Source organism: Chitinophaga fulva, assembly GCF_012927205.1.
GTDB lineage: Bacteria > Bacteroidota > Bacteroidia > Chitinophagales > Chitinophagaceae > Chitinophaga > Chitinophaga fulva.
Window position 1 is genome coordinate 1,095,757 of sequence record NZ_JABBGC010000001.1, and the last position, 57,671, is coordinate 1,153,427.

At 47.1% G+C, this 57,671-nt stretch carries 49 protein-coding genes (2 of these 49 only partly in view); 26 read left to right on the top strand and 23 right to left on the bottom strand.

What is annotated here, in order from left to right; translation table 11 throughout:
* Both HHL17_RS04665 and gatB read right to left on the bottom strand, forming a co-directional pair.
* Positions 1–70, bottom strand: partial view of a TlpA disulfide reductase family protein gene (locus tag HHL17_RS04665; protein ID WP_169223605.1) — the beginning only. Its footprint begins 1,094 nt before the window's first position; only the first 70 of its 1,164 coding nucleotides appear in the window; it begins with the start codon at positions 68–70; its stop codon lies beyond the left edge, outside the window.
* Positions 71–138: 68 nt separating this feature from the next.
* On the bottom strand, positions 139–1,590 hold the full coding sequence (gatB, locus tag HHL17_RS04670) for an Asp-tRNA(Asn)/Glu-tRNA(Gln) amidotransferase subunit GatB (protein ID WP_169223606.1): 1,452 nt from the start codon (positions 1,588–1,590) through the stop codon (positions 139–141).
* A 106-nt stretch (positions 1,591–1,696) separates the two neighbouring features.
* Here gatB and HHL17_RS04675 point away from each other — a divergent pair, with 106 nt between their 5' ends.
* Positions 1,697–3,079 carry an aldehyde dehydrogenase gene (locus HHL17_RS04675; RefSeq protein ID WP_169223607.1) on the top strand — a complete coding sequence of 461 codons (1,383 nt, stop codon included), beginning with the start codon at positions 1,697–1,699 and terminating at the stop codon, positions 3,077–3,079.
* 110 nt (positions 3,080–3,189) lie between these two features.
* Here HHL17_RS04675 and HHL17_RS04680 read toward each other — a convergent pair whose 3' ends face one another.
* Together HHL17_RS04680 and alaS are read right to left on the bottom strand one after the other, a co-directional pair.
* Positions 3,190–4,194, bottom strand: a complete 1,005-nt coding sequence (locus HHL17_RS04680) for a PDZ domain-containing protein (protein WP_169223608.1) — start codon at positions 4,192–4,194, stop codon at positions 3,190–3,192.
* A gap of 186 nt (positions 4,195–4,380) precedes the next feature.
* Complete coding sequence (gene alaS, locus HHL17_RS04685) at positions 4,381–7,002, bottom strand: alanine--tRNA ligase (RefSeq protein WP_169223609.1); 2,622 nt, start codon at positions 7,000–7,002, stop codon at positions 4,381–4,383.
* Positions 7,003–7,353: 351 nt separating this feature from the next.
* On the opposite strand from alaS, the gene HHL17_RS04690 reads away from it, so the two are divergent.
* The 3 genes from HHL17_RS04690 to HHL17_RS04700 all read left to right on the top strand — a co-directional run bounded on the left by HHL17_RS04690 (position 7,354) and on the right by HHL17_RS04700 (position 9,484).
* A complete protein-coding gene (locus HHL17_RS04690; protein ID WP_169223610.1) occupies positions 7,354–8,325 on the top strand; it encodes a peptidoglycan DD-metalloendopeptidase family protein in 972 nt (323 codons plus the stop codon).
* Positions 8,326–8,466: 141 nt separating this feature from the next.
* The gene (locus HHL17_RS04695) at positions 8,467–8,973 is read left to right on the top strand and encodes a MerR family transcriptional regulator (protein ID WP_240975090.1); all 507 of its coding nucleotides are present in this window, start codon (positions 8,467–8,469) and stop codon (positions 8,971–8,973) included.
* 16 nt (positions 8,974–8,989) lie between these two features.
* Complete coding sequence (locus HHL17_RS04700; protein ID WP_169223611.1) at positions 8,990–9,484, top strand: thioredoxin family protein; 495 nt, start codon at positions 8,990–8,992, stop codon at positions 9,482–9,484.
* Positions 9,485–9,643: 159 nt separating this feature from the next.
* On the opposite strand, the gene HHL17_RS04705 is transcribed toward HHL17_RS04700, so the two are convergent.
* Complete coding sequence (locus HHL17_RS04705) at positions 9,644–10,747, bottom strand: mechanosensitive ion channel family protein (RefSeq protein ID WP_169223612.1); 1,104 nt, start codon at positions 10,745–10,747, stop codon at positions 9,644–9,646.
* Between the two features lie 10 nt (positions 10,748–10,757).
* The gene (locus HHL17_RS04710) at positions 10,758–11,894 is read right to left on the bottom strand and encodes an amidohydrolase family protein (RefSeq protein WP_169223613.1); all 1,137 of its coding nucleotides are present in this window, start codon (positions 11,892–11,894) and stop codon (positions 10,758–10,760) included.
* A 102-nt stretch (positions 11,895–11,996) separates the two neighbouring features.
* Here HHL17_RS04710 and prfA point away from each other — a divergent pair, with 102 nt between their 5' ends.
* The 3 genes from prfA (at position 11,997) to HHL17_RS04725 (ending at position 14,775) form a co-directional block, all read left to right on the top strand.
* On the top strand, positions 11,997–13,061 hold the full coding sequence (gene prfA, locus HHL17_RS04715; protein WP_169223614.1) for a peptide chain release factor 1: 1,065 nt from the start codon (positions 11,997–11,999) through the stop codon (positions 13,059–13,061).
* Positions 13,062–13,271: 210 nt separating this feature from the next.
* On the top strand, positions 13,272–13,862 hold the full coding sequence (locus HHL17_RS04720; protein ID WP_169223615.1) for a hypothetical protein: 591 nt from the start codon (positions 13,272–13,274) through the stop codon (positions 13,860–13,862).
* Between the two features lie 232 nt (positions 13,863–14,094).
* A complete protein-coding gene (locus tag HHL17_RS04725) occupies positions 14,095–14,775 on the top strand; it encodes an OmpA family protein (protein WP_169223616.1) in 681 nt (226 codons plus the stop codon).
* Between the two features lie 66 nt (positions 14,776–14,841).
* Here HHL17_RS04725 and HHL17_RS04730 read toward each other — a convergent pair whose 3' ends face one another.
* The 4 genes from HHL17_RS04730 to HHL17_RS04745 form a co-directional block, all read right to left on the bottom strand.
* Positions 14,842–15,231: a VanZ family protein gene (locus tag HHL17_RS04730; RefSeq protein WP_169223617.1), complete on the bottom strand. Its 390-nt coding sequence runs from the start codon at positions 15,229–15,231 to the stop codon at positions 14,842–14,844.
* A 98-nt stretch (positions 15,232–15,329) separates the two neighbouring features.
* Positions 15,330–15,710, bottom strand: coding sequence for a glycine cleavage system protein GcvH (gene gcvH, locus HHL17_RS04735; protein WP_169223618.1), 381 nt, complete (start codon positions 15,708–15,710; stop codon positions 15,330–15,332).
* 84 nt (positions 15,711–15,794) lie between these two features.
* Positions 15,795–16,457: a peptidylprolyl isomerase gene (locus HHL17_RS04740; RefSeq protein WP_169223619.1), complete on the bottom strand. Its 663-nt coding sequence runs from the start codon at positions 16,455–16,457 to the stop codon at positions 15,795–15,797.
* 9 nt (positions 16,458–16,466) lie between these two features.
* Positions 16,467–16,805 (bottom strand): hypothetical protein, encoded by a 339-nt coding sequence (locus HHL17_RS04745; RefSeq protein ID WP_169223620.1) that lies wholly within the window; start codon positions 16,803–16,805, stop codon positions 16,467–16,469.
* Positions 16,806–17,052: 247 nt separating this feature from the next.
* On the opposite strand from HHL17_RS04745, the gene HHL17_RS04750 reads away from it, so the two are divergent.
* From HHL17_RS04750 to rsgA, 5 genes are all read left to right on the top strand, one after another.
* Positions 17,053–18,054: an AAA family ATPase gene (locus tag HHL17_RS04750; RefSeq protein ID WP_169223621.1), complete on the top strand. Its 1,002-nt coding sequence runs from the start codon at positions 17,053–17,055 to the stop codon at positions 18,052–18,054.
* 9 nt (positions 18,055–18,063) lie between these two features.
* On the top strand, positions 18,064–18,933 hold the full coding sequence (locus HHL17_RS04755; protein WP_169223622.1) for a DUF58 domain-containing protein: 870 nt from the start codon (positions 18,064–18,066) through the stop codon (positions 18,931–18,933).
* 25 nt (positions 18,934–18,958) lie between these two features.
* The gene (locus HHL17_RS04760) at positions 18,959–19,966 is read left to right on the top strand and encodes a hypothetical protein (RefSeq protein WP_169223623.1); all 1,008 of its coding nucleotides are present in this window, start codon (positions 18,959–18,961) and stop codon (positions 19,964–19,966) included.
* 25 nt (positions 19,967–19,991) lie between these two features.
* Positions 19,992–21,002 (top strand): vWA domain-containing protein, encoded by a 1,011-nt coding sequence (locus HHL17_RS04765; protein WP_206155910.1) that lies wholly within the window; start codon positions 19,992–19,994, stop codon positions 21,000–21,002.
* A 106-nt stretch (positions 21,003–21,108) separates the two neighbouring features.
* Positions 21,109–22,044: a ribosome small subunit-dependent GTPase A gene (gene rsgA / locus HHL17_RS04770; RefSeq protein ID WP_169223624.1), complete on the top strand. Its 936-nt coding sequence runs from the start codon at positions 21,109–21,111 to the stop codon at positions 22,042–22,044.
* Here rsgA and HHL17_RS04775 read toward each other — a convergent pair whose 3' ends face one another.
* Genes HHL17_RS04775 through HHL17_RS04785 form a run of 3 tightly spaced genes read right to left on the bottom strand, consistent with a single transcriptional unit; the run spans position 22,045 to position 22,920 of the window.
* Positions 22,045–22,185: a hypothetical protein gene (locus HHL17_RS04775; RefSeq protein ID WP_169223625.1), complete on the bottom strand. Its 141-nt coding sequence runs from the start codon at positions 22,183–22,185 to the stop codon at positions 22,045–22,047.
* Between the two features lie 12 nt (positions 22,186–22,197).
* Entirely contained in the window at positions 22,198–22,347 is a 150-nt protein-coding gene (locus tag HHL17_RS04780; protein WP_169223626.1) for a hypothetical protein, read from the bottom strand.
* 48 nt (positions 22,348–22,395) lie between these two features.
* Positions 22,396–22,920, bottom strand: a complete 525-nt coding sequence (locus tag HHL17_RS04785; protein WP_169223627.1) for a gamma carbonic anhydrase family protein — start codon at positions 22,918–22,920, stop codon at positions 22,396–22,398.
* An 86-nt stretch (positions 22,921–23,006) separates the two neighbouring features.
* On the opposite strand from HHL17_RS04785, the gene HHL17_RS04790 reads away from it, so the two are divergent.
* Positions 23,007–24,209 carry an aspartate aminotransferase family protein gene (locus HHL17_RS04790; protein ID WP_169223628.1) on the top strand — a complete coding sequence of 401 codons (1,203 nt, stop codon included), beginning with the start codon at positions 23,007–23,009 and terminating at the stop codon, positions 24,207–24,209.
* 477 nt (positions 24,210–24,686) lie between these two features.
* Here HHL17_RS04790 and HHL17_RS04795 read toward each other — a convergent pair whose 3' ends face one another.
* The 4 genes from HHL17_RS04795 to HHL17_RS04810 all read right to left on the bottom strand — a co-directional run bounded on the left by HHL17_RS04795 (position 24,687) and on the right by HHL17_RS04810 (position 36,733).
* Positions 24,687–29,120: a DUF6443 domain-containing protein gene (locus HHL17_RS04795; RefSeq protein WP_206155911.1), complete on the bottom strand. Its 4,434-nt coding sequence runs from the start codon at positions 29,118–29,120 to the stop codon at positions 24,687–24,689.
* Positions 29,121–29,134: 14 nt separating this feature from the next.
* Positions 29,135–32,653, bottom strand: a complete 3,519-nt coding sequence (locus HHL17_RS04800) for an RHS repeat domain-containing protein (RefSeq protein ID WP_169223629.1) — start codon at positions 32,651–32,653, stop codon at positions 29,135–29,137.
* Positions 32,654–33,899: 1,246 nt separating this feature from the next.
* Positions 33,900–34,289 carry a hypothetical protein gene (locus HHL17_RS04805; RefSeq protein WP_169223630.1) on the bottom strand — a complete coding sequence of 130 codons (390 nt, stop codon included), beginning with the start codon at positions 34,287–34,289 and terminating at the stop codon, positions 33,900–33,902.
* Complete coding sequence (locus HHL17_RS04810; RefSeq protein ID WP_169223631.1) at positions 34,289–36,733, bottom strand: DUF5686 family protein; 2,445 nt, start codon at positions 36,731–36,733, stop codon at positions 34,289–34,291. Before HHL17_RS04810 ends, HHL17_RS04805 begins: the two co-directional genes overlap by 1 nt.
* A 200-nt stretch (positions 36,734–36,933) precedes the next feature.
* Here HHL17_RS04810 and HHL17_RS04815 point away from each other — a divergent pair, with 200 nt between their 5' ends.
* The 5 genes from HHL17_RS04815 to HHL17_RS04835 are packed head-to-tail and all read left to right on the top strand — an operon-like array spanning position 36,934 to position 40,332.
* On the top strand, positions 36,934–37,578 hold the full coding sequence (locus tag HHL17_RS04815) for a hypothetical protein (protein WP_169223632.1): 645 nt from the start codon (positions 36,934–36,936) through the stop codon (positions 37,576–37,578).
* 5 nt (positions 37,579–37,583) lie between these two features.
* Positions 37,584–37,880 (top strand): winged helix-turn-helix domain-containing protein, encoded by a 297-nt coding sequence (locus HHL17_RS04820; protein WP_169223633.1) that lies wholly within the window; start codon positions 37,584–37,586, stop codon positions 37,878–37,880.
* A 53-nt stretch (positions 37,881–37,933) separates the two neighbouring features.
* The gene (creD, locus tag HHL17_RS04825; protein ID WP_169223634.1) at positions 37,934–39,259 is read left to right on the top strand and encodes a cell envelope integrity protein CreD; all 1,326 of its coding nucleotides are present in this window, start codon (positions 37,934–37,936) and stop codon (positions 39,257–39,259) included.
* A gap of 3 nt (positions 39,260–39,262) precedes the next feature.
* On the top strand, positions 39,263–39,628 hold the full coding sequence (locus HHL17_RS04830; RefSeq protein ID WP_169223635.1) for a diacylglycerol kinase family protein: 366 nt from the start codon (positions 39,263–39,265) through the stop codon (positions 39,626–39,628).
* 32 nt (positions 39,629–39,660) lie between these two features.
* Positions 39,661–40,332 carry a DUF1361 domain-containing protein gene (locus HHL17_RS04835; RefSeq protein ID WP_169223636.1) on the top strand — a complete coding sequence of 224 codons (672 nt, stop codon included), beginning with the start codon at positions 39,661–39,663 and terminating at the stop codon, positions 40,330–40,332.
* Positions 40,333–40,460: 128 nt separating this feature from the next.
* Here HHL17_RS04835 and HHL17_RS04840 read toward each other — a convergent pair whose 3' ends face one another.
* Positions 40,461–43,886 (bottom strand): hypothetical protein, encoded by a 3,426-nt coding sequence (locus HHL17_RS04840; protein ID WP_206155912.1) that lies wholly within the window; start codon positions 43,884–43,886, stop codon positions 40,461–40,463.
* Positions 43,887–43,944: 58 nt separating this feature from the next.
* Between HHL17_RS04840 and HHL17_RS04845 the strand changes: the two genes are divergently transcribed.
* On the top strand, positions 43,945–44,583 hold the full coding sequence (locus tag HHL17_RS04845) for an MBL fold metallo-hydrolase (protein WP_169223637.1): 639 nt from the start codon (positions 43,945–43,947) through the stop codon (positions 44,581–44,583).
* A gap of 106 nt (positions 44,584–44,689) precedes the next feature.
* Here the strand turns inward: HHL17_RS04845 and HHL17_RS04850 are convergent, their stop codons facing one another.
* The 3 genes from HHL17_RS04850 to HHL17_RS04860 form a co-directional block, all read right to left on the bottom strand.
* On the bottom strand, positions 44,690–46,222 hold the full coding sequence (locus tag HHL17_RS04850) for an oligosaccharide flippase family protein (RefSeq protein ID WP_169223638.1): 1,533 nt from the start codon (positions 46,220–46,222) through the stop codon (positions 44,690–44,692).
* A 33-nt stretch (positions 46,223–46,255) separates the two neighbouring features.
* Complete coding sequence (gene arfB, locus HHL17_RS04855; RefSeq protein WP_169223639.1) at positions 46,256–46,654, bottom strand: alternative ribosome rescue aminoacyl-tRNA hydrolase ArfB; 399 nt, start codon at positions 46,652–46,654, stop codon at positions 46,256–46,258.
* A gap of 210 nt (positions 46,655–46,864) precedes the next feature.
* Complete coding sequence (locus HHL17_RS04860) at positions 46,865–47,326, bottom strand: hypothetical protein (protein ID WP_169223640.1); 462 nt, start codon at positions 47,324–47,326, stop codon at positions 46,865–46,867.
* Positions 47,327–47,421: 95 nt separating this feature from the next.
* Between HHL17_RS04860 and dtd the strand changes: the two genes are divergently transcribed.
* The 5 genes from dtd (at position 47,422) to HHL17_RS04885 (ending at position 51,474) form a co-directional block, all read left to right on the top strand.
* Positions 47,422–47,874 (top strand): D-aminoacyl-tRNA deacylase, encoded by a 453-nt coding sequence (gene dtd, locus HHL17_RS04865; RefSeq protein ID WP_169223641.1) that lies wholly within the window; start codon positions 47,422–47,424, stop codon positions 47,872–47,874.
* Between the two features lie 55 nt (positions 47,875–47,929).
* The gene (locus HHL17_RS04870; RefSeq protein ID WP_168870531.1) at positions 47,930–48,256 is read left to right on the top strand and encodes a nucleotide pyrophosphohydrolase; all 327 of its coding nucleotides are present in this window, start codon (positions 47,930–47,932) and stop codon (positions 48,254–48,256) included.
* A 78-nt stretch (positions 48,257–48,334) separates the two neighbouring features.
* Entirely contained in the window at positions 48,335–49,291 is a 957-nt protein-coding gene (locus HHL17_RS04875; RefSeq protein WP_240975091.1) for a YihY/virulence factor BrkB family protein, read from the top strand.
* An 80-nt stretch (positions 49,292–49,371) separates the two neighbouring features.
* Positions 49,372–50,799 (top strand): glycine--tRNA ligase, encoded by a 1,428-nt coding sequence (locus HHL17_RS04880; RefSeq protein ID WP_169223642.1) that lies wholly within the window; start codon positions 49,372–49,374, stop codon positions 50,797–50,799.
* A 48-nt stretch (positions 50,800–50,847) separates the two neighbouring features.
* Positions 50,848–51,474 carry a hypothetical protein gene (locus tag HHL17_RS04885; RefSeq protein WP_169223643.1) on the top strand — a complete coding sequence of 209 codons (627 nt, stop codon included), beginning with the start codon at positions 50,848–50,850 and terminating at the stop codon, positions 51,472–51,474.
* 5 nt (positions 51,475–51,479) lie between these two features.
* Here the strand turns inward: HHL17_RS04885 and HHL17_RS04890 are convergent, their stop codons facing one another.
* A complete protein-coding gene (locus HHL17_RS04890; RefSeq protein ID WP_169223644.1) occupies positions 51,480–52,202 on the bottom strand; it encodes a ferredoxin--NADP reductase in 723 nt (240 codons plus the stop codon).
* A 281-nt stretch (positions 52,203–52,483) separates the two neighbouring features.
* On the opposite strand from HHL17_RS04890, the gene mfd reads away from it, so the two are divergent.
* Positions 52,484–55,726: a transcription-repair coupling factor gene (gene mfd, locus HHL17_RS04895; RefSeq protein ID WP_317166518.1), complete on the top strand. Its 3,243-nt coding sequence runs from the start codon at positions 52,484–52,486 to the stop codon at positions 55,724–55,726.
* A gap of 185 nt (positions 55,727–55,911) precedes the next feature.
* Positions 55,912–56,622, top strand: a complete 711-nt coding sequence (locus HHL17_RS04900; RefSeq protein ID WP_169223646.1) for an SIMPL domain-containing protein — start codon at positions 55,912–55,914, stop codon at positions 56,620–56,622.
* A 68-nt stretch (positions 56,623–56,690) separates the two neighbouring features.
* Here the strand turns inward: HHL17_RS04900 and HHL17_RS04905 are convergent, their stop codons facing one another.
* Positions 56,691–57,671: the 3' portion of a TonB-dependent receptor gene (locus HHL17_RS04905; RefSeq protein ID WP_169223647.1), read on the bottom strand. It continues 2,244 nt past the right edge of the window; the window shows 981 of its 3,225 coding nt (coding positions 2,245–3,225); its start codon lies beyond the right edge, outside the window — the gene reads right to left on this strand; it ends in the stop codon at positions 56,691–56,693.

Sequence of the window (57,671 nt, forward strand, 5' to 3'; positions counted from 1 at the left end):
CCTTTTCCGTTTGTCCGGCACATCCGGCCAGGAAGGCGGCTACGGACATCCACAATAAGTATTTTTTCATGCTACTGATTTTTTATCGTTTTCTGAGCCTATCAACTGTCAATATTAGCTAAATATCTTCAAAGCGGCCTATCCTTTCAGTTTTTCTGCCAGCAACTCGTTGGTAAGCCGTGGATCAGCCTTGCCTTTGGACAGTTTCATGACTTCCCCTACAAACAGCGACATCAGGCCTTTTTTGCCACCGCGGAAGGCGGCTACCTTATCCGGGTATTTAGCCAGCACCTCATCGATGATGGGGCTGATATTGTCGGCGTTGGTGTCTTGCAGGAGATTGAGCCGGGTGGCGATGGCCAGCGGGTCTTCGGTGGTAGCGGTAATCATCTCCGGCAATATCCTTGAGGAAGCGATGGAGAAGCTTATTTTCCCGCTGTCTGTGAGATGGATAAGCGCTGCCAGGGCTGCCGGGGTGACCGGGAACCGGGAGATGTCTGCCGAATGTTCGTTGAGCCATGATTTCACAGGGCCCAGCATCCAGTTGGCGGCGGCTTTATATTGTGTAGTGACGGCGGTAAGACTTTCAAAATAATCTGCGGTGCCTTTGTCATCGCAGATCACACGTGCATCATATTCCGGTAGTCCGTACACCGTGATGTATTTTTGGATCAATTCTTCCGGCAAAGCGGGCAATGTGGCCCTGATGGCGGCGATAAACTCGTCGGTGAGGTGGAATGGCGCCAGGTCCGGCTCCGGAAAGTAACGATAGTCGTTAGCTTCTTCTTTGGAGCGCAGGGAGAAGGAGCTACCGGTAGCTGCCTCAAAGCTGCGGGTTTCCTGTATCAGGGTGCCGCCGGCTTCCAGCAGGTCTATCTGTCTTTTTACTTCGTTATCGATGGCCCGTTTTACGTTGCGGATGGAGTTCATGTTTTTTACTTCCACTTTGGTACCCAATGTGGTAGTGCCTTTGATGCGTACCGAGATGTTGGCGTCGCAGCGCATGCTGCCTTCTTCCATGTTCCCGTCGCATACGCCGAGGTAACGTACGAGCCGCCGCAGTTCGGTCAGGTAAGCGTAGGCTTCGTCGCTGGTGTGCATGTCAGGCTCGCTCACGATTTCCACGAGGGGTACGCCGGCGCGGTTGTAGTCCACATAGCTGTTGGTGGGGTCCTGGTCATGCAGGAGCTTACCGGCATCCTCTTCGAGATGGATACGGTTGAGCTGAATCTGCCGGCTGCCGGCATCGGTGACTACCGGCACATATCCACCTTTGCAGATAGGAGCGGTATGTTGAGATACCTGGTACCCTTTGGGCAGGTCGGGATAGAAATAGTTCTTACGGGCGAAGTAATTATCCTTTTCTATTTCGCAATGGCAGGCGAGACCCAGTTTGATGGCATATTCGGCTGCTTTGCGGTTCATCCGGGGCAATGTGCCGGGATGGGCCAGGGAAATGGCGCTGATATGTGTGTTGGGCGCCCCGCCAAAGGCAGCACTGTCACTGCAGAACAGTTTGCTGTCGGTGAGCAGCTGGGCATGCACTTCCAGCCCTATCACTGTTTCATATTTGCTATAGATATCGCTCATAATCCGTACTGATTATCGCAAATATATTCAAATAATGCTGGGTTTCCGACCTATTTCATGCCTGGAAATGCCTAACTTGAGACAGATAAAGGTTAAATTTTACCCTATGATCAGCAATGCCCAGATAAGTCAGCTGTACAATGCCCAGCATGATTATTTCGATTCCGGTGTTACCCGCCCCTATGCCTTCAGAAAAGCGATGCTGCAAAAACTGAAGAAAGCGATTCAGCGGTATGAGCCCCGTATCCTCGAAGCGTTGAAGCTGGACCTCAACAAACACCCGCTGGAGGCCTATAGCAGCGAAGTGGGCTTCCTGTATGAAGAGATTGCTTATATAGCGGCCAATCTGAAACAATGGATGGAGCCGGAGGTGGTGACTTCCCCCTTTGTGACCTATCCCAGCAGCAGCCGTGTATACCGTGAACCATTGGGACTTACGCTGATCATAGCGCCCTGGAATTATCCTTTTATGCTTCAGCTCAGCCCGCTGGTAGGTGCTATCGCGGGTGGCAACTGCGCCATTCTGAAGCCTTCTGAACTGGCGCCACATACGGCAGCGGTGATCGCCGATCTGATCAGGGAGACATTTGAACCGGCTTATATCAGCGTGGTGGAAGGAGATGGCAGTACCGTTATCCCGGCATTGATGGCTTTCCGCTTCGATCATGTGTTTTTTACCGGCAGTATTCCCGTGGGCAAAAAAATCATGGAGATGGCGGTACCGCACCTCACGCCGGTTACGCTGGAACTGGGCGGTAAATCCCCTTGTATAGTAGATGAAAAAGTGAATATAAAGGTGGCGGCTAAACGAATTGTCTGGTCCAAATTCTGGAATGCCGGACAAACCTGCGTGGCGCCGGATTACCTGCTGGTACATCATAACGTAAAAGAAGAGCTGACAGCAGCGCTGAAAGCGGCCATTGTGGAGTTTTTTGGTGAAAATCCCGCTGCCAGCAACGACTATGCCCGGATGATCAATACCCGCCGCTTTGATGTGGTGGCTGCCTATCTGAAAGAAGGACATATCCTCTATGGGGGACAGACAGACCGTGATCAGCGATATATCGCTCCTACCCTGCTGGAAGACGTGGAATGGGACGATCCCGTGATGCAGGAGGAAATCTTTGGTCCGGTGTTGCCCATCCTGACTTTTGAAACATTGCCACAGGCCATACAGGCAATTAAGAAAAACCCATATCCGCTGGCGTTATATGTCTTTACCAAAAGCAAAAAAACAGAGAATGCATTAATAGAGCAGGTGCGCTTTGGCGGTGGCTGTGTGAACAACGCGCTGGTACACCTCACCAATCCTGAGCTGCCTTTCGGTGGTGCGGGTTTCAGCGGTATGGGGCAGTACCATGGCCGGTATAGTTTTGAGACGTTCACGCATGCCAAAGGGATGCTGAAAACCGGTACCTGGCTGGATGTGCCGGTAAAATACCCTCCGTTTAAAAATAAACTCGGACTGCTGAAAAAAATCATGAAATAAAGCTTTCCCAGGGCTAAAGCCCTGGGCCACGAGATAAAAACGAAGAGGCTGACCTGCATGGTCAGCCTCCCGTCTGTATAATTAAACCCAAAAGAAAAAAGTGTCTTGTTTTAAAGGTCGGCCGTATGCAGTTTTTTCGGGACCTTGATGTCAATGGTCTGTATCTGACCATTTCGTTTAATCGTAGCCGTTATAGTCCCTTTGTCGCGGTTGGCGCGGTAAATCTCTGCCACGTCGTGCGCTGATTTTACGGGGCTGCCGGCCATGTCAGTGATCAGGTCATTGACTTTGAAGCCTGCTTTCTCGGCAGGAGAGCCAGGGGCCATATTAATCACCTGTGCACCGTTGTCGTCATCGGTGTCCTGCACCTGGATGCCGAGTTTCACGCCTTCATCTGCTCTTTCAAAACCGAATCCTTGTCTGCCACGGGGCATGGGGAATGTGAACAGCTCGCTCCTTCTGCGAGGTACATTGAAGATGCCGCCAAAGGAATCTTCTTTTCTTTCATCCAGCGTAACCGTTGCTTTGTTTGGTTTGTTATTGCGTGTATACGATACCGTTATTTTGTCACCGGGTTTGAAGCGGCCTATGGTTTCAAACAGGGCTTTTGGTTCGTTGATGACTTCATTATTGATTTTTGTGATGGCGTCTCCTACTTTGATACCAGCTTTTTCAGCGGGGCTGCCGGGGGCGACGGATTTCACGGTGGCGCCTACCGCAGTGTTTTTTTCGGTGATAACGCCCAATACGGCTTTATTGCCGGTAATGGGAAGTTCTTCGCCTTCGTCTCCATCAGCATTAAAGAGATGAATTTCATCCCGGGAAGACCCGTTGTCAAAACTGAAATTGTTACCATTCATCGGGGTAATGCGTCGGCGGAAAATGGAGATGTCCGGATTGTTGTACTGGTCCATCTTTTGGCCGTCTAATAGGATGTCGCCGTCTTTGATTTCCACGGTTACTTTACCACCTTTGTTACTTTTGTTTTTGATGACGATTTCATCATACTCGCCCATTTTATCTTTCGCTGAAGCGCCCGGACTTTGTGCGGCGGCCACGCTCACGGCGAGGCAACTGAAGCCTGCCAGGGTAAAATTTTTGAGTACGTTTTTCATAAGTCAGTTTGATTTTTTGAGTGTTACAAAATTAACCGGGGCAGGAGGAAAGAAAAAGTTAAAACTGGCCGTTAGGTGACGGCAGTCACTAGATGAATTGTTAAAATTTGTCCCCGACGGCTAAGATACAGCATAAAAAAGGCTGACCCAAAAAGGTCAGCCTTCCTGTCTATAGGTGAAATGTATTTATCCGATGATGGCTTTCACAGCAGCAATCACCTGGTCCAGTTTGTCTATTTCCTGTCCGCCTGCAGTGGCAAAGGATTTCTGGCCACCGCCGCCGCCTTTGATCAGCGGAGCTACCTTTTCCTTGATGATTTTGGGAGCTTCCCAGCCTTTGGCAGCCACCAGTTCATCTGCGATGCTAAGGGCTACGCTGGCTTTGCCGCCGATATTGGCTGCAAACAGCAGTACATGGTTCGGGATATCGTTTTTCAGCAGGAGGGCCAGTTGTTTAAGGCCTTCCGCGTTGCTAACGCTCACCACTTGTCCGAGGAAGTTGACGCCGTTGATGTCCTGGGCCTGATCACGCAGGCTGGCAGCGAGCTGGCGAACTTTTTCCAGTTCCAGGGCTTCCACTTGTTTTTCGAGGGAAGATTTGTCCTGTACCAGTGTTTCCACTGTTTTTACCAGTTCTTTCGGGTTTTTCAGTGTGTTTTTGATCTCTTTGAGTTGTTGCAGCTGTTCGTTCACGAAAGCTTCCGCTTTAGCGCCGGTAACGGCTTCCACGCGGCGTACGCCGGCAGCTACCGCCCCTTCTGATACAAACTTAAACAGTCCGAGTTCGCCGGTGGAGGCAACGTGCGTACCGCCGCAGAGCTCCACGCTGTAAGCCGGGTCCATGATCACCACACGTACCACATCGCCATATTTTTCGCCGAAAAGAGCCATAGCGCCCAATTGGAGGGCTTCTTCTTTCGGCAGTTCCTTGATCACTACCGGGATATTCTGGCGGATTTTGTCGTTGACGATAGCTTCGATCTGTGCTTGTTCCTCATCCGTTACTTTCGCGAAGTGGGAGAAGTCGAAGCGCAGGTTCTCAGCGTTCACCAGGGAGCCTTTCTGAGCCACGTGTGTACCTAATACCTGGCGCAGCGCGGCGTGCAGCAGGTGGGTAGCGGAGTGGTGACGGGCCGTGTTATGCCGCTGGTCTTTGGCTACTGTCGCTTTCACCTTGGCAGCCGGGTTAGCGGGCAGTTTATCAGTGAAGTGAATGATCAGGTTATTTTCTTTTTTGGTATCGGTTACGTGTATGATCTCATCATCAAAATGGAGTAGGCCGGTATCACCTACCTGGCCGCCGCTTTCTGCATAGAAAGGGGTCTGGCCCAATACCAGCTGGAACTGCTCTTTACCTTTGGCTTTTACGGTACGGTATTTCAGCAGTTTGGTGGTACTATCCAATTGTTCGTAGCCGATGAATACGGAATCCGGTGTTTCGTCGAGGATCACCCAGTCGCCGGCATCTACGGCGGTAGCGGCGCGGGAGCGGTTTTTCTGCTGCTGCATCGCTGCTTCGAAGCCAGGCTCGTCTACCGTAAACCCTTTTTCGGAGGCGATGAGGGTGGTGAGGTCGAATGGAAAACCGTAGGTGTCGTATAATTCAAAGGCAGTCTGGCCGTCAACGGCTTTGGTGGCTGCCTGTTGTTGCATAAAGTCTTCAATCCGGCGGATACCGCTTTCGAGGGTACGCAGGAAGTTGTTCTCTTCTTCGAACACTACTTTCTTCACGAAGTCTGCCTGCAGCTGCAGTTCAGGGAATACGTGGGAGAACTGGGCTGCCAGTACAGGTACCAGGTCGTGCAGCAACGGTTTCTTCACATCGAGGAAGGAGAAGTAGTAACGCACGGCCCTGCGCAGGATGCGGCGGATCACATAGCCGGCGCCGGTGTTGGACGGCAGCTGACCATCGGCAATAGTGAAGGAAATGGCGCGGATATGGTCAGCGATTACGCGGAAAGCCACGTCTTTGCGGGTATCGGTGCCTTCGTATTTTTTGCCGGTGAGCTGTTCGGTGGTATGGATAGTGCCCATGAACACGTCAGTGTCGTAGTTGGAGGTTTTACCTTGCAGTACGCGTACCAGTCGTTCGAAGCCCATGCCGGTGTCCACATGTTTGGCGGGCAGCGGTTCGAGGGACTTGTCCTTCAGCCGGTTGAACTGCATGAATACGTTGTTCCATATTTCGATCACCTGTGGATGGTCTGCGTTGACGAGTGTTTTACCGTCTATAGCAGCTCTTTCATTATCAGGACGGCAGTCTACGTGTATTTCGGAGCAGGGGCCGCATGGACCGGTGTCTCCCATTTCCCAGAAGTTGTCTTTTTTGTTGCCCAGCAGGATGCGGTCTTCGGAAACATGTTCTTTCCAGAAGCTATAGGCTTCCTCGTCTTTTGGCAGGTTTTCGCTCGCATCTCCTTCAAAAACAGTGACATAGAGTTTGTCTTTTGGGATTTTATACACTTCTGTCAGCAGCTCCCAGCTCCAGGCGATGGCTTCTTTCTTAAAATAGTCGCCAAAGCTCCAGTTGCCCAGCATTTCAAACATGGTATGGTGATAGGTATCGATACCTACTTCTTCCAGGTCGTTATGCTTGCCGCTTACGCGAAGGCATTTTTGCGTGTCCGCCACCCGGGTATGGGCGGGCGTTTGGTTGCCCAAAAAGTAGTCTTTGAACTGGTTCATGCCCGCGTTGGTGAACATCAGGGTGGGATCGTTTTTGATCACGATAGGGGCAGAAGGAACGATCTGGTGTCCTTTTGACGCAAAAAAATCCAGGAATTGCTGTCTAATCTCAGATGCTGTCATAAATATGGATGCGAGTTAATATGTATTTTTGTTGTCATGTAACAACGAAAAACAGGCGCTTCTGTATTGTTTTTCAAGCCATTATAAAGTAGTTAGAAAATTGACATTCAAAAGGTTGATGTTTTAATCTAATTACATTAGGTTTGTGCGCCTTATTTTCCGACGGTTTACAGGGAGTGCAAAAATATTGAAACCTGTATGATTATGCAAAACAGGTTGTGTTACCCGGCAAAAAAGTTAATGTGGGCAGAAAATATCGCAAAAACAGCCATCCGCTTGTTTGGACCTCATGAAATAAAATTGCTGAAACAGCGTTCACAGCTGTAAGCCAGCCTAAAGTACACCCGGTGCATGAAGAAGGTTAAATATTTTTACAACACCCAAACATTAAAATATGAGAAGCTCGTAGTATCGCTGCGGGTGAAGATCCTGAGGATACTCGGGTTTGTATCTGCTGCCATCGTTACCGGGGCGATCTTTCTGTCGGTGGCCTACCGGGTGGTAGATTCCCCGAAGGAGAAGTCGTTGCGCCGCGATCTGGAAGGGATGAAGGAAAGATATGAGGCTTTACAGGGCCGTATGAAAGAAGTGAAAGGGAAACTGACAGCACTGGAAGAGCGGGACAATGAAATTTACCGAGTGATATTTGAAGCCTCTCCCATCCCCGACAGTGCACGGGAGGGCAAAATCAACCGTGATGAGGAGGCTGCCCAGCTGCAATCCTTTGCCAGCAGCGAAATCATCGCTTCTACCGGCATCTTGCTGAAAGAACTGACCAACCGTATTAAATCACAGGAAAAATCTTACGACGAGATCGATAATCTCGTGAAAAATAAACAACAGATGTTGGCGTCTATTCCGGCGATACAGCCTGTGGCCAACAAAGACCTGAAGCACATTGCGTCCGGTTTTGGATACCGCATCGATCCGATCTATAAGACCATGAAATACCACGCGGGACTTGACTTTGCGGCGCCCAGCGGCACGCCTATCTATGCTACCGGCGACGGTACTGTGGAAGAAGCCAGCCTTAGCGACGTAGGATACGGTAACCACGTGATCGTACGGCACGGATATGGTTATAAAACGTTATATGGCCACATGCTCCGCATGAAGGTGAAGTCCGGCCAGTCCGTCAAACGTGGCGATGTACTGGGCTGGGTAGGCAGTACCGGTAAATCCACCGGCCCGCACTGCCACTACGAAGTCATTAAAAACGGGGAGAAAGTTGACCCGGTGTACTTCTTCTTTAATGACCTCACTCCTGATCAATTTGACCGCATGCTGAAGATGGCCAGGTCCGGCAACCAGTCTTTCGACTAATGTCCGGCGCTGTTAGTGCTTAGGTTTTAATGTGTTGTAACAGGTAGATGATATTTTTCCGGAGGATAAAAGCTGCAAGCTTGCTATGAAAAGCTTAACTTCATTCCCGTAAAGAATATTTTTCACCGTTTTTTACCATTTATGCAGCAGTTAGACCTCTTTTCCACACCTGGAACTCCCCACCCGGTACCGGATACTGCGGGAGGCACTGTCAAAGCAAAAGTGAAGAAGACCATAGTTGTACCCAGACTGCCTGGTAAAAAGCGGGGACGTAAATCATTGAAAGAGGTATCGGAAGACCCAGACTTGATTATGGAGTTGGACAAATTAGTGCTGGATAAGCAATATTATTCAATCAGTGAGGTAGCTGCCATGTTCCGGGTAAATACTTCTCTGATACGTTATTGGGAAAATGAATTCGATATTCTTCAACCCAAAAAGAACAGAAAGGGGGACCGGCTGTTTCGTCAGGAAGACATCCAGCACCTCAAACTGATCTACCATTTGCTGCGGGAAAGGAAATATACCATCGAAGGGGCCAAACAAAAATTGAAGGAAGATCTCAAACTGGCAGCCCGGAATTTCGAAATGGTACAGGCTTTGCTGAAGGTACGTGGTTTTTTAACCGAACTGAAAGATCAATTATAAAAACATGATTATGCGCTTGAAAACATTACTCCTGGGAGGCGGCCTGCTTTTTTCAACAATGGCCTGGGCACAGAATGGAAACGATAAAGTGATGAAAGGCAAAATTGAAATGAAATCCCTGATGAAGGATCAGTCTACCGATTGGTTTTATAAAGGGGTGAACAGCTATCAGCCCAACGACAATATGCTCAACTACATTAAAGCCAATCGCACCAACTACAATCTGGTGGTGGTAATGGGCACCTGGGATGAAACCAGCCGCAAAGTGGTTCCTGAGCTGTATAAAGTAATGATCACTGCCGGCAGCCCGGAAGATCAGGTACTGATGTTTGGCGCTGACCAGAGAATGCAGACAGATGCTCCTACTGACTATAAAGTGAAAAAACTGCCTACTGTGATTGTTTTCCGTGATGGCAGCGAAGTAGGCCGTATCGTAGGCACTCCGAAAGAATCTATCGAAGGTGATCTGTCCCGCATCCTGCTGAACAGCTCCAAGAAAGAAAAAGAATAACTGATTAAAGAACTTCTACGTGAAAAGGCCCGTTGATACTGCATCAACGGGCCTTTTCCATTTAGGGATTTTGATATTTTGGTATTTTGATATTTGAAGTAAGCCGGGGTATATTTATTAGTTCAAATGAACCCGGGCAGCCTCTCAATAGCCAAATATTTAAATATCTAAATTCCCAAATGTTACATTGGTGGAGGTGGTAGGCAGCTTCACGTCATTGGCCGCCAGCAGCCGTATGATAGCCAGGTTCACATTTTCCCGCAGGGACGCATATTGTGTGCCATCAATGATATAAGTATTGAATATGACCTGTACGATGTAGGTGTCTTTGGTGAAATCGTTCAGATTGACGGTGAAGCCTGGCAATATGTTGGAGTTACTTTTCAGCAGGCTCCGGGTGTCGTCCAGTACCTTCAGCAGTTTGTCGGCAGGCGTTTCTGAGCCTATTTCAAGACGCATGGCCACGCGTTGCTGCGTGCGGAGTGACAGGTTATCGAGAATGCTGTCCACCATTTTTTTGTTAGGAACGGTTACGAAGGTCTTCTCCAGCGTACGGATACGGGTGCTGCGCAGCCCGATCTTCTCCACAGTGCCCTGCCAGGAGTCCACTTTTACATTGTCGCCTACCCGGAATGGTTTGTCGAAGAAAATGATGAAGGAGCCGATCAGGTTCTCGATGCTTTCTTTGGCAGCGAGGGCGAGGGCTGCCGCACCGATACCAAGGCCGGCGATGATCTTCTCTACCAGCGACGGGCCGAAAAGTATCCTGATAAAGGCAATCGCGCCCATGATAAAGACGATGGCCTTGAAGAAGTCACGGAAGAAGACGATAAACTGGTTATCTGTTTTGTCTTCCGTAAGATCAGCCTTCTTTTCCAGTACCAGCGCGATGAAATCGATCAGGCGCAGCATGATCCAGATGATGCTCATGCTGAAAGCCAGTGACAGCAGGGTGTCGGTGATATCCTTCAGGGTAGCTTTGTTGTACACATGCACATTAAGTACCGTGGGGAAGGTGAACCGGTCGATGGTCAGCATAAAAGTGACCAGTAACAGGAAGTACTCCAGTGGCCGCAGCAGCAGGTTAATAAAGTCTTTTTCCTCTATCTGGGGCGACCAGTGGCGCACCAGGCGGAACAGGATGGCGGCCATCCCTTTGGATACATAGCGTTTGACAAAAGATACGAAGAGCAGTACGCCAATCAGGATGAGGTAGTCCCTAACGGGATTGTCCAGGAAGACCTGGTTCAGGAAATCATTCATATGGTTAAATCTAAATAATACGTTTGGTGTCATTGGCAATCAGTACCACGCCGGGCTGCATCCCTGCTCCGAAGCTGCCATAGCGGCTTTCGATGCCGAGTGCTTTAGCGCCGTTGCTGGTTCCCCAGCGCAGCAGCTCTTCCAGCGGTATGCCCGGGTAGTGGGCTTGTATGGTCTTTATTTCTTCCCAGACAGACAGGTGGTGGTTAGAAGCCAGGCTGTCGGTACCCAGTGCGATGTTGCATCCTGCATCCCGGAACAGGGGAATGTTGGGCAACCGGTCTTCAATATACAAATTGGCTTGCGGACAAAAGCACCACCAGGTTTCCACCGGCTGTTGCTGGGCAAACCGGATATCGGCGGCGGTGGTATAGGTATTATGTACCAGCAATATTTTGTTGTGGGCAAACCGGGGGAGGTAGGCTTCCAGGCTGTTGGTACCGGCTGCCTGGAAGCTGCCGGCGTCCATCCCGAAATGGGCGTAAAACCGGAGAAAGTCGCCGGTTTTGGTGTGGTACAGTTCATTTTCCGCCTCACATTCCTGATTGTGGATGCTTACCGGTGTGTTATGCGGTGTTTGCGCAAGCAGGCCAAAAAGCGCGCTGCTGACAGAATAAGGTGCATGTGGCACGATAGAAGCGCTGTGCCCGGGTATCTCCCGGAAGGCCTGTAATACTTCGAGGCTGTATTGGTAGCGGGATGGGGCGCTTGTTTCCGCTACTCCCATACATTCCACGAAAGTATGGTAATAAAGGCGTTGGTGGCGTTTCTGGGCCACCGTAGCGGGACTGTTGCAGATATCCCCTACCGCCGCAATGCCCGATTCCCACATGGATTGTTCGGCCTCCGCGATAGCGGTAGCCTGATCATGGCCACTGTTGCGGTTTTCCATCACCCGGGTGAGGAAAGCGGGCAGCCCCGTTTTTTCGGGTATCACCCCTTTCATATGAGAAAGCTCCAGGTGGCAGTGGGTATTTACAAACCCCGGGCACAGGATGCCATCCAGTTCCCGAACATCGCCGCCGGCAGTATTTTCCGCTACAATGCCCGTCACTACGCCGTCTTCATCCAATATCAACACATGGCCGGGCCCCAGAAAACGCTGGCCGTCGAATATATCTTTTCCTTTTAATTTGATCTGTTTCAACAACCTGATATTTAATTAAATGAATGGTGTTAATTTTGCAACCCGATTAGTAGTATCATCTGCCGTCTTTCAGGAGGGGATACTCAAAAGTCAAAGATAATTATGATAGACAAACTCGAAGCGATAAAAGGCCGTTTTGAACAGGTGGCGCTGGCACTGACCAACCCGGAGGTAGTGAGCGACAACAAAAAATTTGGCCAGCTTAGCAAGGAATACCGGCAGCTGGAAAAGATCGTGAAGGCATATGATGCCTACCGGAAGCTGTTGGACAATATTGCCTTCAACAAGGAAGTGCTGGACAGTGGCGACGAAGAGATGCGCGAACTGGCCAAAGCCGAAACAGAAGAGCTGCAGGAGCAGAAACTGGAGCAGGAAGAGCTGATCCGTAACCTGCTGATCCCTAAAGATCCTCAGGACGAGAAAAATGCCATCCTTGAAATACGTGCCGGTACCGGTGGTGATGAGGCCAGCCTCTTTGCCGGTGACCTGATGCGCATGTACCTGCGTTTCTGCGAAACCAAAGGCTGGAGCACCAACCTGCTGAATGAGACCCCTGGTTCTGCCGGTGGTTTTAAAGAGGTGGTGATAGAAGTGAACGGTGACGACGTATATGGTATCCTGAAGTTTGAATCCGGCGTGCATCGTGTACAGCGTGTGCCTGCCACAGAAGCTGCCGGCCGTGTACATACATCTGCTGCTACCGTAGCGGTGCTGCCCGAAGCCGAGGAAGTGGACGTGGACGTCCGCGAAGCCGATATTAAAATGGATACTTTCCGTTCTTCCGGCGCAGGTGGCCAGCACGTAAACAAAACCGAGTCTGCGGTAAGGCTTACCCACATCCCTACCGGCGTGGTAGTGGAATGCCAGGAAGGCCGTAGCCAGCACTCCAATCGCGAAATCGCCATGAAGATGCTGCGTACCCGTATCTATGAGGCAGCAGTCCGCAAACATGAGGATGCCATCGCTTCCCAGCGTAAGAGCCTCGTGTCTACCGGCGACCGTTCCGCGAAAATCCGTACCTATAACTATCCGCAGGGCCGTGTTACAGATCATCGTATAGGCATGACCGTTTACAACCTCGATGCTTTCATGAATGGTGAAATCAAGGATATGGTGGATGCCCTTCAGTTTGCTGAGAACGCTGAGAAACTGAAACAAGGTAGCTAAACACACAACAGCGATTAATAAAGACAACGATACAGGGAGCGTACTGCCTTTTTGCAGGTGGTGGAGCTCCCTGAATATTTCCGGGAGGTGTTATTCCTTTACGGGGTTTAAATCCGTGTTAATCCTCCCCCACCTTGTTTTTTCCTGCTGAAATAATCTTACATTTAGTTTGTACCACGATAATTTTTCTTCCACAAAAATCCATATCAGATGTTAGAGCAATTAATGGAACTTGTTCGGGAACATGCACAGAGCACTGTTGTCAATAATCCCGCTGTGCCCAATGAACAAAATGAAGCAGTTATTGGTGCTGCTACAGAATCTATTGCCAGCGGCCTGCAACAGGAACTGGCCAATGGTAATACCGAAGGCGTATTGTCCTTACTGGGCGGCCAGTCAGCTACAGGCGCTACCCAGGACAATCCTGTGGTGGGTAATATCTCCAATAATTTTGTAGGCACCCTGCTCGAGAAATTTAATCTGGACAAAGGAGCTGCCACGCAACTGGCTGCTTCCCTGATCCCAACGGTACTGGGCTCGCTGGTGAACAAAACCAATGACCCGTCCAACAGTAATTTCAACCTCAACAACATCTTCAGTTCCCTGACAGGCGGCGCAGCCAACGGTATTGACCTGCAGGGCGTACTGGGCAAGCTGTCCGGCGGTTTGGACAAAAACGGCGATGGTAAGGTAGATCTCAGCGATCTGACCAGCCTGTTTTCCAATGGCGCTCAGCAGCAACAGGGCGGTAATGATGCCAGCGGTGGCATCGGCGGAATGCTGAAGAACCTTTTGGGGTAATTTTGTGTTTACTCTCCGGATGTATTCATAACGGCAAAAACACAAGCATATCGTATATAATTATTTGATTATAAATTGATTGCTTGTGTTTTTTTTAATGTTTGTTCAGATTTAGATGTCAATTAGTTGCAGATACTAAAATGAAACTGGCAAAGTATTTGTTTCCCACTTTTCGACTTACATTTGTCATCCTGAAATATATATAATAACCTTCATGTTTAAAATTACTAAGATGAAAAGACTCAATGTTCTGGTAGCCCTGGTTTTATCAGTAACCATGTTGTTTAGCTGTAGCACCTGGCAGAGCATGGACAATACTAAAAAAGGCGCTGCGATTGGTGTTGGCGGCGGAGCTGCTGCTGGTGCCATTATCGGTAAAGCGGCCGGCAATACAGCCTTAGGCGCTATTATTGGTGCTGCTCTCGGTGGTGCTGGTGGTGCGCTGATCGGCAAAAAAATGGACAAGCAGGCACAGGAAATCAAAAATGAAGTGCCGAACGCTACGGTTGAACGTGTGGATGAAGGTATTAACGTGACATTTGATGCAGGCGTACTGTTTGGTTTTGATAAATCTGACCTGTCTGCTACTTCACAGGAAAGTGTGCAGCAACTGGCAAAAATCCTGAACAAATACCCTGACACCTATGTACGTGTGGAAGGTCATACCGATGACAGAGGTACAGATGCCTACAACATGGGCCTGTCTGAAAGAAGGACCAATACAGTTGTTAACTATCTGAAAGCACAGGGCGTTGCCGCCAACCGTATCCAGGGTTTCTGGTATGGTAAGAGCCAGCCTAAAGTACCAAACGATACAGACGCTAACCGTGCTAAAAACCGTCGTGTTGAGTTCTCCATCTTCGCTAATGACAAGATGAAACAAGACGCTAAACGTGAAGCAGGTCAGCAATAAAAATATTCAATACACATATTTCTCATAAGCAGATATGCATTCCCCCCTGGTTCCAGGGGGGATTTTTTATTTAGACTGCCTGAGAAACAGATAGCGGAAAAGTTTAAAGACAAATACACCGGCAATGGCGCCTAATGTATCCGCTGCTACATCGTACATATCAAAGCTGCGGCCGATGGCCCAGTATTTCTGGATCACCTCTATCATAAATCCATAAACAGCCGCCAGTACCACAAACAGGAATAAAGTACGGGAAGAAAGCTGTTTGCGCTGCCAGTATACGCCGAGGCTCAGGAAGAATACAATGCCGCCAAAGAGACCGAAGTGAACAAACTTGTCGAAATGTATTTTTTCAAAAAAAGAGTTGGAGGGGATATCCTTGCCGGGCAGGGTACAAACAATCAGGATCAATATGATCCAGGCAGTGGCAGGAATATAATATTTCCAGATTTTCATGATCCAGTAAATCGATTAAGTTGTCCGAAAAAAAAGACAACAGGTCTGCGAAACGCGGATCCTGTTGTCTTTTCTATATAAAATATCAGTTGGCGTAATTATTCAGCTACCAAAGCCTTGTATTGATCAGCGGTCAACAGCTCATTAACATCAGCAGGGTTGGAAACGGTCAGTTTAACCATCCAGCCGTCGCCATATGGGTCGGTGTTTACCAGTTCCGGCTCGTCGTTCAGGGTTTCGTTTACTTCTTTGAGTGTACCGGCAACAGGCAGGAACAGGTCAGAAACAGTTTTTACTGCTTCTACGGTACCAAATACTTCTTCAGCACCTAAAGTCTTACCTACTGTAGGAATATCAACAAACACGATATCGCCTAATTCGCGTTGAGCAAACTCGGTAATGCCGATTGTAGCAACGTTACCTTCTAATAAAATCCATTCGTGATCCTTGGTGTAACGCAGGTTTGACGGAAAATTCATAATTAGTTTGGTTTTGAGCCGTAAAAATACTGAATCCTTTAGTATTTACGTTTTTTTTGAGTTTGATATTTTGATGAACCTTTTTTAAAAGAGCAACCACTTTTTAATGACCCTTATTTTCATGGGAACATTCTCCAGTGGCCTGTTGAGACTGTCGGTCTTCACGGCAGCGATTTTATCGATCACCTCCATGCCTTTGATAACCTGGCCAAATACTGTATAGTTTTGGTCAAGATGTGGTGAACCTCCTTCTGTTTTGTATATCTCTCTTTGATCTACCGGGATTTTGCGGCCGCCCAGCCTTGTTTTCTCCAGGTGGTCCAGTTGTTCATCGGTGAAGGTTTTGCCCTGTACGATATAGAACTGGCATCCGGAAGAGGACTTGGTGGGATTGTCGTCACGGGCCGCAGCCAGCGCCCCTTTGCGATGGAACAGGTCCAGCTGGAATTCGGGCGGGATGGTATATCCTACATCGCCTTCACCGAGGGGTGCACCAGGTTTGGCACGTTTGGAATCCGGGTCGCCACCCTGGATCATAAACTGTTTGATAACACGATGGAACAGGGTGCTATCATAGAAATGTTGCCTGCTCAGCTTCAGGAAATTGTCCCGGTGTTTGGGCGTTTGGTCCCAGAGGCGTATCACCATGGTGCCATAGGGCGTGATGACCTTTATTTTCCTGTTTTTGGCCATGGCCATGGCGGTGATGGCCATCAATAAGGTACAAAGGAGTACAGTTTTTTTCATACCGGTGGATTATGCTTCCTCTTCGTCGGAGAAATACTCAATGATATGTTCTTTCAGAAATGCTTCCTGTTCATCCAGGTTGAATTTAGGGACGGGCTGCAATTCTTTGAAATGGGGCCATCCATCTTTGTCGTAGCCATCCATTTCGTAGTACCCGCTTTTGCTAAGCAGGGTACAGACAGCCACGTGCATCAGGTCCTGCTTCTGTTCTTTCGTGTATTTCTTCTTCAGGTGATTGATTTCGTTAACGCCGATGAGGAACAGGATAGCCTCCATATTGGGCTTTTTCCCGAACCTGGCCGTCAGCATATCTTCTACGGGTTTCCACCGCTTCTCAAGATCTTCCATGATATTGCTTTTTTTGGGTCAGTGTTTGCTGTTAAGTGGCTCATAGCCATGGCAAATGTACGTTATACGGAAAAATATTATATAAATATGCGGGAGCTTTCTTAATTTGGGCATCCCCGTTAGGCTGATTTGCTTGGGAATGGGCCACAGTAGCAAGTTTAACAGCACTTTAACGGCCATTTCACATATTGATAAGTTTTATTTGACAAGAGAATGTTTATTTTAGCACACTTGAAAAACTAACAGCATGGAAAATACATCGTCCGATATCCGGCAACTGAATGAAAAAATTCACCAGGCCAGCGCTTTCGTGGACCTCCTGAACATGGAGCTGGGCAAGGTAATTGTGGGGCAGCGTTATATGGTGGAAAGATTGCTCATCGGCTTGCTGGCACAGGGGCACGTATTACTTGAAGGTGTGCCCGGTCTGGCAAAAACCTTGTCTATCAAATCACTGTCATCAGCTATTAATGCTAAGTTCAGCCGTATCCAGTTTACGCCCGACCTGTTACCGGCCGACGTAGTGGGTACCATGATCTACAATCAACAGAAGAATGAGTTTGTAGTACGCAAAGGGCCTATTTTCGCCAACTTTATCCTGGCGGACGAGATCAACCGTGCCCCCGCAAAAGTACAGAGCGCCCTGCTGGAAGCCATGCAGGAAAGACAGATCACCATCGGTGATACTACTTTCAAACTGGATGATCCTTTCCTGGTACTGGCTACCCAGAACCCGATAGAACAGGAAGGTACTTATACCCTGCCGGAAGCACAGGTAGACCGTTTCATGCTGAAAGTGGTGATCGGTTATCCTACCAAGGAAGAAGAAAGACACATCATCCGTCAGAACCTGAACCCGGAGGCCTCCACTCCTATCCGCGCGGTGATACAGCCGGGTGATATTATGGAAGCCCGTAAGCTGGTACGGGAAGTGTACATGGACGAGAAGATCGAAAAATATATTATCGATATCGTATTCGCTACCCGTAACCCGGAAGAATACAAACTGCAGAAGCTGAAGCCACTTATCTCTTATGGTGGTTCTCCAAGGGCCAGTATCAATCTGGCGCTGGCGGCCAAAGCTTATGCCTTTATGAAACGCAGAGGATATGTGATCCCGGAAGACGTACGCAGCATCTGCTTCGACGTAATGCGCCACCGTGTGGGGCTCACCTATGAGGCAGAAGCCGAAAATGTGACCAGCGAAAACATCCTCAGCGAAATCCTCAATGCCGTAGAAGTGCCATAATCGTTTATCATGTTGGACACTGCCGAAATACTCAAAAAGGTAAGACAGATTGAAATCAAGACCAAAGGGCTTACCAACCACATCTTTGCCGGCGAATACCATAGCGCCTTCAAAGGCCGTGGCATGTCGTTCAGTGAGGTGAGGGATTATCACTTCGGGGACGACGTACGGTCTATCGACTGGAACGTGACCGCACGTTTCAATCACCCGTTTGTGAAGGTTTTTGAAGAAGAAAGAGAGCTGACGGTAATGCTGTTGGTAGATATGAGCGAAAGCTCCTCCTTCGGCACGCAGAAGCGCGACAAGCGGGACCTGATCACCGAACTGTGCGCCGTACTGGCATTTTCGGCTATCAAAAACAATGATAAGGTAGGCGTGATCTTCTTCAGTGACGGGATGGAAAAATATATCCCTCCTAAAAAAGGTAAATCACATATCCTGTTCATTATTCGTGAGCTGCTATCGTTCACGCCTAAACGAAAAGGTACCAATATTAAGGAAACGCTCCGCTTCTTTAACAATGCCGCCAAAAAGCGCAGCATTGTGTTTATGCTGAGCGACTTCCTGTCCGGCGAATACCAGGATGCCCTCAACATTGCGGCCAAAAGGCACGATATGGTGGGTATTCAGGTGTATGACCAGCGCGACCGGGAGCTGCCTCCCGTTGGACTTATTCAGGTGGCCGATGCTGAAACCGGCGCCACACAGTGGCTGGATACCACCGACCGCCGGGTAAGGCAATACTACGAGCATCAGTTTGCACAACATGCGCAATACTGCAAAAATGCCTTTATGAAAAGCGGCGCAGAGCTGATGACTATCCGCACCGATGAGGACTACGTAAAAGCTTTGCAGACATTTTTCCTAAACAGGGCATAAGTTAATAAGGAGAGCAAATTCAGACATGTATAAACAGCAAGTGATAAGACGTATACTTTTATCTTTCTTTATTGGGTTGTTGTTCCCACTCGGCCTGCTGGCACAGAATACCCTCGAAGTGACTGCCAAAGCAGACAGCAGCAGCATCCGGATTGGTGAACAGGTGAAACTGCACCTGAAGGCCACCGTGCCGGCAGCTGTTTTCAACAAGCCCGAATTCAGGCTGCTGTTTCCTATTGTGCCGGACTCCATGGACCATTTTGAAGTGGTAACCCGCTCCAATCAGGACACGTTGACACAGCAGGGCATGAAGGTGTTACAGCAAACGCTCACCATCACCAGTTTTGACTCCGGTCACTGGGAATTTCCTCCCCTGAAATTTGAAGTATACGGCGCTACCGGCGCCAACAGCGTAGACACCTTGTTCAGCCAGCCGCTGGCCTTTGATGTCAATACTGTTTCCGTAGATACCACCAAAGCATTTAAACCGATCAAGACGGTACAGGCAGTGCCCTGGAACATCTGGGATTACTGGCCGTATATGGCCGGTGGCGGTGCTGTAGTGCTTATTGCACTGGGGCTGTGGCTGTATTTCCGCAAACGCCCGGAAAAGAAGCCGGTAGAGAAACTGCCGCTGGTAACGCCTTACGACCTGGCCAGACAACAGCTGAAGTCACTGAAAGCGGAACAGTTGTGGCAGCAAGGCGATATCAAACAGTATTATACCCGTTTGACAGATATTTTGCGTACCTATTTTGAGCACCAGTTTGGCATTGCAGCGTTGGAACAGACATCAGAAGAGTTGTTGAAGAATATCAAGCCGGTGACCAAATTGAACCAGCAACGGGATAAATTACGCTCCCTGCTGGCCATTGCAGACCTTGCCAAATTTGCCAAATTGCAGCCTACTGCCGATGAGCATGAAGACTGTATGCACAAAGCGGAAGAGATCCTGGAATGGACAAGGCCCAAAGAAGAACCGGTAGCGCAAGCGCCCGGTGCTCCGGAAGAGAAGCCGCAAACAGGCGCGTAATTAGTCATTTAACTGAATTTAAGTAATGGATTTTTCAGCGTGGAAAAATATTGAATTTGCCTATCCGGTTTTCTTCTGGCTTTTATTGCTGATACCGGTGATGATATACTGGCGCATTGCCCGGCGGAAAAAGTCGCAGGGTGTGATGAAGGTATCATCTGTGGCCGGTCTGAGAGGACTGCCCGTATCCTGGAAGGTGCGTTTCCGGCCGGTATTGCTGGCCCTGCGTATCCTGGCCTATGCCGCGCTTGTAACAGCACTGGCCCGTCCGCAGACATCCAATACTTCTGAAAATATCGACAGTGAAGGGATCGACATCGTTATGGCGATCGATATATCCGGCAGTATGCTGGCGGAAGATCTGCAACCCAACAGGATGGAAGCCGCCAAAAAAGTGGCGATGGACTTCGTGGATAAACGTATCAGTGACCGTATCGGCCTGGTCGTATTTTCCGGCGAAAGCTTCACCCAGTGCCCAATCACAACAGATCATGCAGTACTGAAAAACCAGATCATGCAGGTGAAAAGCGGCATGTTGCAGGATGGTACCGCCATTGGTATGGGGCTCGCTACTTCGGTAGACCGTCTGCGTAACAGTCACGCTAAAAGCAAAGTGATCATCCTGCTGACAGACGGCGTGAACAACACCGGCCTGGTAGACCCGCTCACCGCGCTGGAGATAGCCAAAGCCTTCAAGATAAGGGTATACACTATTGGCGTAGGCACACAGGGCAAAGCGCCTTTCCCGATGCCTATGGCCGACGGCAGCGTACAAATGGTGATGCAGGACGTACAGATCGATGAACCGCTGATGAAGAAGATCTCTAAAGAGACAGGCGGTAAGTACTTCCGCGCCACCAATACCACCGATCTGAAGAACATCTATTCGGAGATCGATCAACTGGAAAAAACGAAAGTGGAAATCACCTCCTATAAACGATATGCAGAGCATTTCTTCCCGCTGGCCATGCTGGCGCTGGTATGTATCCTGCTGGAAGTGGTCCTTCGTTATTCCGTATTCAGAAGCTTACCATAAGTTACCATAACAGACACAAAGCAGCAAAGGCACCAGAGATCTCCTCCGGTGCCTTTGCTGCTTTGTCTGAAACAAGTTACCTTTGGGGATATAAATTTCCGGACTATTGCAAGCAACAGTATACAAATCAACAGGCAGCTGGTATGTGGTGAAAACCACCACAGGTGAAACATTTCAGGCAAGGATGAAAGGTATCTTCAAAAAAAATGAAGATATCACTTCCACCAATCCTATTGCCGTAGGCGATGTAGTGGAGATTGTGCCTGATGACAGCGATGCTAACGCCAAAAATGCCATGATCACGGAAATCGGCGGACGCCGGAATTACATTGTGCGTAGTTCTCCACACGGGCGTAACAAAAAGCATATTATTGCCGCCAACCTGGACCAGGCGATGTTGATTTGTACCATCCGCGAGCCCCGTACTTCACTGGGTTTTATAGACCGTTTTCTTGTCACCGCAGCGGCGTATCATATCCCTGCCGTACTGGTGTTCAACAAAAAAGATATTTACCGGGCAAAGGAAATGGAGTTGTTTGAAGCCATCGAGGCCCTGTATACGGAGATTGGATATCAGGTGAAGCTGATTTCCGCTACCGGGATGGAAGGTATAGAAGAAATCAGGGCGGTGCTGAAAGACAAGACCACCTTGATGTCTGGCCATTCCGGGGTGGGTAAGTCCTCCCTGATCAACGATCTGGTGCCTGGATTAGACCTGCGTACCACCGCCGTAAGCGGTTGGAGCGGCAAAGGGTTGCACACCACCACTTTCGCGGAGATGTATGACTTGCCCGGTGGCGGTTGTTTGATAGACACCCCCGGTGTGCGTGAATTTGGTATCGTGGATATTGACAAAGCGGAACTATCCCACTATTTCCTTGAAATGCAGCCTTATCTATCTCAATGCCAGTTCAATAACTGTTTGCATATCAACGAGCCCGGTTGTGCCGTCAAAGAGGCCGTAGAGGCCGGGGAAATTGACCCTGAACGGTATGTGAGTTATGCCACGATCCTCGAATCTATTGAAGAGGAACAGTACTAGTTAATTTTTAGGCTTACTGAGTTCATCCAGTACTTTCTCTGCGCCCCAGTTGCGTTTAGGCAGGGGGCATCCTTTCTTTTGTGTACGGCAGGCCATGAGGGTAATGGCGGCGAGCAGGGCAAGGGCGATTATTTTGCGCATAGTATGGTTTTACTAGAATAAACGCATTTGTTTGCCAGCTTTGCGGTTCGACCGCTGTAAATCTTTTTTGTTGTAGCCGGTGGCGGGGCACCCATATTTCTGCGAAGAGCAGCCTGGCAGTACAATGACGGCCAAAAGGAGCAGGCAAATAAACGTTTTCATAGAGGGATATTTGCCTGCAATATAACAAATTTTTATAAGGCGTTAGCGCTACTTCTCCCCTTCCGTATACCAGGAAGCATACATGTTATAGTTTTTGGAGATGCGGTTGATTTCCCCTTTGATGAGGGCCATATCGATGTCTTTCACTTTTTTGGCGGGAACACCGGCCCAGATAGTGCCAGGTTCCACATGGGTGCCTGCCAGTATCACCGCGCCCGCAGCGATGATGCTGTTACTGCTGATATGTGCGTTGTCCATCACAATGGCGCCCATACCTATCAGCACATCATTATCTACCGTACAACCGTGGAGGATAGCATTATGGCCGATAGATACATTATTGCCCACAATGGTTTTGGATTTCTCATAGGTACAATGGATCACGGCGCCGTCCTGTACGTTCACGTTTTCGCCGAGGCGGATGCTGTTCACATCGCCGCGAACCACGGCATTGAACCATACGGTACAGCCTTTGCCCATCTCTACGTCGCCGACAATGGTGGCATTGGGTGCGATAAAGCAACCATCTGCAATCTTCGGAGTAAATCCTCTTAAGGGTATAATGTGAGACATAACTGATATGTTTTAATCTGAATGTTACAAAGATAACAATTACTAATTAGCCGTTGTTTTCTACCTTCGCAGAGAATGTAAGAGATATGAACAACAGGCAACTTTTTTTGCAGCACGTAGCGCAAACATCAGATGCGCCGCTGGCATTGGAGATCGTTAAAGCAGAAGGCATGTACATGTGGGATGTCAACGGCAGGAAGTATCTGGACCTGATTGCCGGCATCAGCGTATGTAACATGGGGCATTGTCATCCGGCCGTGGTGAAAGCTATTCAGGAACAGGCGCAACAGTATATGCACCTGCTTGTATATGGAGAATTCGTACAGTCGCCACAGGTAGCTTATGCAAAGGCGCTGACCCAACATCTCCCTGAAAACCTCGATTGTGTATTCTTCACCAACTCCGGCGCTGAAGCAGTAGAAGGCGCCATGAAGCTCGCCAAACGTTTCACCGGCAGAACAGAGGTCGCTGCTTTCAACCGCAGTTATCACGGTTCCACACAGGGCGCACTCAGCATCCTCGGCGATGAATACTGGCGCAATGCTTACCGGCCTCTGCTCCCCGGTATACAACACCTCGAATATAACAATTACGCTTCCCTGGAGCTGATCACCCATAATACCGCTGCTGTATTCGCAGAAAGCGTGCAGGCAGAAGGCGGTGTACTCGTTCCCCAACTGGAATGGATACACGCTTTACGCGCTAAATGCAATGAAACCGGTGCGCTGCTGATACTCGACGAAGTGCAATGTGGCCTCGGTCGCAATGGAACGCTCTGGGCTTTCGAACAACTTGGCATCATCCCCGATATCCTTTTGCTGGGTAAGGCTTTGGGCGGAGGCATGCCACTGGGCGCATTCATCTCCTCCCGCACCATCATGTGGAGCCTCACCAACAACCCGGTGCTTGGCCATATCACTACGTTTGGCGGGCACCCTGTGAACTGTGCCGCAGGCCTTGCCGGTTTCAACGCGCTGTTGGAATCACAGGTGATTAAAGATGTGAAAGCGAAAGGAGAACTGTTCCGTAAACATTTGCAGCATCCGGCTATTAAGGCCGTGCGTTCACTGGGACTGATGATGGCAGTAGAGCTGGAAAGTTTTGAAGTCAACAAAAAAACAATTGATTACTGTATAGAGAACGGAGTGCTCACAGACTGGTTCCTCTTTGCGCCGGAATGTATGCGCATAGCGCCGCCGCTGATTATTACGGAAGAGGAGATTGTGCAGGCGTGTAAGGTGATTTGTGAAGGGTTGGATAGAGGATACAAAACTGATAAAATACACTAAAGACGATATATTCTTTTTTGCAGTTAGAAAGCTGAAGATGCAAATCCCCACTTACAAACTTGTAATTGGGGATTTGCACTAAAAATTAATTCAAAAATTTGGATAATAGTAATTCTACTAAGAATATCAACATACCTGTTATCAGTCCCAGAGCTAAAAACAATAGCCAAACACCGCCATATGGCGAATCCCAATTGCTGGATAATAATAACATCGAAACACCTCCCGTAAAAAGATAGATTGGTAGTTTAACCCTAAAATGTGGTGCTATTTTATGAATACTTGCTACTAGTATTCCATTAACTATACCTAATGCTGCCCAAAATATGAAATACATCAATTTGGAACTGATAGTATTATTTGTATCTGTGTAAATAGATATAACATCACTTTTTAATATGGTAATGCTTATCACCAATAAGATGCCAAACGTGAGTGACGATGTAATACTATTTATGAAAGTTTTCAAATACATACTTAATTTGATTTTTTGTCCTGGTCATTGACTCTATCTACGATTTTTAATATTTCTGTTATATAATGTAAGAGGCTAACCGTGTGTATATTACTATGACCAACTTCTTCCGGCTCCCCATCTTTGTTATCGACATAGTATCCTGAATAGTTATAGTTTTTGACGGTCGTTTTGTTTTTGTTTTTAGCTGAGTTTTTCCCTCCATGCGAGCCTGTCTTATAACTAAGTGGTCCAAGGTGTAGAACTTCAGGAGTAGTCTGGTAAATGTTTAGATTTGTTTCCACGTTATCTGATATACTCCGGTCAACTGATTCGTTGTCTCCTCCTGCTGCTGCGTCTATAGTAACAGCTAAGGTAACTTTGATTCCATCTTCTTTAAGCCTATCGGCAAGTGTATTTATAAAATTACCTCCATAACTGTAGCCGAGTAGTACAACATCTCCTCCTTCCTTGTAGTTTGCCTTAATAAAGTTATAGGATTCGTCCGTTGCTTTGGCAAAGCCTCGTTTGGTCTTAATATCAGTTCCCCAATATTTGGAGCTAAAGGTACCGATAGCTGTCCCTTGGGTTTTTTGATGTTTTTCGAGTGTTGCCTTTATTTCCGGTGTGGCTCCCAGTCCTTTAGTTACACCTCCGATATTTGCACCTGCCAATAACACTACGACGTCCCCTGGTCCATCTCCGTTTAAATCAATAAATCTAATAGGGTTGTTTGCTCCATATAGATATGGGCTCCACTTGGGGTATTTTACTGCATCTCTGTCGATAGAAAAAAACCTGCCAATCTGTGAATCATACATTCTCGCCCCATAATCATACCATTCCAATCCACTACCATCTCCGAATTCCCGGTTTTGAAGTTCTTTACCATTATATTTCAATCTGTTTTCAGTATACCCTGTACCCCTTAGTGTACTGGTGCTGATCCCCGTCATCGTCAATCCGAATGGATAATAGTGTGTTTCCTCCAATACAGCACCGGAGGAGTGGATTACAGTTACATTATCAAAAAAAACATCCTGCGGACTTTCATTGCTTGTATATACATAAAGAAATCCACTTTGGCTGATAGGCATTTTATCCTGCGTCAGTGTTTGTAGTTGATCTGGTTCTGCCTTAACTCGTTTTACTCCGCTGCTTGTTTCAACCAGTTTAAATTGATCATCGAACAATACAAAGTTCAAATAGGCTTTAGGTCGGCTGGTGGGACTTTTGTCGTTATTTTTTTCCTTGAGCTTTCTGTATTCGTTGTTGTAGAAATTGCTGTTAAATGGTGTCGGTTGAGATAAGGGATTACTTCCATGGTTGTCAGTGGAGAGTGGTGTGCCACCAAAGGCTTGGAGGAGACTTGCGACCATGTTTTCTGCCGGTAATTCTGTTGGGTACTGTTTGTCCGGCCCCAACGATTTATAGAATGCCTGGGCACCTATTTGTACTGTGTCTCCAGCCATTACTCTAAGAACCAGTGACGGTCCTATTTTCTTACCACCGTTTTTTGCATTTAATTTAGCGACAAACTCGTTCTTTCCCTTGTTGTCGGCAATCGGATACCCTACAGGTTTGTTTGCCCGGGTATCCTCGATATTGCTGAACAACTTGGTTTCAGTTGCTGCCGTAGCTGTTTCCATTGTTGCGACATATGTATTAATATCACTGGAATGTGTTAATACTAGCCGAGTGTTGCCGAGGTGATCTTTTACAAAATAGTCAAATACATGGGATGAGGTTTGACCTGCCTTGTGAACAAATCTAATACGTCCTTCTTCGTGGTGTATCAGTTTAAGTGTATCGTTTTGGTAAATTCCTCCGCCGATATAGTCTGTAATTGTCGTCGTGGGAGATGGGCCTGTCAGATCTACCACCTTTTTCTGAAGCTTATTGCCAACTGCATCATACAGATAGCTAATAGTTCCTTTATTGCCCATCTGGACTTGTGAAGGGAGGTTTAGATAGTTGTATGTAATTGCGCTAATGGACTTGTTTAGATCAAGAGTGAGATTTCCATTACGGTCATAGTCGTAGTCATCCCCATTATTAGTACCATTTTTGAAATCACCTAATTGCTCAACGACCGTGGTCGTATCATATATGGATAAGAGTTTATTGCTATTATGGCCATAAGAATATTTCAGGCGATCCAGTTCAACAGGAGATGTGCCGGACATACCATATTGTTTCATGTTCTGGATATTACCGTTTGCATCATAGTTGATCCAGTCAACCGAAAAGTTCATAACTGTTTTCTCCCAATTGTCAGCCGGATTGTTTTGTTGAGTGAAGTTGGCGCGGATAAGCCGATTCGCTGAATCGTATTCATATCCGTACGCCCGAGTTTTTTTATCGTTCCACCCTTTCCAGCGTATACCAGAGATATTTCCGTTAAACTGAAGGTTTGAAAATCCTTCATCATAACTGAACTCTTGTCCAAAATGTGAAGTAGTATTGGCGTTATTGTTAAGATAATCTTTGTTAATACTCTTGATCCATCCTCTTATATTATATTCATGGGATAATGACTCAACAACATCCCCATTATTTTTTACGCCAAGCAGCTTTGTTTTTAACTGGCCTAATTCATCATATTCATTAGATGCGATGGTTTGCTCTGTTGACGCATCATCATTTACTTTTTTTCTGACAGTGACTGGTAACCCTATAGAATTGTAGTCTGTTTTTGTTAGAATAGAAGTTTGTGGGGTAATACCACTACGTGGGTTTTTATGTCGAAGGTAATTGCTGAGAAGTTTACCATTGAAATCATACATGTTAGTTGCGATATCTTGCCCACCAGCTATATTATCGCTAATTATCTGAACAGTTCTTCCTTTATCATTATAATAGGTGGTTGTAGTTAGCCACTGGTCTGTATCCAGTACCCTTACTTTAGAACCTGTAACCATGCTCTGGGTCAACTGACTAATTGTAAATGGTTCAGGGAATAGATTGTTGCCAGCTTCTAATTTAGTGGATAGGCTGTCAATAGAAACATGTTTACCTGGGAAATCATAGTTGTCATAAAACGTAAATGTCAGTGGTGTTAATGCAGCCATTGATATGTTTGGCAGAAGATTAGAGACAGTAATATTGGTAGTTTCGCCTGCTATGTTGGGGTCAACGAAAATCTCGGTCTCTCCGGTTTCCCTGGTGTCAAATCCTGCTTCAAGGGTCACGCTTCGGGTAGCCTTATAAACGTTTTTGTCATGGAAAGCTATTGTCAGGTCTGCAATCGGAGGGAATTGATAGGAAAAGGAGCTATTATTGGCTTTAGCGTTATTCATTGCAGCTTGTAAGTCTGACCGGGATGTAGCAGCATGATATAATGCTGTTTCCACAGGACGATTTAATGCATCGTAAAACGTGACAAACCAACGTTCTTCGCCGGGTTTTCTCATATTGCCATCACGTGAAAATACTGGCCTGTCTCTTTCGTCATATACCATTTCAACAACCTCAGCACCTGGGATCTTCTTAAGGATCATTCGGTTACGACTATCATAACTGTACTGAAAGCAAAGTCCATCGGCCAGAGTTGATATGTCAGCTCCGGAATCGATTTTTTCTACTGCGAGGGGTGGGATAATGAAAGATAGATTATTGAGATCATCGTAAATATAGTAAGTACATAACCAACCGCTATGCCCATTTCCTGGATTTGCAGCTACTTGTATTTTTTTTAAAACGACATGTTCTGTTTTATCTTTAAACTCTACTGTTTGCAAGCCTGACTCATCAGTCGTGACTGTTTTATAAAGTTGCCCTGGTTGGTAGTTACCATCGCGGATTGGATAAGGATTAGTATTTTGTATCCGCCAGAGATATACCTGGTCATTAGATGTATTGACTAAGTGTTGTTGGCTGATGGGATGATTCCCCCCCATTTTGGCCCAGCTGTTTCCAGGAGCATATGTTTTTGACACCCGGTTTAAAGGAGAGGCTTCATAGTCTGTTTGGGAATAAAAAATCTGCTCTCCCGCTGAACCGGGATTCAGTGCCGAGTCGAGATAGAAGCTATGTTGTCCGGCAAATGGATCACTTTTGAATAATCCATCGCTTGTATTTCCCGATTGAGGGACATATGGCAGGTATTTAAATTGTTCTCTGCCAAACTCATCGTATTTGACAGGAGTGACGAGATCTTTACCACTACTGCTTATGCCTTTTATAACAGTTTGTAATGGTCTGCCCAACCCGTCAAAATACAGAGTACTTTGTTTTACTTCCGTAACAGGCCTATTGACTACTGATGCCGGATCTTTTAACGGGGAAGTGGGTTCCCATGTCCGGATGAAATTGACATTGGTGTTGTTATACGCACCAGGCACGGGAGCAGGTGTGGCCGTAGGCCGTTTCTTTGTAGGATCCGGTTTGTTTTGCGCTGCAGCAGATATTGAGCAGCAAATGGCAGCTGCGAATATATGGGATTTATTTAATTTCATAGACTACAGGGAATTTAAAGGGTAACGGGTTTTTGATATTGATAGTCGAACTGTTTGAGGATGTTACCCGAATCGTCTTTGATTAATTTTAACTGTCCCCAATTGTTGTATTCATAATAGATAGTTTTGCCTGATGCATCCGTTTCGCTTATCATACCAATCAGTGGATCGTATGTGAAGGTCTTCATCAATGCATCTTTGGGTTGTACCCTTACTTCATCAATAAAAGCTCCGTCACTGATCGTATAGTTGTTACCGGTATACTTTGCGGTTTTGAAGATCCAAGCGCTGGTAGCGGAAGTCCGGTACCAGTAACTAATCCAATATTCCCGTTGGTCGGGAATAGAAAAGGTCACTGTAAATCCACTTGCCTTTACCCTCTTCCCGGTTTTAGCCATTGATTGTAAAATGCCGGTATTGGTGCCTTCTTCAAAGCTTTCATAGTAAAATCCATTTGCCGTGGCATTCAGTATCTCAACAACAGGATATTGATTATTGTACCCCCATTTGTAAGACTGAAATATATCCCCTTCTTTGGATTGGCTCAATAACCGGCCATCCGGTGTATAGGCATGATTCCTTAGCCGTGTTTCATAGGCCGCAATTCCCGTTTTAACATCTACAGAGGCTGGAAGCATAATGTTATTAGGCCATTGCGAATAGTTCTTTTTTACTGATTGCAGGTGAGTGCTTGGTTCAATGGTAATAATTTCCTCTACTACTTTGTCGATTTGATGGGTATTGGCCAATGCATTGTAATTCGGATCAGTAGGGAAGTCATACGGATATTTATAGGTTGTGGTTAATACCTGGTTTTGGCTATTGATAATCGTTTTTCCTGTAGTTTGTCGCCAGGTTGGATTAGCATACTTGTGTTCGGTGCTGGTTACTACAGTATCATTGTTTGTTTGGGAGTATACCTTCACTTTTTCTAATGAGGGATGTATCCATGATGAGCGTACGTCATAGAATTTTACGGATTCATAGGTGACTATTCCACCCCACGCAGTGTTTATCGTAACAGCTTTAGATGCGGGCATCTTCATTGCTTTAATAGTTCTTCTTTTCGTGGTTTCTTCTTCGTATCCCAACTCTGTTTCCTTTATTTTCTTGAAGGAGCCATCGCCGGTATTAGTGTAGGTAATCTGCGATTTTAAAAGACCATTCCCAATGTAACCCAGAGTTGGAACGTTGGGGAAAGTCGGCGTATGTACGAAATCTGCCTGATTCAGATAATAATATTCAGTTTTGCCGACGTTGCCCTGTGTAACCGTTACCTTACTATAACCAAGCGGACTTCCCATCGCTGCATTGCTTATTGGAATTGTAGGAGATGAGGTCCTTACTATGGCATTCGCTGTACTTGGGTTTGCATTGGATTCGCAATTTTTAAAATATTGTTCTTGATAGTTATATATCGGTTGGGTCATTAACACTCCGGTAGAGGCGATGATGCTGTCTTTCATCATTGTTGTGTAGGAGTAGTTCATTGTCTGATCATTATCGTTACTGATCCCGTCATACGTAGTAATGGTGCTAATGCGGAGGCCCGGTCCAGCTTCATTAATCACCCTGATAGTATCCCAGGTAGGCCTTGCTACATGTACATATGAAACAAAGCTCCCTTGCGGAATGACAACAAATTTGTATTTTCCGGGAGTTAAATATACAGATCGTTCGTTTTCTGCATTTGTCTGATTCGCATAGGTTACATCACAACCAATTCCTTGTGTGAAAACTGGTGTACCTCCGGTTATATCATAGATTTCACAGACATCATATTCAATTTTCCCCCATTGGTCTGTCATGCAGTCATTACCTTTGGTACATTGCATATTTACACTTACGTCTACTGTTATTGGCTGGGTAATATCCCATATAAATGAGTTGGGGTATGGAGTGGGGAGAGGGGGAACGTCTGGGCCTAAGGCAGTCAACCATTTTACTTCGACGCTTTTCTCTATTCTTTCCCTGGGATGGTAATAATCGTTAAGACTATAACCGAATTGGGTGTTGCCACCCGTGGGGTAGGTGATCTTTGTTAGGCTGGCGGCTGCTGCATTACCTGCATGGGGGCTCCTGTCGGCTCCCTTATATTCGATTGGGTCTCCTAATGCTGAATAAAACATGTATGGAGGAACCAAAGTGCCGTTAGTAATATGATCACCATATTTCGTTTCATTTACACTATTGTTCGGTGCTCCATTATAATATCCCCAATGGTCCTGCGATTTGGAGTCCTTTGCAGGTAGTTGGGTACTATTGTAATCGAACTTGTAGGGTGAACGGCTCTCTGTGCCGTTGCTTTCAGCTATACTATCCAAACGCAATCGTTTTTCCGCATATGTTCCGAAGCCGAAATAGCTATAACTTAAGTTGTATTTTTTATAGAGCGATGACACATTGTCTGCCATTTGGTATATACTCACGTTGTCCAGCTTTTGTGCGTATGTCGGAGCATTACTTCTTGCAGGTTCAATATCTTCCCTGTTACTGGTGTTGAAAACTATTTTTCCATTCGGGAAAAGAACTTCCTTCAGATAGACGTCTCTGGTCTCACTGTAGGTACTGAAGTACATGAAATCGTTCATCTTGAAAACGCATCCACCTATAACATTTTGTGACGTTATATGTGTTTTGGTTTGTGACCGGCTTAGTATTCTCTTGGTGCCACCATTCGTGAGATTGTTATAGTTGAATTGAATTATTGCTCCTGCTGGTGAAATAATTTTATCGAGATACCAGGATGAAACAATTTCCTCAGGTACGCTTTCCAATGATTTCATGTCCGCCGTCCATTCATCCTCACCCATACCTGTATTTGAGACAGATACTTCCGGGGTACCGAAATAGTATTTATTGCCGCTTTCATCTGTAATAGTCCACTGATAGCCATTTGAGGCTGTGACATAACGTACTTCAATTTTTATATCAGCCTGAGATAATAATACTGCTTCAATTGGCTGGTTAACAGATGAGCGCTTATTAAGAATAAATTTGCCGGAATGTCCGTTAAAATTGAAAGTGAAGACATCTGGTTCAGGATCCTCCTCCCCCATCAACACGTCGTGCAGGAACTGAAGGTCATAGTCTCGTTGTGTGGTGCTCCCGGGAGTCATATACAGATTGGTCGTTGGGTCAATAGAGGTTGGTAAATAGCAATCAGGAAAACCTCTTCCGCTGGGCGATAAATCGTCCTTTCCTCTAACTGCTCTGGAAATGGCTCCGCCACAACTGAGGCTCCATCCCAATCCCACCCAGGAAGCTTCTTCTTCTACTTTGATTCCTGAACTGTGATAATTGATACTAATAGGAACAAAGAGATCATTGTTCTTTACTTCATACAGCGGTATGCTGATGTTTGGAACACCGGTGTAATAGGAAACCGGAATTTCTCCAAATTTGGCCATAGCGGCGGCTGTTGGGGAGGGTGGTATTACTCTTGTAACATTAAACTGACTGGTTTGAGCATTTACTGACGAGAAATAGAAAATAAATAAGAATAACAAAATACTACTGCACTTGAACTTCATAGCGACGTATAGGTTTTTTGGCTTAAATATTACAACTAGGTTAACCAAATAATATTGCGGTAAATATATTAAAAATCAAATAAATAATAAACTATATGTAATCATAATATGAGTTGTGGAATGCCAAAAATAGCCGGTGATAAATAAAATTTGTTCAGGTCTTTATTAATATGATGAATAATGCAAAGGAGAAAAACAAACGATGTAATATATATAAAGCGCTAGTGCTATCGCTATATTGATCAATAGTGAATACAAGGTCAGATGAAGTTTCTTCTTTACATACAGCCAGATATTGATGCCAATTTGCAGACATGTAAGCGGCAGAAAAATCCATGGATAAGTGCTCTTGTTAGTTGCATCGAATCCAGATATCGAAAAACCAATAAGTGCGCCTACTATATATAAAATGGAGAAGAAGGCAACGTTCAACACAACTAACAGGATAATTCTTATTGCTATTTTCATAAGGTTTAAATTAATATCGGATGATATCCCCTTGAGGGCAAGTAACACTTTGTTGCCAGAAATAAAAACGCACAGTTAACATTTTCACTAATTTTTATCAGTTACACGTCGTATATGGATTCGCACATTGTGTTTCCGGCGGTATCCAGCCGATATATAGTTTCCCTTTTTGCCAAAGAGAAATCTTTACCCAGTTGGACTTACAGGCTGATACCTGGACTAGTTGATTGGTCCATTCGGGAATCGTTGATTTATTCGATTTCTTACTGGGCTCACTATAAATAGCGATGTTCCCTGAGTAAGACGTAAGATAAGTGCCAATTATAGCAGATTTTTTTACCCAGCCTCTTGATACGCCCTTGGTAAGGGAATACATAGCAGACACGTTAAACAGGCTATCGTTATCTTCCTTTAGACGAAAAACGACGAAGTCCTCGTATCGGAAATTGTGTTCTATATATTTGGTGATATTACCTTTGTTATCATACAATTCAGTCTTTCCCCTGAAATACGGATCCATAAGCACCAGGCAGTTGCAGGTATTGGTTTCCTGCGCGCTGAGACAAAAAGATAGGAGCTGAAGACAACAATACAGACAGAAGATTGATATCGTTTTCATGTTGAATTTATTGCAGTACATAATAAGGTGCTATCTGGTTGTAGGGTATAAAGATGGTTTGAGAAAACAGATTTATTGTTGAATTATTTCAGTCAGTTGGCTATCTCAATGGAGTCACTTCAAACAGTTTAACCGGGATAACGTTGTAGGTCGCTGTTGTTAACTATTCAGCCGGGTCATTTCCATCACTACCTGTCGGGCAAATACTTCGAGTTTAGTTTCTTCCAGAAACTCCAGTTGGTAATAATACTCTCCTTTGGAAGTCATTTCATGATGATTGTTATTCATTTCAAAGTGGCTGCGGTAAAAGAGTGCCAGTGTGCTTCCGGGTTGAGCAGGATTAAGGCTGCAGCCTCCTAACCGGGCATCGAGGAAAGTAATAACGATTCTGTCGTCATCGTTGATGAACCTCAGTTCCAGCTTCTTCTCAATAAGGCTATAGGTGATGCGGATGCATTCAAAATCGTTGTGCAGATCGTAATACATATCGCCAATTTCGCCGGATAACAGCGTATCAAATAAGGCGGTATGTGTTACGTCTTTCTTCATTAGAACTGCAATTTAAAGCTGCCGAATACACCGAACTTCTTATTCGCTGGTTCATCAGGCAGTACATCCGGTGCTACGCGCCAGATGAAGTCTACCCGCAGGAATTTGAAGATGTTTTCTATGCCGGTACCGACTTCCAGGTAAGGGTTGCCTTCGAGCGTCCGGAAAGGATAGCCGTTATAGAGATTCAGTTTTTTATTCGGTTCTGACAGGGAGCCCACCACCCCTTTGGCAGTCCAGAACTGGCGCCATTTCAACTTCTTGATGAGGGGAATGTATCCGAAGATACCGTTGCCGATGGTATGTTCCACGTTGAAGCCAACATATTGATCGCTGAGGAATTCGAAGCGGTTCATCATGTTGAAGGCGTATTTGTTGTAGTAGTAAATTTCGTTGCCGGGATGTACTTCGAGGGAAGTATAAGGTACGGTGCCGAAGATCTTACCACCAAAAACGTTATAGTACAGGGAGCCGAAAGGCGGTAGTTTAATGTAGTCAGACACGCTGAGGGATACACGCTGATATTGTTGGCCGCTGTTGGCGATACCCGGGATACCCACGGCGTATTTCAGTTCCGTGATAGGGTATTTACTGCCCAGGCTGATCCGGTAGTAGTTGCCTTCGAGGAATTGTTCATGGAAAGCCCAGCGGAGCTTTAATTCCACTTCTGTGGTCGTGAGCGGATCGCGGTTACTGATCGTTTTGGGAAAGAATTCTGCGGTCGGCAGCGGCTCGTATGGCCTGGCCTGTTTATGCAACAGCGTTATCTGGTGTGAAAAGCCGCTGTAATATTCTTTGTAAAATTCCAGTCGCTGTTCCTCTATCATGAGGAACTTCTGGGGGATACCATTTTTACGGATGGCGAGAGTAAAGATGTTGTCGGTACCTACTTCGTCATAGTAGTGGGAGCCGTTGTCGAGATCTTTCGTATAGGCGCCGTAGAGATACATGCGCGGATGTCTCTTCAGCAGCCAGAGGGCAGACACTTTTCCTTTATAGACGTTATCCTTGAAGCCATAAGCCAGGTAGCCATAGAGGTATATGTCTTTGTTGAACTTGGGCGTAGTGCCCAGGTCGAGCCGCAAACGGAACCCTTCCAGCCGGTTCTGGGAAAAGAGGTAGTAGTAAGGTCCCCACTCTATGGGGCCAAACGGTTTATAGCCCGTTGCCAGGAAGCGGATGGTATTGGAGTATTTCTGGAAGAGCGGCATCCGTTGGAGGGTATCGATCATTTTGTAGATACCGATCTCATTTTTACTGAGATCTTCCGGCCGGTTGTCTTTCCAGAAAGATTCTTTGCGTACACGGGCGCTGTCGAGTACTACGACTGCTTCCGGGTATTTTTTGTCACTGAAGATGTTGGTAGCGGCGGTATCATTCGTGATCACATTATCGTAGGTGGTGCTTTTACGGCCGATAAAGTCGAATGTTTTACCAGGCTTGGGGCTGGGCGCCCAGAAATCGGCCACAAATTTGTCTTTGTAAAGGAACCAGGTACTGTCGTGCAGTTGTCTGAATTCCTGCACCATGCTCACGCGGCGGACGAAATTGATGTTGGCGTCTTTAGGCACGGACAGTGTGGCTTTCATCACGGCGTAGGTGGTGTCATGTACCCAGATGTCGCCGATAAAGGTGTTCTCTCCTTTTCGTTTAGGCGTGAAGTTGAGTTTGATGAACCGCTGGCTGCTGATATATTGGGTATCGGCTATTTTATAGTCGTAGTAGAATGCACCGTTGTGGTGTATCGGGCTAACGAACTGTTTATCGAATACCGGAATGAAATTATTGTAGACATTGATATTTTGGTACATGCCGCCGAGGAATTTCGTCACGCTTTCGTTGTCGATACCGGAGGTACGGGCGGCTTTGATGATTTCTTTTGTCTTCCGGGGGGAAGATTGAAAATAATAATCCGACAGGGACTCCGTCAGGAAGATGGGAAGGAATGGTTTATCTTCCGAGGTACTGTCAATGTTATCAAGGATGAAAGCAAATGGTTTGGTGAACCTGTTTTTGGACAATTTTTCCTTGTTCAGGTTTTTCATGTCCAGTTCCAGTTTGTTATATACTTCGTATTTATAGTTATCAAGCCGGTTGTAATTGTTTTCCGGTTTGTGTTTAACGATCTGTTTGAGAAGAATAAGGGCGAAGTTAACGTTGGCTTTTATTTCGTATGTTTTCAGGGAGAGGTCTGAGCGGGTAACTTCAAAGTTGATGGTTTGTTCTTTCAATGTCCGGTTGACCGGCATTTTAAGAATGGTATATCCCATTACCCTCACCAGTAAGGAATCTGACGGGATAACATTTAACTCAAATAGAAATTTTCCTTCAGCATTGCTAACCATACCAGTTTGTGTATGATCAAACTGAAGGGTAGCGAAGGGAATGATTTCCTGGGAATGGGCATCTCTCACTGTTCCACTGACCTTATATTGCTGCGCCATCAATTTTGTACACCAAACGCTTACGCCTATTAGGACTGCTATAATTCTTTTCCAACCAAACATATCTGACAACAAACTTAGAGTATTTAACGCTAACCTGTATAGTTGCTTTCCTGAAGGTAACGCAGTTATGACGAAAAAAATATATTTTGAAATACAGGAAATTATTTTAGCTTTGTATTGCAAAGTGCTTTTTAAGTATGACGGACGATCAACAACATTTGCAGACTTTAACGGACATTAAGCGTATCATGGAGCGCAGCAGCCGGTTTATTTCACTGAGCGGGCTGAGTGGCGTGTCTGCGGGGCTGAGTGCTTTGGTGGGCGCCTGGTTGGCGCGTGTTTGGCTGGTGGCATATTATGAGCGCTGGGACAGCACCGGCGTGTATAATGATGCAGATTACGCGGACCTGAAGTTTAAGTTGATCGTAACAGCACTGGTAGTGATGGCGGCCGCGGTGAGTGGAGGGCTCTTTTTCACGTGGCGCAGAGCGAAAAAAAATAATCTTCCGATATGGGATGTGACGAGCCGTAAGGTACTGATCAATGTTTGTATTCCGCTGGCGGCCGGTGGTGCTTTTGCTGCGGGACTGTTATATAATCATATGGAAACGCTGGTAGCTCCCAGCTGCCTGGTTTTCTATGGCCTGGCGTTAGTGAATGCCAGCAAGTACACCCTGCCGGAGTTACGTTATCTGGGTATCCTGGAAATCCTGTTAGGTATCGGCAACCTTTTTCTTTTGCGTAAAGGGCTTTATTTTTGGGCAGTGGGATTTGGGGTATTGCACATCATCTATGGTATCGTAATGTGGTGGAAATATGAGAGAAAGGGAAGCTTTCAATAATTAGCATGAATCCGATTGGTAATTTAAACAAGATATTTGAGAGCCGCATCCGACTGGGTGTTATGAGTGTGTTGATGGTGAATAATGAGGTCAATTTTAATGACCTTAAGCAGATGCTGGAGGTGACCGACGGCAATCTGGCCTCCCATCTCAATACGCTGGAGGAAAACGGCTACATCAAGGTATACAAGGGGTTTATTGGCCGCAAGACCAATACTACCTACGCTATTACCACTGCCGGGGAAAAAGCCTTCAAAGGCCATCTGGTAGCCCTTGAACACATGATCAAATTCACGAAATAAATTTTTTTGTCCTTTTACTTTGAAACACAAAGTGCTTTTTAAAAAATAAAACCATGGAAGTTCCCGAAAACAACCTCAACACATCATTTTTTAGTCGTTACGCTTACGCTTTCAAAGCGATTGTCATCGTCATCATGGTGATGGTGTTACTGATTCCAGCCAGCATGATCACAGACGTTATCCGCGAACGCCAGGACAGGCAGACCTCTGCAGTAGAAGAAGTCAGCAGCCGCTGGGGATACGAACAACATATTACCGGCCCTATACTGGCCATTCCCTATACCGTTGCCGGTTCTGCCAACGCTACCTATGTGTATCTGTTGCCCGAACAATTAAAAATCAATGGAGAATTGTTGCCCCAAAAACTTAAAAGAGGCATCTTCAGCGTGGCCGTCTACGACGCCAAAATGCAGCTGAGTGGTACTTTCAGCCCTGCCGCCCTCTACAAATCAGGCGTACCGCCATCCGCACTGAAATGGGACCAGGCGTCCATTATCATGGGCATCACCGACCTGCGTGGCATAGATAACCAGGTTAAAATGGTCTGGAATGGAAAAACATTTCCTTTCAGCCCCGGTGTGGTCAATACTGACCTGTTCAAAAGTGGCATCCAGTCCCCGGTATCGCTGGCCTCCGGCGATACCGCGGCCCTCGCCGGCTCCTTCACCCTGGAACTGGGCGTTAAAGGCTCCGGCAGGATCAGCTTCTCCCCTGTGGGTAAAACCACCACGGTACATACCAGCTCCAGCTGGCCCGACCCCAGCTTCGACGGTGCCTTCCCGCCTAAAGACCGCCGGGTCGACCCCAAAGGCTTCAGCGCTTCCTGGGAAATACAGGACCTCAACCGCGAATATCCCCAGAGCTGGGCGGGCAATAAATACGATATCCATAGTGCAGACTTCGGCATCAAATTCTTTATGCCGGCTGAAAGCTATCAGCAGTCCATCAGAGCAGTGAAATACGCTATCCTCGTCATCGGACTCACCTTTATTATCTTCTATTTTATTGAACTCTCCCAACGCCGCGCCATTCATCCATTGCAATATGCCCTCGTAGGCCTCGCCCTCTGTATTTTCTATACCCTGCTGATATCCATATCAGAACAGCTTAACTTTACACTCGCCTACCTGATCGCCAGCGGTCTTACTATAGGCCTGATTACATTATACGTGGCCAGCGCCTATAAAAACGGCCGTATCGCTGCAGGCATTGGTGCTACCTTGCTGTTGTTGTACGGTTTTATCTATGTGATTATCAGCGCGGAAGACCAGGCTCTCCTGATGGGCAGCATTGGCCTCTTCCTGACACTGGCAGCCATCATGTATTTCAGCAGGACCATCAAATGGGACAAATTATCTGAGAAATCAACAGTACAATAAAATATGAGGAAAGATTCTTATTTCAGCAAACGGTTGGCCAGCTTCGGGTATGCTTTCAGTGGAATTGCGGCTTTTCTTCGCAGTGAACCCCATGCGCGCATCCACCTGGTGGCTACTATCGCGGTAACGGCAGCCGGATGCTGGTATAAGCTTTCCAGGATGGAATGGATCTTGCTGATCATCACCATCGCGATGGTCTGGGTCTCAGAAATGCTGAACACCGTCATCGAAAAAATTATGGACCACCTGTCGCCCGACTATCATCCGCGTGTTAAGTGGATCAAAGACGTGGCGGCAGGTGCCGTACTTATCGCCGCTATCGCCGCCGCCGGCATCGGTGCACTGATATTTATCCCCCATATCCTGTAAATGGTTATTCATTACTAAAAAACATTCGAACCATGCGACTGAAAGGCATCTTCCGTTTGATCCGGCAGCGGGTTGCGAAAAACCAGCAGAGATATACGCTGTACTTTTCCATTCTGTTTAGCCTGGCACTACTGTGCTATCGTATATACCATTCCGGTACCTATCTGCGTGTATCCCTGGTATGGAATCTCTTCCTGGCCTACGTGCCTTTTGCTATTACCCGCTGGATGGAAAAACATCCCGCCGAAATCAACAACCGCCTTACCTGGTATGGCTGTTTCGTCGCCTGGTTGTTATTCATTCCCAATGCACCATATATCCTCACCGATCTGTTCCATCTCTTCGATGGCGGTGTACCGCTCTGGTTCGACCTGTTCGTGATTTTCTCCTTTGCCTGGAATGGCATGATGCTCGGCTACATGTCTATCCGCAGCATGGAGCACCTCTGGCGCGCACGCCATACCCGCTGGCCGGCATGGCTGTTTACTTTCCCGGTAATGTTCCTCTGCGGTATGGGCGTATATATTGGCCGCTACCTTCGCTATAACAGCTGGGACGTGGTAAAAGACCCGCTGACGCTCCTGGGAGATATGAGAGACATCGTCCTGCATCCGGTGGAAAACCGCAGTGCCTGGGCCTTCACGATCTGCATGGGTGTCTTCCTCAGTCTTATGTATCCGCTGGTGAAAAAACAATCCGCTTAAGCATCAAAATAAAAACAAAACGCCCGTTTGATTTTTATCAAACGGGCGTTTTGTTTTATATACAATATTAATCTTCGCTTTTATCTCCGCTAATCAGGCGAATCAGCAGTAATCATGGCCGTCACAGGTTAGAAATCCACACCCATACCGAAATACCAGATCGGGCTGCCGCGGAAGAACGCTACCATCGGCCAACCGGCATCTACACGAAGGAAGTAGCCGGCAATGGTAGTACGGGCACCGAAGCCATAACCACCAATGAACGGACCGAGGAAACCTTCTTTGATACGGGTGGTCACCAGTCCGTTATCATCGTTGTAGTTGGTATAGTTGGCGTCTTTAAAGCTCAGTTTCTCATTCCAGGCGGTACCAATGTCCATGAAGGTAGTTACCTGGAAGTTGCGCAGGAATGCAGAGTTGATCGGTTTCTCGATGAAGGTGGCGAATACGGGCAGACGCAATTCTGTATTAAGCAGCATCACGTTGTTACCATTTTTCGCATTCTGTTTGTAACCGCGCAGGTTCTCTGCCAGGGTCTGGAAAGCGTAGTTAGCGCTCATATTCACCGGTGTATTGGCGTTGATCTGCGGATTCAGCCAGTTGTCGATACCACCGAGATAGTACAGCAGTTTACGGGTACCCCAGGACATGTCCAGTGAAAAACGGGTGGCCCAGATAAAGTTGCGGTATATTTTCTCGTAATGTCTAACGTCAACGCCCATATTGTAGGTGAACCGTCCACCATTAGCGGGTGCATTCGGATTGAAGATCTCATTCAGGCCGCCATTGGTCAACTGGGAGTTGATTTCTCCATAGACCTTGTAGCGGGTGCCGTTCCAGATGTTGATAGCCGGATTGATAGTATTGTCATACACATATTCCAGTCGGCCAATCGCATAACTTTCGCTATAGTTTTTGCTCAGCAGCGATGGTTTTTCCACAGCCTGGGCCACCAGCTTATCGGTACGGTAACCAATAGACAGGCGGATGCTGCGTACCTGATCAAAAGGATAACGTGCTTCTACCTGGTACAGGTTGGTGATGAACTTGGCCGGCGCACGGAATTGTCCCAGCGCAGAGTCGTTCACGATAACATCGTTGTTTTTGTCCACCTTACGGTAGTAGGTGAACTTATAATCGAAGCGTTTCTTCAGGTAGTTGGCCGTGAAAAAATACTCAGAGCCCTGCAGGGAGGATGGAATACGGAAACCACCGTTGAACTTCAGGTCTTCAAACAGATCGCTGACGCCTATACGAATTAATCCGTTCACAGGGTCAGTCAGGCGGATCGGGCCAGACGGAGGACCGGTAAACGGCTGGTATTTGTTGATCAGGATAGAGTTATCCAGCTGCAACACCAGGTAATCCGACGCGAATTTGAATTTATAGGGGAAGAGCTTCGCTTTTTTCAGCACCGGTTCTTCTTTTTTCTTTTCAAACAGGCCAGGCACGGATGATGACGGCGTGGAGGATACATTGTTATTATTAGTACGACTGGTGGTGTCCGCCGGGTCGTTGCCAAATTCGTTCTGGAAGAAGTTGGTATGTGTGGTGGTATCCTTCGGTGTTGCCGGTGCGGAATAGGTAGGCAGACCCAAACGAAGGCTGTCGGCATGCATTTCCGCCCGGCGGAAGTTGGTGGGGCGGGCGTTCACGTTCCTTTTCTTCAGCACGTTGGTATCTACCTTCAGTTTCATGAGCCGTTTGATACCAGCATAGCCTACCACTTCGGATACTTCACCCTGCTCGCCGGTGATACGGGATTCCTGGATGCCATACGGATAGTTGGATATCGGGAAAGTGTAGGTAGAGTCCATGGTGATGGCCACGGCCTGTACAGAATCCGGGGCGGTGGTGCCATAGGCTGCCAGCGTGGAATCCAGCTCTTCTTTGTCCGGGTTGTGCAGGATTTCTGAGCCTACAAAGAACAGCGAGTCCACTCCGGCGCTTTTTGATTTGAAGAAGCCGGCATAACGGTTACGGATACCGTTAGCATCAGATACAAAGGTGAAGTGGGTGGTGTTGTACTGCATGGGCAGTCTGGCATCGCCGTACTTCAGGTCAGTGAGCTGGGTGATCTGTTTTTCGCTGCTTTTGTTCCAGTTGTCCACCATGAAGATGTTGAACGGCCTGTTAGGCAGGGTGGTATCGCTGCCTCTTCCTTTGGGCACTGGCCTGTTGGAAGAGTAGATGATACCGCTTTTGCCCGGGAAGGCGGCGAAAGACGGGTCCAGATCGTCGTATACGTCGTTGGTGATCTGATCAGTTTTAGAATTGCTGATGCTGTAGGTGAAGATGTCGGTATGTCCGTTTTTGATGGCAGACAGCAGCAGGGTATTTTCCTGTACCGGCATGTATTTGATGTCCACTACGCGGTCAAACTGCGGTAGGTCCTGACGTAGGGTCGTTTTCGTGATAAGGTCATAGACCATCAGTTTGGTCTTGCCTTCATGCTCATATACTACGGCGAGGCGGTTGCCTTTGGTGTTCCAGGCCATCAGCGGATAGTTGGGGTCCACCTGGTTGGCCAGCTGCATAACGCCGCTGCGAAGGAGCACTTTGGGTTTGTTCCAGCCCAGCTGTATCTGTACGCGGTAGACACCTTTTCTGAATTCTACCACGGCATAAGAGTTGTTTTTAGGATTGGGGTTGAAGCGGTAGTAATCGGACTTACCGATTTCCTGTGCAACAATAGTGCGGCCTTTGGCAGATGTTTTACGTCTGCGGTTATCTTCGGCAAAACGTTTCTGGTAAAAAACGAAGAAGTCCTGGGTGGCCTTTTTGGGTGTTTGGTTAAGTACCTGCTCAAAGCCTTTTTTCAGGCCCCTGTTGATACGGGTGATGTACATCAGGTAGGGCACGGCATCTTTGCCATATTTGCTTTCCACATAGTACCAGAAGGCTTGTCCGGCCAGCAGTGGTTTATCGTATGCGAGTTGATTGAAGCTGTTGTATTTACCGGAGAGCAGCACGGATTTCAGTTCTTCATCGAGTTTGGCGTTCCAGGGTTCAGCGGCATAGGCGATAAAGCCGTCGGTGAACCATTTAGGGAAATCTATCAGGGCTGCGTTACCGGCAAATTCGCCGATGTCTTCACCAAAGAGGAGGGTTTCCAGCAGAATGCGGGCTATCCCCTGGCGGATCTGGCGGTGCAGGTTTTCGTGGTTACCATCGAAGTAAACGATCATTTTATTACCTACCAGCTTGGTAACGCCTCCGGTGTTCTGCCAGTCAATACCGATGCCGATATTGGACTGTTTCATCTCCCCGAAGCTGTTATAGACCACAATATTGATGCGCTGGCGGGGATTCGACTCCATGAACTGTTCTATCGAAGGCAATTCCTTTTCGGCTACCTGGGTAACATACTTGCCCAGTTCCAGCCCGTTCTGGCTGAAATAGGTGTTGAAGTGCCGGCTTTGGTAATATCTCCACTTAAAATTCTTGAACTGAACGCGATTTTGGCCGAATTCAACGGTATTGGTCTGGGCTTGCGTGACAAATGTTCCAAGTAATAGGGTACCGAATAATAACCTGGTAATAAATCTGTTCATACAGAAAGTATTGATAATATTGTGATCTGTTTTAAAATTAGCTAAAAATCAGGTAACAATGATCGAAATCCAACAATTCACTTTTGGTCCTCTTCAGGAAAACACCTACCTGCTTATTAACGGTAAAAGGGAATGTATAATTATAGACCCGGGTTGTTATTTTCAGGACGAAAGAAAAGAATTATTGCAATATATACAAACGGAACAGTTAAATGTTACGAGATTGCTGAACACTCACTGCCACTTTGATCACATCTTCGGGAACAAACTGGTATCGGAAACCTATGGCTTAAAACCCGAGTTTCATGAGAAAGAACAGGTAGTGATGGACAACTCCCAGGCTGTAGGGGCCATGTATAACCTGCCATTCGACCCCTCTCCTATGCCCGGCCGTTATATCGTGGAAGGGGAAAAGATAGCTTTTGGCGGCCATGAGCTGGATGTGCTTTTCACACCAGGCCACTCTCCCGGAAGTATTTCCTTTTACTGCGCTGACCAGCAGTTTGTGATTGGAGGAGATGTACTGTTTTACCAGAGCATCGGCCGTACAGACCTGCCCGGCGGCAATCATGCCACCCTGTTGAACAGTATCCGTGAAAAGCTGTTTGTATTGCCGGATGAGATCCGGGTGTTCCCTGGCCACGGTCCCGCCACTACGATTGGGTTTGAAAAGAAGTATAACCCGTTCCTCATTTAGGGATTTGTTGATTTACGGATTTTTTGATTTGAAGGGATTGAGTTCCATAGAGGGGTTCCCATACTTTAGGTAAATCTCAAAATCCCAAAATCAAAAAATCCCCAAATTATTTGATGTATTTCCCGATAAACGGCATCCGGGCAAACTCCTTTTTCTCCATCCGGAAGATAAACCACGCATAAGCTCCAAAGAAGAGGGTGGCCACTGCGAGAGATAGAGGCTTCAGCGCATAGATATCGCCGGGAGAAAGCACTTTGGCGTTCAGCCAGTTGAACACATAGTAGGTGAGTACGGCCAGCCCAATGTAGGTGATCAGTTTAGGTAGATGGTAAGGTATCGGGTAATAACGCTGTCCCCATACATAACAAACCACCATCTGTACAAAATAGCAGACCATGGTGGCCAGTGCGGCGCCATAGTAGCCCATCACGGGTATCCACCAGTAATTAAGGAGGAAAGCCAGTACAGCCGTGATCAGGGTGATCACCGCGCCGGTCTTGGTACGATCGGTCAACTTGAACCAAATAGTCAGGTTGTAATAAATGCCGAGGAACATATTTGCCAGCAGGAGTACGGGGACTATCCGCATGCCCTGATAGTAGAAGGGCACCCGTAGGAATATCTTCCAGACATTGAGGTACAGGCTCACAAAGAGGAACATGAAGCACAACATTACTACAAACAGCTTCATAATACGGGCATATACCCTTTGGGGGTTCTCACTTTCGGCCTGTTTAAAGAAGAAAGGCTCCGCCCCTAACCGGAACGCCTGTATGAACATGGTGATCAGGATGGCCAGTTTGTAGTTGGCGCTGTACAGGGCGATGGTCTCTTTTTTAGCCTCCATACTGTTGCCTGGCAGGAACTGTGGCAGGAACCAGGCCCTGTCAAAGGTCTCGTTGACCATGCCGGCCATGCCCACAATGATCAGGGGCAGGGCATAATGGAGCATCTTTTTCCAGAGCGCCGGGTCAAATTTCCATTCTATCTTCTGTATTTGTGGCAGGAACAGTACCAGGGTGACTGCACTGCCGAGCATATTACTCAGGTAAATATATCCCGTCTGATCGCTGCCGTTGTGCAGGTTGGGTACCCACTGATGACCGGCTGCAGCCAGCTTGGGGCAGATGACCAGAAAAAAGATGTTGAAAAAGATGGTGGTAAGGATACCGGCTACCCGGATGGCGGCATACCGTACCGGGCGGCCCTCCAGTCGCAGTTGGGCAAAAGGTATGGCTGTCAGTGCATCAAAAGCCATGAGCAGCACAATGTAGGTGTAGAATGCCGGATGCCCGGTAAGTCCGGCCAGTTCCCCGGTATACGAATTGATCACCGGCCCCCGCAATAACAGCAGCAGGATAGTGATGGATATCGTGGATATCAACAGGGATATGGTGGACGTTCCCAGCACATGGGACTTGTTTTCCTGTTTGGCAAACCGGAAAAAGGCAGTCTCCATGCCATAGGTGAGCACAATATTGGCGAAAGGGATATAGGCATATACGTTAGACATCTCCCCGAAGGAGGCCCTGCTTAAAATGCCGAGGTAAAAAGGCGTCAGGAAATAATTGAGCAGCTTGCTCACAATATTACTCAACCCGTAATAAACCGTCTGTCCTGCCAGTTTCTTGATGCTCAAACCCTAAAAATTTTATGCAAAATACAATTGCCGTTACTCAAAATTACCTCTCCGCAGTTGTTTTTTCTCAGACAACCGCTTCTTGAACTGTATCCTTTTTTCAACAACCGCCTTCGGTGTCCTGGTGGCTATTCTTTTCTTGCGGGGGATCAGTGCTTTGTTGATCAGGTCATTTATCTTGAAGATAACCTCCTGTTTGTTGCCCAGCTGGGTGCGGGCCGTCTGTGATCTCACCTGTAATATTCCTTCCGAATTGATACGGTTGGCCAGTTTCTCATGGAGCAGTTGTTTCTGCTCAGGGGTTAACAAGGCGGAGGCTTCTATGTTAAATGCGCCTTCCACCATGGTTTCCACCTTGTTCACATGCTGTCCGCCGGAACCGCCGCTGCGGGCCGTACGAAAGGTGAGCTCAGGTGTAACATTAATGTTCATTGTATGATTCTTTTTTATAATGCAAATTTACGTTAATTGACCGGCAATTTCAAGTTCCGGAGGCTGAAGCCCTGGGCTATAATGTTGAAAAACAGCTTATAATCTGAAAGGCCTTCCCGAAGGTAAGCATATTGGATGGCTGGTAACACATCACGAAAAGCCAGGCCCACCTGCGGCAGACTGGCTTCATTAAACAACAGGAAAAGATGATTACCGGGAAAAAGGGATGAGATATGCGTAAGTGCTGTCTTTTTTAAGCGGTACAGCATTATCTCCAAGGGTAACGCCGACAAGTTCGTTGGAACAACCGGCTTCCCTGAACGTCATGTTGATTTTGTACTGCGCAACACGGCCAGTCTGGCCCACCTCGAGCACCATGCTTGGTGCTACCGGGCCTTTGAGGTAGGTAGCGCCGGTAGAACGGGAGGCCTTCTCTACCCAATAGCCGGACTGACCATTCGGCCGGATGAGCCGCACGCTGTCAAGCGGAATAGTGGCCCCCGGGCCGGATACAAGGTCTGCGCCGGTCTGCGGATCGGTCAACCGGAATGTAAACTGGATGGCCATCTTCAGGGTGGCAATGTCGTTATTGTTACAGGGGCTTTTTTCCTTGTGGCTGCAGCTGCCTGCCAACAGGGCAACTAACAGGATACCTGGTAAAATACGTGGCATAAACAATAGATTTTGGTATCAGTTAAGCGTACAAAAGCGGAAAATGTTACCGCGGTTTGTCTTAATTTCCCGCTGGATTAAAACAGGAAATTGATATGAGAGCAGTTATACAGCGTGTATCCGAGGCATCCGTAACGGTTGATGGCGTCATCACCGGCCAGATCGGACAAGGCCTGCTGGTATTGCTGGGTATTGAAGACGCTGACGGCCCGGAAGATATCCAATGGTTGAGCAGTAAGATTGTCAACCTCCGCATTTTCAACGATGATGCCGGCGTGATGAACGTTTCCGTGAAAGATATGCATGCAGATATCCTGCTGGTAAGCCAGTTTACCCTGCACGCCTCTACGAAAAAAGGCAACAGGCCTTCGTATATCCGTGCCAGTAAACCGGACGTGGCCATCCCGCTGTATGAGAAAATGATCGCGCAACTGGAGCAGGACCTTGGTACAACTATCCAGCGCGGTATCTTTGGCGCTGATATGAAAGTAGCGCTGCTCAATGATGGGCCGGTTACCATTATCATAGACACGCACCAGCGGGAATAAGATAAAACCATTATGCCTGCAATCCGTTATCTTTAAAAACTACAATTCATTATCCATGACTATACAGGAAGCACAGGAAAAGATCGACAACTGGATTAACACGACCGGGGTACGCTATTTCAGTGAGCTGACCAATATGGCCATCCTTACGGAAGAAGTAGGTGAAGTGGCCCGTGTAATGGCCAGGCAGTTCGGTGACCAGTCTGCTAAAGACAGTGACAAAAAAAGAGAATTGGCCGATGAACTGGCCGATGTTATGTGGGTGGTGTTGTGTATCGCCAATCAAACGGGTATAGATATGACCGTGGCGCTCGAGAAAAACTTTGACAAGAAAAATATCCGGGATGCTACCAGGCATACCAACAATCCTAAACTGAAATAATCACCCTCCTCTACGCCTATGCCACGGGAAGCAAATGCCATGCATGCTTTTTGCTTCCTGTGGGTAAAAACCTGCAGCATGAATAAACCAATGGGAAAAATACAATTGTACTGGACGGTGCTGAAAGCGTCCGGCAATGCTTTTATAGATGATAAAGTGCTGAAGCTCAGCGCGGCGCTGGCTTACTATACCATCTTCTCCGTAGCTCCCATGCTCATTATCATCATCTTCTTCTGTGACCTGTTTCTGGGCAAGGAAGCGGTGGAAGGCAGTATCTATGGCCAGATACAAGGCCTTGTTGGCAGTGAGGCGGCCATTCAGATACAATCCATGATCCGCAACGCTACCTTGTCGAATGATATGAGCTGGGCCACCATAGTAGGTTTTGTGACGCTGGTCATTGGTGCTACCGGCGTGTTTGCAGAAATACAGGATTCTATTAATTTTATCTGGGGACTGAAATCGAAGCCCAAGAAAAACGGCCTGCTGCGTATGCTCATCAACCGGCTATTGTCTTTTTCGCTGGTAGTCAGCATGGGCTTCATTTTGCTGGTATCACTGGCTGTTAACGGCCTGGTGGAGCTATTCCAGAATGTACTGGCGCAACTTATCCCTACCAAACTCACTACTACACTGATTGTATATGTGGCCAACCTGGTGGTGCCTTTTCTGGTGATCACCACCCTGTTTACCATCATCTTCAAGGTGCTGCCCGATGCCCGGATCAGATGGAAAGATGTGCGGGTAGGCGCTGTTGCAACGGCAGTGCTGTTTATGATTGGTAAATTCGCCATCGGCTACTATCTCGGTGCCAGTAAGGTCGGCTCTACCTACGGGGCCGCAGGTTCTGTGGTCATTATCCTGTTATGGGTATACTATTCCGCAGCCATCCTGTACTTCGGAGCGGTTTTTACCCGCCAATACATACATCATTTCGGAAGGGAGATTTACCCTAACGATTATGCGGTCTGGGTAAAACAAGTAGAGGTGCCTCACGAGCCGCCGGCTCCCGGTAATGGGGTGGAAGAAGGGTAATAGTATTTATTTTAGTTAGATATATATTATAAAATAATTACAATCATATTTTCAAAATTGGCATTTATCTTTGCGCGACTATGTCTACAGATCAGAATAAATTCCAGGCGATCATATCGCACTGTAAAGAATACGGTTTTGTTTTTCAGTCCAGCGAAATATACGATGGGCTCAGCGCGGTGTATGACTATGGTCAGTACGGTTCCGAGCTGAAAAAAAATATTAAGGACTACTGGTGGAAGAGCATGACCCAGCTGCACGAAAATATCGTGGGGATCGATGCTGCCATCTTTATGCATCCTACCACCTGGAAGGCGTCCGGTCACGTGGACAACTTCAGCGATCCTATGATCGATAACAAGGACAGCAAAAAACGCTACCGGGTAGACCACCTGATCGAAGCGTACGCCGAAACACTGCCTGAAGCAGAAGGCAACGCTGTGCTGGCCCAGATGGACGAACTCCTGAAAGAAAATGACTTCGCAGGCCTGAAAACCCTGATCGAAGAGAAAAAAATAAGCTGCTCTGTCAGCGGCACTTCCAACTGGACAGACGTTCGTCAGTTCAACCTGATGTTCTCCACCCAGCTGGGCAGTGTAACGGATGAAGCCAGCGAAATATACCTGCGCCCGGAAACAGCGCAAGGTATCTTCGTGAATTTCCTCAATGTGCAGAAAACCGGCAGGATGAAAGTGCCTTTCGGTATCGCACAGATTGGTAAAGCCTTCCGTAACGAAATCGTTGCCCGTCAGTTCATCTTCCGTATGCGCGAATTTGAACAGATGGAAATGCAGTTCTTTGTACGCCCTGGCACACAGAAAGAATGGTACGAGAAATGGAAAGAAGAAAGGATGCAATGGCACCTGAGCCTCGGCACCGATCCTTCCAAATACCGTTTCAAAGACCACGTGAAACTGGCGCACTACGCCGATGCCGCTGTGGACATCGAATTTGACTTCCCGATTGGCTTTAAGGAAGTGGAAGGTATCCACTCCCGTACCGACTTCGACCTGAAACAACACCAGGAATACAGCAAGAAAAAACTCCAGTACTTCGATACAGAAATTAACCAGAACTATGTGCCTTACGTGATAGAAACCTCTATCGGTCTGGATCGTATGTTCCTGCTGACAGTCTGCAACGCCTACGAAGAGCAGGACCTCAGCACGCCTGAGAAAGCCGATAGCCGCGTGGTGATGAAGTTCCCCGCGAAACTGGCGCCTATCAAACTGGCGGTTTTCCCGCTCACCAAAAAAGATGGTTTGCCGGAAGCAGCACAGTTACTGGTAAATGAGTGTAAACAATACTTCCACTGCTACTACGAGGAAAAGGACAGCATTGGTAAACGTTATCGCCGCCAGGATGCCATCGGTACGCCTTTCTGCGTAACCGTTGACCACCAGACCAAAGAAGACGGTACTGTTACCATTCGTTACCGCGACTCTATGGAACAGGAACGCGTTCCGCTTACAGAGGTGAAAAACATCGTTCTGAGCAAGATCATGTAACATATTCAGGGCCACAGCCGTTTAATTTCGTATATATCCCTACCCCCTATGCATATACGAACAATAACAGCTGTGGCCCTTTTGTTTTGCTGCATTTCCCTTTCCGCCCAAAAGACGCCCCAGGATTCTACCAATCATTCCCGTCCCCGTAAGGAACACCCGGTGTATTTACCCAAGAAATGGCCGCATGTCGTGTATGGCACACTGTTAGGGCCTTCCTGTGGTATTGGCGTTAACTATGATACGCGGTTTAACGGAAAGCGCACCGGCCTTGGGATGCGTGTAGGCGCAGGCATTGTGCCTCAATACAAGGAGTCGTGGCGTTATTATAAACGTATTCCCGAAGGGCAAGGAAGGTACCATGACTCCACTATTACACACAGTTTTTCTGTTCCCGACCGCCCCACCCTCTTTGGAGGCATTAACTATGTGTTCGGCTTGCCGAATCCCGATCGGAATTGTCTGGAAGTTGGCGCCGGGATGACTTACATGTTTGGCGACTCGCTTTGGTTTGAGGAAGGGGCAACAGACCGCACCACACTGGGATGGTTATCCATTGCAGGCCGGCGTCATTTTATCAATAAACATTTTATGTTCAGGATGGGAGCTATGTTGATGTTCTCTTCCAATCAGGTAACACCCAATCTGGACACAGGTTTTGGCTATTGTTTCTAACCAGATTATCCGTACAATTCGAGGTGAATATCATGGCGGTCATATCCCATGGCGGTGATACGCTGCCGGGCCTCGTCTATCATGGCTTTCCAGCCGCACAGGTAGAAGTTGGCGGGCCGCTTGTCCCCGGCGAGGATTTCTTCGTAGATACCGTGTACATAACCCTTTTTGCCGGTCCAGTCCTCCTGGCGGCTCAGCGTGGGGATATAGTGAAAACGGGGCATGTCTTTGTCCAGCTGCCGCATTTCTTCAGCATACAGCAGGTCCTGTTCATAACGACAGCCAAAGATCAGGTGGATATTGGGATGTGGCAGCTGATGCAGCTGTATATGATGTATCATGGACCGGAACGGCGCGATGCCCGTACCGGTGCAGATAAGGAACAGGTCTTTTTCCATGTCTGCCGGCAGCGTGAACATGCCCAGCGGGCCTCTTACCTGTAGGGTGCTCCCCTCTTTGATTTCATTGAAGAGGTACGTACTACCAACGCCTCCCTCCAATAGTACGATCACCAGTTCAAATTCATTGGTGCCGTCCGGATGCGAAGCAATGGAATAGCTGCGCCAGCGCTTGTTTTTCTTTTCATGAATGGGTAGGTCCAGGGTGACAAACTGCCCGGGTTTAAAATCAAATCGTTCCAGCTCGGGTATACGGATCCAAAAACGCCGTGTATTGGGGGTTTCATCTAACAGCCGGGTAACGATGCCTGTATACCAGATCTCCTGCATGGAAAAAGGATTTTGGTGTCACTGAATATAATGAAACATTTTGGGATTTTGTTATTTGAATATTTGATCATTTTAATAATCAGCGGATTCCCGTCAAATAATTAAATCTCTAAATAATCAAATAAACAAATGTTCGTATCTTTGCAACCTTCATGAATTTACAGGCTGTATTACAATTATTTCAACGTGATGCTCGCCTGCAGACGCTGGTGAAGGGGATTCAAACACCCGCCCCACAATACTTTCAGCTTTCTTCCCTGAGCGGGAGTGCAATAAATTTTGTGGCGGTATCAATCTGGGCTAATGCAGAAGCGAACCATCTCTTTATTCTGAATGATAAAGAGGAGGCAGCCTATTTCCAGAACGATCTGGAAGAACTCAGCCAGGCCCTTGATATTTTCTATTTCCCCGATTCTTTCAAAAAAACCGGACAGTTCCAGGAGTTCAACAGCAGCCACAGTATGTTGCGTACGGAAGCGCTGATGAAATTTTCCGGCGATGGCGTACGGAAAAAAATACTGGTCACCTACCCGGAAGCACTCTGGGAAAAAGTGGCCGGCAGCAAGGCTTTCAGCTCCAATATGGTGCAGCTGAAGGTAGGGGACGTGCTGAAAGTGGACCCGCTGCTGGAGAAACTGATCGGCTGGGGATTTGAACACACCGACTTCGTATATGAGCCCGGCCAGTACGCACTGAGAGGTGGTATCCTCGATATCTACTCTTTCGGTAACGAAAAGCCATACCGTATTGAACTGTTTGGAGAAGATATCGACTCTATCCGCCTGTTTGATCCGGAATCCCAGCTTAGCGAGCGCAAGCTTACACTGGTAACGCTCATCGCTAATATGGATACCCACACGGTAGATCACCTGAAGACGTCACTGGTAGAATTTCTCCCCGCCAATACCATCGTGTGGATGAAAGACCCTGCCTACATTCAGGGCGTGGTGGAGCAGATGGAACAACGGCTCGATGATTGGTTGCTGACCGGTCAGAAAGTGAAGGTGAACGATGATGAAGACATGGTGCTCAGCAGCGATGATTTCGTGAAAGCCGCTCCCCTGATGGAACAGCTTTTACAGAAAACGACCGTGGTTTTCGGTAATAAAGAATACCTCACGGAAAAAAGCATACAGCCGGAAACAGTTGTCTTCGATACACAGGAACAACCGGTCTTCAACAGACAGTTCGATCTCCTGATCAAAGACCTGGCCCAGCATAACAATAACAAATACTCCCTCTTTATATTCGCTGATAACCCGCGCCAGCTCGAACGTTTGCGCAGTATCTTCGAAGACCTGAAAGCAGACTTTGTCTTCTTTCCCATACCAGTGGCCATCAGCCACGGATTCATCGATCACTCACTGAAACTTGCCTGTTACACAGATCACCAGATCTTCCAGCGTTTTCACAAATCAAGGGTAAAACAAGCCTACAATAAAAACAAGGCGATTACCATGAAAACGTTGCGGGAGCTGCAACCCGGCGATTATGTAACGCATATCGACCATGGCGTGGGCGTGTACAGCGGTTTGCAAAAGATCGAGTCCGGCGGTAAAATGCAGGAAGCTATCCGTATTATTTACAAAAACAACGACCTGTTGTATGTAAATATCAACTCCCTGCACAAAATCAGTAAATACACCGGTAAGGAAGGTGTGGAGCCCCGGGTGAACAAACTCGGCAGCGACGCGTGGGACAAGCTGAAGGAAAAAGCTAAAACGCAGGTTAAGGACATCGCCAAAGACCTGATCAAATTATACGCTGTGCGTAAAGCCCAGCAGGGTTTTGCACACGCACCGGACACCTATCTGCAAACAGAGCTGGAAGCCTCCTTCCTGTATGAAGATACGCCGGACCAGAGCAAAGCTACCGCCGATGTGAAAAGGGACATGGAAAGCCCCGCTCCTATGGACCGCCTCGTATGCGGTGACGTAGGCTTCGGTAAAACAGAAGTGGCTATCCGTGCAGCTTTCAAATCCATCGTAGATGGTAAACAGGCGGCTGTACTGGTGCCCACTACCATCCTCGCATTCCAGCACTATAAAACGTTCTCCGAGCGACTGAAAGATTTCCCCTGCACGGTGGATTATCTCAACAGGTTCAAATCTTCCAAAGAGAAAAAGGAAACGCTCAAAAAGCTGGAGGAAGGCAAAATCGATATCGTCATCGGTACACATGCCCTGCTGAGCAAAGATGTGAAGTTTAAAGACCTGGGCGTGCTGGTGGTGGACGAAGAACAGAAATTCGGTGTGTCTGCCAAAGAGAAGTTGAAACAGCTGAAACATAACGTGGATACCCTCACCCTAACGGCAACGCCTATACCAAGAACGTTGCAGTTTTCGTTGATGGGTGCCCGTGACCTTTCCATTATCAATACGCCGCCGCCTAACCGGCAACCTATTGAAACGGAAGTACAGGTCTTCAACCAGGACCTTATCCGCGACGCCATCTATTACGAAACGGAACGAGGCGGCCAGGTGTACTTTGTGCACAATCGTGTAAAAGGACTGGCTGAAATGTCTTCGCTGATACAGGGTCTATGCCCCGATCTGGCTATCGCTACGGCCCATGGCCAGCTTGAAGGCCATCAGCTGGAAGAAGTCATTCTCGACTTCATTGACCGCAAATATGATGTGCTGGTGTGTACCAATATCGTGGAAAGCGGCGTGGATATTCCCAATGCCAATACGATTATCATCAATAACGCGCACCACTTCGGGCTGAGTGACCTGCACCAGCTGCGTGGCCGTGTAGGTCGCAGTAACAAAAAAGCATTCTGTTACCTGCTGGCGCCGCCCATGAGCACCCTCACTGCCGACAGCCGTAAGCGCCTGCAAACGCTCGAACAGCACAGTGAGCTGGGCAGCGGTTTCCAGATCGCTATGCGCGACCTCGATATCCGCGGCGCCGGTAACCTGCTCGGTGGTGAACAAAGCGGATTTATGGCGGAAATAGGTTTCGATATGTACCAGAAGATCCTCGATGAAGCCATCCGTGAACTGAAACAAAACGAATTCCGCGATCTCTTCAAAGAACAACTGGAAGAGAAAAAAGACTTCGTCAATGACTGTACGATCGATACTGACCTCGAAATATTGATCCCGGATACTTATATAGAAAGTATCCAGGAACGTCTGAACCTGTACCAGGAACTGGACAATACCACAGATGAAGGCAGGTTACAGCAGTTCGAGCATGAACTGGCAGACCGCTTCGGCCCAATGCCAGATCCCGTAAAAGACCTGCTCACTATGATACGCTGCCGCTGGATGGCTATTCAACTGGGCTTCGAGAAAATGATGCTCAAAGAAGAAAACCTCCGCTGCTACTTTATCAATAACCCCGACTCCCCGTATTTTGAATCACCTACGTTCAATCATATATTAACGTATATACAAACCCGTACCAACAACGCCAAACTCAAACAGGTAGGCAAAAACTTCATGTTGGTGGTGAACCGTATCCGTAATATGAACGATCTCTATGCTTTCCTCAAAGGCATAACGGATAGCCGCAAATAATTTTCTGTAACTTTTTCGTTGCATAATCGTTTCATTTATAATGTGAAACGAATGTTTTTATATGTCTATATGATGCTGTTGAAAATTTTTTTTCCCTGCTTTTGTGGAAACACGGTTTTATACTGCATCATGAAGGCGTAATAAACATCGAAAACAATTTTTTTAAATAAGAAAAACAAAGACACATGAAAAAGGTAATGTTATTAGCCGCCGGATTATTCTTCGCTCTGAGCACTTTTGCCCAACAGGCTGACAATAAACAGGTAAAGAAAATTGAAGTGAACGGCTCTGCTGAAATAGAGATCACACCTGATGAATTGAACCTGGACATCTCCCTGAGAGAATATTTAAAAGGGAAAACAAAAGTGGACATCACCACCCTGGAAAAACAACTGGTAAAAGCCATCGCTGATGCGGGATTGCCTAAAGAAACCCTGACCGTCGAAAATGTGAATGGCTTTAACAATGAGTTCTTCCTTCGCAAGAAAAAAGATCCGGTTGAATTTATGACCCGCAAGCAATATCGCCTGAAACTGACCAGACTGGACAAAATCAACGATATCCTGGGTGCCATAGACGCGGAAGGTGTTGAAAGTACCCGCATCGCTTCTTATACTTCCAGCAAAATGGACCAGTACCGCAAGGAAGTAAAAATCAAAGCTATAAAAGCTGCTAAAGAGAAAGCTGAATATATGCTGGCTGCTATCGGTAACAGCATCGACGGTATCCTCGAAGTACAGGAAATCAACACTGATAACTACGCTGACTACCGCCCGCAGATCATGGCCAATGCAATGTATAAATCTGCTGATGCTCTTGGTGGTGGCGCTCCTGAACTGGATTTCAAATCTATCAAAGTTCGCGCTGAAGTAAGAACAGTATTTACCATCAAATAACTACATCATAAAAATGAAAAAGCCGCAGGAGTTAATTCCTGCGGCTTTTTTTATGTTGTTATCTGAACTTAGAAGCTGTATCTCAGACCCAGTTGCATCTGGTGACGGGAACCAAAGAAGTCTTTGGAGTAAGGTGATCCCGGATTTTCCAGTTTCAGGATAGGGTAGTTGTTCACTACTTTTCCTGTTGGTGTAGCACCTACGCTGGCAGAAGAGTTGAAGGTGTTCGGTGAGAAGTACTGAATACCCCAGTCTTTGTTGATCAGGTTGGTCACGTTCACGATATCGTAAGTGAGGGTGAGGGTGTGCATGGATTTACCGGCTTTGAAGTTGAAATCCTGGCTAAAGCGGAAGTCAGCCTGTGTGTTCCATGGTGTACGGCCACCGTTACGTTCAGTGAACTGGCCTTTACGACCGCTCAGGTATTTGTCATTGTTGATGTAGTTCATGAACTCTGTTGCTTGTTGAACAGCAGTTTTACCACCGGCATCAGCAAAGAAGTTGGTTGCATCCGCTACATCTTTCGGGATGTAAGCGAGGCTCACCTGCTGAGGAGTACCCTGTACAGTAGCGTTTACGTAACCATAGGTATAAGGTAAACCGGAAGAGGTGTTAAAGAACACGGAGAAGTTGGAAACCCATTTGTTTTTAGCATCCCAGCCATGTTTGTAACCAACAGTAGCTACGATACGGTTACGGATGTCGAAGTTGGAGTAAGCCAGTGCCGGATTGTTCGGGTTCAGGGCCTGGTTCAGCTGCCAGTTAGACTCCATGGAGTTACGGATACCGTTGGTGATGTCTTTAGCTTGTCCGTAAGTGTAGGCTGCCATAAAGTTCAGACCAAACGGGAAGGATTTAGACACCTGAGCAGTGATGCTGTAGCGGTAACCTTTATCGGTGTTGGACAACAGGTAAGCATTTGTATATAACGGATTGATTTTGGCACCAGACCAGATAGGCTGTTGTTTGTTCACGTCATATGCGTAGTAGGTAGGATTGTCGACCAGGTTGATCTGTTGGAACATCAGGTCTTTGATCACTTTGGTATA

Bases quoted from the DNA above. Each gene is read 5' to 3' on its own strand.
- HHL17_RS04730 (WP_169223617.1), bottom strand. From the start codon at position 15,231: ATGAAAATCTGGAAATATTATATTCCTGCCACTGCCTGGATCATATTG.
- HHL17_RS04780 (WP_169223626.1), bottom strand. From the start codon at position 22,347: ATGAAAACGTTTATTTGCCTGCTCCTTTTGGCCGTCATTGTACTGCCA.
- HHL17_RS04765 (WP_206155910.1), top strand. From the start codon at position 19,992: ATGGATTTTTCAGCGTGGAAAAATATTGAATTTGCCTATCCGGTTTTC.
- HHL17_RS04760 (WP_169223623.1), top strand. From the start codon at position 18,959: ATGTATAAACAGCAAGTGATAAGACGTATACTTTTATCTTTCTTTATT.
- HHL17_RS04820 (WP_169223633.1), top strand. From the start codon at position 37,584: ATGAATCCGATTGGTAATTTAAACAAGATATTTGAGAGCCGCATCCGA.
- HHL17_RS04890 (WP_169223644.1), bottom strand. From the start codon at position 52,202: ATGCAGGAGATCTGGTATACAGGCATCGTTACCCGGCTGTTAGATGAA.
- HHL17_RS04830 (WP_169223635.1), top strand. From the start codon at position 39,263: ATGAGGAAAGATTCTTATTTCAGCAAACGGTTGGCCAGCTTCGGGTAT.
- dtd (WP_169223641.1), top strand. From the start codon at position 47,422: ATGAGAGCAGTTATACAGCGTGTATCCGAGGCATCCGTAACGGTTGAT.
- HHL17_RS04725 (WP_169223616.1), top strand. From the start codon at position 14,095: ATGAAAAGACTCAATGTTCTGGTAGCCCTGGTTTTATCAGTAACCATG.
- HHL17_RS04790 (WP_169223628.1), top strand. From the start codon at position 23,007: ATGAACAACAGGCAACTTTTTTTGCAGCACGTAGCGCAAACATCAGAT.
- HHL17_RS04815 (WP_169223632.1), top strand. From the start codon at position 36,934: ATGACGGACGATCAACAACATTTGCAGACTTTAACGGACATTAAGCGT.
- HHL17_RS04695 (WP_240975090.1), top strand. From the start codon at position 8,467: ATGCAGCAGTTAGACCTCTTTTCCACACCTGGAACTCCCCACCCGGTA.
- HHL17_RS04755 (WP_169223622.1), top strand. From the start codon at position 18,064: ATGTTGGACACTGCCGAAATACTCAAAAAGGTAAGACAGATTGAAATC.
- HHL17_RS04680 (WP_169223608.1), bottom strand. From the start codon at position 4,194: ATGAAAAACGTACTCAAAAATTTTACCCTGGCAGGCTTCAGTTGCCTC.
- HHL17_RS04785 (WP_169223627.1), bottom strand. From the start codon at position 22,920: ATGTCTCACATTATACCCTTAAGAGGATTTACTCCGAAGATTGCAGAT.
- HHL17_RS04675 (WP_169223607.1), top strand. From the start codon at position 1,697: ATGATCAGCAATGCCCAGATAAGTCAGCTGTACAATGCCCAGCATGAT.
- HHL17_RS04845 (WP_169223637.1), top strand. From the start codon at position 43,945: ATGATCGAAATCCAACAATTCACTTTTGGTCCTCTTCAGGAAAACACC.
- arfB (WP_169223639.1), bottom strand. From the start codon at position 46,654: ATGAACATTAATGTTACACCTGAGCTCACCTTTCGTACGGCCCGCAGC.
- HHL17_RS04860 (WP_169223640.1), bottom strand. From the start codon at position 47,326: ATGCCACGTATTTTACCAGGTATCCTGTTAGTTGCCCTGTTGGCAGGC.
- HHL17_RS04900 (WP_169223646.1), top strand. From the start codon at position 55,912: ATGAAAAAGGTAATGTTATTAGCCGCCGGATTATTCTTCGCTCTGAGC.
- HHL17_RS04705 (WP_169223612.1), bottom strand. From the start codon at position 10,747: ATGAATGATTTCCTGAACCAGGTCTTCCTGGACAATCCCGTTAGGGAC.
- HHL17_RS04875 (WP_240975091.1), top strand. From the start codon at position 48,335: ATGAATAAACCAATGGGAAAAATACAATTGTACTGGACGGTGCTGAAA.
- HHL17_RS04775 (WP_169223625.1), bottom strand. From the start codon at position 22,185: ATGCGCAAAATAATCGCCCTTGCCCTGCTCGCCGCCATTACCCTCATG.
- gatB (WP_169223606.1), bottom strand. From the start codon at position 1,590: ATGAGCGATATCTATAGCAAATATGAAACAGTGATAGGGCTGGAAGTG.
- creD (WP_169223634.1), top strand. From the start codon at position 37,934: ATGGAAGTTCCCGAAAACAACCTCAACACATCATTTTTTAGTCGTTAC.
- HHL17_RS04885 (WP_169223643.1), top strand. From the start codon at position 50,848: ATGCATATACGAACAATAACAGCTGTGGCCCTTTTGTTTTGCTGCATT.
- HHL17_RS04745 (WP_169223620.1), bottom strand. From the start codon at position 16,805: ATGGAAGATCTTGAGAAGCGGTGGAAACCCGTAGAAGATATGCTGACG.
- HHL17_RS04805 (WP_169223630.1), bottom strand. From the start codon at position 34,289: ATGAAGAAAGACGTAACACATACCGCCTTATTTGATACGCTGTTATCC.
- HHL17_RS04795 (WP_206155911.1), bottom strand. From the start codon at position 29,120: ATGAAATTAAATAAATCCCATATATTCGCAGCTGCCATTTGCTGCTCA.
- prfA (WP_169223614.1), top strand. From the start codon at position 11,997: ATGATAGACAAACTCGAAGCGATAAAAGGCCGTTTTGAACAGGTGGCG.
- HHL17_RS04835 (WP_169223636.1), top strand. From the start codon at position 39,661: ATGCGACTGAAAGGCATCTTCCGTTTGATCCGGCAGCGGGTTGCGAAA.
- gcvH (WP_169223618.1), bottom strand. From the start codon at position 15,710: ATGAATTTTCCGTCAAACCTGCGTTACACCAAGGATCACGAATGGATT.
- HHL17_RS04800 (WP_169223629.1), bottom strand. From the start codon at position 32,653: ATGAAGTTCAAGTGCAGTAGTATTTTGTTATTCTTATTTATTTTCTAT.
- HHL17_RS04750 (WP_169223621.1), top strand. From the start codon at position 17,053: ATGGAAAATACATCGTCCGATATCCGGCAACTGAATGAAAAAATTCAC.
- HHL17_RS04810 (WP_169223631.1), bottom strand. From the start codon at position 36,733: ATGGCGCAGCAATATAAGGTCAGTGGAACAGTGAGAGATGCCCATTCC.
- HHL17_RS04690 (WP_169223610.1), top strand. From the start codon at position 7,354: ATGAAGAAGGTTAAATATTTTTACAACACCCAAACATTAAAATATGAG.
- alaS (WP_169223609.1), bottom strand. From the start codon at position 7,002: ATGACAGCATCTGAGATTAGACAGCAATTCCTGGATTTTTTTGCGTCA.
- HHL17_RS04740 (WP_169223619.1), bottom strand. From the start codon at position 16,457: ATGAAAAAAACTGTACTCCTTTGTACCTTATTGATGGCCATCACCGCC.
- HHL17_RS04720 (WP_169223615.1), top strand. From the start codon at position 13,272: ATGTTAGAGCAATTAATGGAACTTGTTCGGGAACATGCACAGAGCACT.
- HHL17_RS04870 (WP_168870531.1), top strand. From the start codon at position 47,930: ATGACTATACAGGAAGCACAGGAAAAGATCGACAACTGGATTAACACG.
- HHL17_RS04880 (WP_169223642.1), top strand. From the start codon at position 49,372: ATGTCTACAGATCAGAATAAATTCCAGGCGATCATATCGCACTGTAAA.
- HHL17_RS04840 (WP_206155912.1), bottom strand. From the start codon at position 43,886: ATGAACAGATTTATTACCAGGTTATTATTCGGTACCCTATTACTTGGA.